The sequence below is a fragment of the Photorhabdus kayaii genome, assembly GCF_025384895.1.
GTDB classification, from domain to species: Bacteria; Pseudomonadota; Gammaproteobacteria; order Enterobacterales; family Enterobacteriaceae; genus Photorhabdus; species Photorhabdus kayaii.
Genome location: NZ_JAJAFZ010000017.1, coordinates 1 through 57,671, shown reverse-complemented (window position 1 = coordinate 57,671; position 57,671 = coordinate 1). Strand labels below are relative to the sequence as shown.

Below are 57,671 nucleotides of genomic sequence, written 5' to 3'. Positions count from 1 at the left end.
ACTCTGATCGATAGCAAAACCACGCGGCTGAGTTTCAGTTTTATAGTGCCCAGCCAGCGTCAAATTAGAACCATCTTGTGAAATAACAAAATGGCTGATCAAACTTGAAGTCCGTTCACTGGTATAAAGGTGACGACCATCCGGTGTAATATGAATATCCGCAGACCAACGAACACCCGCTAAATCCGCCGGCAATGAATCAATCCTCTGAATAAGCCGGTATTTTTCCCACTTGCGATAAACATCCACCGTAGAATCCAGTTCATTAATACAGTAAATCACCTGCTGATTTGGATGAAATTCCATATGACGAGGACCGGCACCTATTGCCGTAGTGATTTTCTCAGCGCGTTTTTCTGTTAGATAGCCCTCTTCCGCCATCTCAAAAATACGGATGCGATCTTCTTTCAGACAAGGAACCAATAGTTGTTTATTATCCCAGTCAATATTAGCCGAATGCGGTGCTTGCAAGCCTGCAATAACCTGAACAGGTTCACCCACAATACCTTGATCATCAATTAGGCTGACACTCAAATTGTTATAACTATAGGAGGCAGAGAATAGAAAACGGCCCTGTTTATCAGTAGAGATATGAGTCGGGCTACCCGGTATTGATGAAATCCCCTGTTGTACCAGTTCTCCTCTAGAGCCAATCTGGTAAGTGACAATACTGAATTGTGGTCGGATGCCAACATAAAGATGTTTACGATCCGGGCTAACCACCATGGGTTGTACTTCCCCCGGTACATCAACTGTCTGAATGAGTGATAACTCACCTTCATTATTCAGGCTCCAAACATGAATCTGACAACTGTTTGGACTCGCCGTATAAACCACTTGTTTCATCTTCACTCCTTAATTATCCATTACCATTTTATTGTGCTGTAACGACTCGATTGGTTTTATCGGTTAAACTCACCGCACAATTGGTGTAGCTTTATTCAGTTCTAATGTAATATCCTTACATTATATATAGTTATGAGGCTAATTTATGTCATATCGCATCATTGCACTGGATCTGGATGGTACACTACTCGATCCTCAAAAAAATATCCTGCCAGAATCACTCATTGTACTAAATGAAGCACGTAAAGCTGGTATTAAGGTGCTAATTGCCACTGGCCGTCATCATGTTGCTATCCACCCTTTTTATCAGGCTTTGCAACTCAACACGCCTGCCATCTGCTGTAATGGTACTTATCTGTTTGATTATCATGAAAAGAAAGTCTTAGCCTCAGACCCACTGTCAACTCAGGAAGCTATAAAAGTTCTCACCCACTTAAAAAATACAGATATTCACCGTCTGATGTATGTAGATGATGCCATGTTATATGAAGAACCGTATGACACAGTTGTCCGTACCATAAAATGGTCTGAAACCCTACCTGAATCTCAACGCCCAACTATGCGACATGTTAATAGCTTTCAACATGCTATTGACGAAGTACAGTCTATCTGGAAATTTGCAACCTGTTCTCCTGATTTGGCAAAACTGCGGGAAGTGACTGCACAAATCGCAAATGACACAGGTCTTTCGTGTGAATGGTCATGGTTCGATCAAGTGGATATTACCAAGAAAGGTAACAGTAAAGGTATGCGCTTGAAACAGTGGGTTGAATCACAGGGAATGAAGATGAAAGATGTCATTGCTTTTGGTGATAATTTTAATGATCTGAGCATGCTGAAAGCCGCCGGACTCGGTGTCGCTATGGGTAACAGTGTGGATGCGATTAAAGAACAAGCCGATCTGGTAACACTGGATAATACTCAGCCAGGTATTGCCGAAGTTATTCGCAAGTATGCCCTTTAATTGCTTGTCTGACAAAATGACTGTCCGGGGAACCTCCGATAAGCTCCCCGTTGTTATTTATAACAGAGACTACAGTTGCCGATTAAGAGAAACACTTTTTATCTGAGCATAAAGCCACTGCCCAGAGCGCAAATTAAGTTCATCCCTTGCCCATGGAGTGACCCTTGCCCATAAATAGTGACCACTCAACACCAATTTGACATCAACGTGTCCATCATCATCAAAGAACTCAACCACTTTCACCGCTAAAATATTACGGATACTACTGCCGCGAGGAGGTTCCAGTACTAATGAAACATCTGAAGCATCTATTCTGATACGCAAATCGGTTCCCGGTTGAACATCAATTTTCGGCAACCATAAAGCCTGGTCAGCTAGTGCCACCGCTGTCATTTCATAACGATTATGGTGTTCAACCATTGAAACATTCAGAATACTGCTAAGCGTCTCTTTTTGTAACCAAAGACGTAATGCACTACTGGACCAAACCTCTTCCAATTTTCCCGTTGCCCTGACTTTTCCGTTATCCATGACGAGTACATTTTCTGCCAGACGAAGAATCTCATCCAGATTATGGCTGACATATAAAATCGGGATGTTGACCTCTTCAGAAAGCTTTTCAAGATAAGGCAGTAGTTCTCTTTTACGGGGGAGATCCAGCGATGCCAACGGTTCATCCATTAACAACAGATCCGGTGCCGTCAATAAAGCACGACCGATAGCAACCCGCTGCTTTTCACCGCCGGACAAGGTAAGAGGAAAACGTGATAGTAAGTGCTCAATTCCTAGCAAACTAACAATGCTATCAAATTCTGGCTTCATCTCCGGAGACATCCCGTATTGAAGATTACCTTTTACTCGATAGTGAGGAAAAAGCCGTGCATCCTGAAAAACATAGCCTATACGACGCTGCTCTGATGGCAAGCAGATACCTTTTCCAATATCTACCAACACATAATCATTAAGGGCAATCCGTCCTTTCTGTGGGCGTATCAAGCCGGCAATAACATTTATCAGTGAAGTTTTCCCAGCGCCTGAAAGACCAAAAACAGCCGTGATCCCCTCAGTAGCTAACTGTGTATTGACCTGTAAATGAAGATCACCAAGTTGTTGCTCAAAATCTAGCTCTAACATGTTGCTCCCAAACGTCTCCTTCCCCAACGGGTTAGCCATTCAGAAACCATCAGTGACATCAACGCTAGAATAATGGCAATGATGCACAAACGAGCCGCAGCCATTTCTGCTCCAGGTGTTTCAATCAAGGTATACATTGCCAGAGGGATCGTCCGCGTTTCGCCTGGAATATTGGATACAAAAGTGATAGTTGCGCCAAATTCACCCAATGAACGGGCAAATGCCAACACAGTACCCACAATAATCCCAGGCAAAGAGAGCGGCAATGTGATAGTAAAAAATACTTTCAACGGATTCGCGCCCAAAGTACGAGCAGCCTGTTCCAGCCGCCGATCAACACCTTCCAGCGCCAGACGTACCGCCCTGACCATCAACGGAAAAGCAACAATAGCAGAAGCTAGCGCCGCACCACGCCAACTGAATGCAAAACTGATGCCAAACCAGTCATATAACCATTCACCAATAAATCCACGACGTCCCATACTGATCAGCAGCAAATAACCCACGACTACGGGTGGTAACACCAGCGGCAGATGGATAATGCTGTCAAGTAATGATTTACCGGGAAACTGGAAACGAGCAAGAATCCATGCCATCAAGATCCCAAATGGCAGACTAAATAACACTGCCATACCGGACACTTTCAGACTGAGAATGATGGCTTGCCATTCGTATTCACTCAACATCGCCAAAAAATTTATTCCTAAAGTGGGTGAAAACCATAACGTTTAAAAATTTCAACGGCTTTAGGGGTTTTCAAATATTCATAAAAATCGAGAACGGTGGGATTACTATGATCTTTGATAATCGCCATTGGGTATTCAATCGGTTTGTGGCTCTCTGCCGGGAAAATCCCCACCACTTTGACTTTATTACTGGCAACGGCATCCGAACCATAAACAATGCCCAATGGAACCTCAGCACGCTCCACCAGCGCCAACCCACTGCGCACATTACTGGTACGCGCCAGCAGAGGATTAACCCTCTCCCATGCTGCTAAATATTGCAGAGACTCTTTAGCGTAAATACCCACTGGAACATGATCTGGATCACCAACAGCAAGACGACCGTCCTCTAATAAGGATTTCCATTTGGTTTCTTTATTAATATCAACTTTATTGAGTTTACTCGCTTTCGGTGCAATCAGAACGAGTTGATTGCCCAACATAGTCAACCGAGTTTCATCAATAATCAGTTTCTTCCCGGCAACATAATCCATCCACTGTTGATCAGCGGAAATAAAAATATCTGCCGGCGCACCTTGCTCAATCTGGCGAGCCAAAATGGAAGAGGCAGCATAAGAAGCCACCACTTCACCTTTTTTCTCTCGCTTATACAACGCCGCAATATCATCAAGTGCATTAGTCAACGAGGCGGCAGCGAATAATGTGACTTTTTCCGTAGCCCACACTTGCCACGTCAAAGCAAAAGAAACGACAACGCCGACTAGCAGTTTGCCAAAACTCTTTTTCATTTGTTTTCCACCTGCTTCTTACCTATTAGTTCATCGTGTATAACAAGATATAACGTCAATTGGAAGAGTGTTCCAATATTAATCGGCAAATTGTGAGCAACTTTTACTATCTAATTTAATTCGAAGTAAAATACTGTAATAGGAAAACCAAATGAATAAAATGGAATTGATTATGATTAATTAAGACAAATTACCCGGTTAATCACCGGGTAATCAGAATAGCATCTGGTGTAAAAGAAATATTAGTTTTACTTTTCAGAACGACCAATACGGGAAACGATATTAAACAGTTCCCCAAGACCATAAATTAAACCTAAAATTCCGGCCGTCACTACCGGTACCATGACCAGGGCGAAAGCCATACTTTTAATCAACTCAAACATGGTAGCCTCACACAATGGCTCATTAAATGAGCCAGCAACATAACACATTTTTAACCATAGCAGGTAATACCGCTATAATTAGTACCATTCTAGACAAAGACAGACAACAGTAACCGGCTAAACGTGCGTTTTTCGGGTTAGCCTATCAAAATTTACGATTATATTTACTAAAAAAAACTATTATGCAAGCCGAAATTCTACTGACACTGAAATTACAACAACGGTTATTCGCAGATCCACGGCGAATATTATTACTAAAACAGATTAAAGCAACGGGTTCTATCAGTCAGGGAGCAAAACAGGCCGGTATCAGTTATAAAAGCGCCTGGGACGCAATTAATGAAATGAATCAGCTGGCAGACGAAATACTGGTAGACCGTGCTACAGGTGGTAAAGGAGGCGGCGGGACAAATCTTACCCATTATGGCGAACGTCTATTGCAACTTTACGATCTACTGACACAAATTCAGCAAAAAGCCTTTGATGTGCTAAAAGATAACCAACTTCCCCTCGACAGTCTGTTAGCGGCCATTTCCCGTTTTTCTCTGCAAACCAGCGCCCGTAACCAATTCTTTGGCACAATTACTGACCGTGACCATAATCAGGTGCAGCAACATATCCGCATCTTGCTGACAGATGGTCAAACATCACTGAATGCGGCATTAACAGAACAAAGCGCTAACCGTCTTGGCTTGGCAAAAGGTAAAGAGGTATTGGCGCTCATTAAAGCACCTTGGGTGAAACTCACTAAAGAGCCGTTCTCTATCGGTCATTTCGACAATGCCCTGACAGGGCTGATCAGTAAAATTGAAACCAGCGAAGAGAACACAGAAATTATTATTGTTCTTGATGGCGGTGAAATCCTCTGTTCTACTCTGCCCAATCAAGAAGCAAATAACCTGAAACTACATTCTGGAGATAAAATCACTGCACTTTTTAATGCTGACCAAGTAATTATTGCAACTCTGTGTTAAGAATTGATTCCATTATCACTGAACAATTCATAATATCCAGTAATATCATTGTGTTACGTGCCTTACGCATCACCTAGTGTCCGATATTAAATGTTAATTAAAAGTTAATATTGACATTCCGTGGCATTCCGCTTATTTGTGGAAAGATATTTGCATTGCTTAAAAAGGAATAAAAGATGTCTGAATTGCAAATAACGCAAGGCTGTTTCCGTTTAAGTGATACTCGTACCTTGCAGTTATCATCACTAAAAATAGCCTCTGGCGAAAATTGGGCTTTTATTGGCGCTAATGGTAGCGGAAAATCATCATTGGCCCGTGCGCTTTCAAATGAATTAGTCCTACTTTCCGGCGAACGAAATTGCTCATTTCGCAGGTGCGCCCGCGTCTCTCTAGAACAATTACAAAAACTGACGGAAGAAGAATGGCAACGCAATAATACTGATATGCTCAGTGATGATGAAGATGATACCGGCCGCACTGCGGCAGAAATTATCCAGCTTTATCATAAAGATAACGAACTTTGCCTGGAACTGGCAAAACAGTTCGGTATTATGGATTTACTTTCCCGTCGTTTTAAATATCTTTCTACTGGTGAAACCCACAAGACATTACTTTGCCAGGCACTGATGGCTTCACCTGATTTGCTGATTCTGGATGAACCTTTTAATGGTCTTGATCTATTTTCCCGTGGTCAACTCGCTGAATTACTGGAAAAATTGTCATCAAAAGGAATCGTTTTGGTACTTATCCTTAACCGGTTCAGTGAAATCCCAGATTTTGTTGATCAGATTGGCGTACTAGCGGATTGCCAGCTAACCTCTGTTGGCATCAAAGAAAAAGTGATGGCAGATTCCTTGGTAGCTCAACTGGCACACAGTGAAAAACTGAACGGTATTCATTTACCTGAAACAGATGAATTTCCTGTCGATAATCAGCTACCGCCCGATCAACCGCTGATTATCCTACGTAATGGTATCGTTCAGTATAATGATCAGCCAATTTTGCATGGGCTAGATTGGCAAGTGAATTCAGGTGAACATTGGCAAATTATTGGCCCAAATGGTGCCGGAAAATCAACGCTTCTGAGTCTGATTACCGGAGATCATCCTCAAGGCTACAGTAATGAGCTGATCCTGTTTGGCCGTCAACGCGGTAGCGGCGAAACCATTTGGGATATCAAACGCCATATTGGCTATATTAGCAACAGCATTCATCTGGAATATCGTGTCAGTATCAGCGTTCGTAATGTGATTCTGTCCGGTTTCTTCGATTCAATTGGTCTTTATCAGACAGTATCAGATCGCCAGCAGCAACTTGCTGATGAATGGCTGGCTTTATTAGGATTATCTGTTCAGATTGCCAACGGCCCGTTTCACAGCCTTTCATGGGGACAACAACGACTTGTTCTGATAGCTCGCGCACTGGTTAAACATCCGGCTTTATTAATCCTTGATGAACCTCTCCAAGGGCTTGATCCACTCAACCGCCAGTTGGTATTACGTTTTATTGATGTCATGATTGCTGATGGCGATACTCAACTACTGTTTGTTTCTCATCATCAGGAAGATGCGCCGCAATGCATTACTCACCGACTGATATTTATTCCTGATGGTGATCTATACCGCTACAAAACGGAGAAAGTTTCTGATTGATTTCTGATAGTTCCCCGTTATGAGGGGATCTTACTTATGAGTCTAGCCAATTTTCATCACAGCCATTTCTATTAGTATCTTAATAAGGTGATTGATTATTGACCAAACAATCTGAATTAAGGAACGATTATTACCAGCATGAGAACTTCTCCGACCAGTGAAAAAAACATCGCAATTTAGTTATCATGCATTATTATTTTTGCTCACTAAATAACATCCATAATCAATTTTTGGTCTGCTTTTCAGATCCTTTTTTAATTTGTTAAAAATAAAGGGAAATATATGATTTGGGGTTTACTTGCTACATCACTGGCATTATTAGCTATACACCGCACTACTGCACTGATTGTTCTACTGGCCGCAGTTATTACCGGATTTGTCACTCAAACTATGATTTATCCGGCAGTCGCCACTATTGCGATTATTTTTTTGTTAGGTGCGCTACGTATCTATTTTCAACAAAATAACATCATTAAAATCACAACTGAGCTACTATTACTCGCCTTTGCAGTGGCATTATTCCTACATCTGCTCCCAGGTTTTAATAATCTGAAATATCTCGATAAAGTTCAGGTAGGCCCTCATAGTGCCCCATTCTCAATGTATTTCAACTTTGACAAAGCACTCATTCCTTTCCTGCTGTTATGTTGCATGCCTAGCCTATTTACAACAAAGCCACTGACCAAAATTTGGCCTTATGCATGGATAATCTTAGCTATTGCTATTCCTGTATTGTTAAGCATAGCAACGGCTCTCGGAGGACTCGCAGTTGAACTGCACATGCCACAATGGTTACCGATGTTTATATTGGCCAATATTTTCTTCGTTTCGCTGGCAGAAGAAGCGCTATTCCGTGGCTATATCCAACAGAGGTTAAGTCAGTGGATTAACCCCTATTTTGCCCTGATCATCACCGCTTTGATTTTTGGCGGCGCACACTTCGTCGGCGGCCCATTACTGATGATGTTTGCTACACTTGCCGGATTAATATATGGGCTAGCATGGATGTGGAGTGGCCGTCTGTGGGTCGCTGTTGGATTCCATTTCGCACTCAACTTAGTCCATTTGCTGTTCTTTACTTACCCAATCAAGTTGGTGACCGCACTATAAACGTGTCAAACTTGCCCGGTATCTATTCAGCAATCTGCAAGAAATTCAGCTTTTCAAGCAAATAAAGTTTGAAACAAGACTATTGATTGCTGTTCTAGTGCATAGGGCAATATAATGCGCTCAGTTATCATTAAGTTTGACTTTTAAGGAGTTTAAGCTATGGCTGTCACTAAACTGGTTCTGGTAAGACATGGCGAAAGCGAGTGGAACAGAGAGAACCGTTTCACTGGCTGGACTGACGTCGCGTTATCTGAAAAAGGTCGCGCCGAAGCTCAACAAGCAGGGCAACTGTTGAAAAAAGAAGGGTTTGTTTTTGATTTTGCCTACACCTCCGTGCTAAAACGCGCTATCCATACGCTGTGGAACATTCTGGATCAGGTTGATCAACAGTGGTTACCTGTTGAAAAAAGCTGGAAACTAAATGAACGTCATTATGGTGCTCTGCAAGGTTTGGACAAATCAGAAACCGCAGCTAAATACGGCGATGATCAGGTTAAACTATGGCGTCGTGGTTTTGCTATCACCCCACCAGATTTAACTAAAGATGATGAACGTTTCCCAGGCCATGATCCACGTTATGCGAATTTGAAGCCAGAAGAGTTACCCGTGACCGAAAGCCTGGCAACGACTATTGAACGCGTGATCCCTTACTGGGAAGAAGTTATCAAACCGCGTGTTGCTCAAGGTGAAAAAGTGATTATCGCAGCGCACGGTAATTCTTTGCGTGCTTTGGTTAAATATCTGGATAATATGAGCGAAGAAACTATTCTTGAGCTAAACATCCCAACAGCAGTACCTCTGGTTTATGAATTCGACGAAAACATGAAACCAATCAAACATTACTATCTGGGTAACGCTGATGAAATCGCAGCAAAAGCCGCGGCTGTAGCAAACCAAGGTAAAGCGAAATAATTCATTGCCGATAAAAAATTGCTGACACCCTATTTTCCAGCAAACATAAAAAACCGGAGTTGTCGATTCCGGTTTTTTTACATTGGAAAAATGTTATCAGCCACGACGCGCTTTTATTGCCGACGACAATTGACGTAACAAAATTTCAGTATCAGCCCAACCAATGCAAGCATCAGTAATACTTTTACCATATACCAATGGCAGACCGCTATCCGGATTCTGATTTCCTTCTTCCAAATGACTTTCTACCATGACACCAATAATCGCTTTCTCCCCAGCGATAAGCTGCCGACTCACATCTGAACACACATCCATCTGCTTTTTAAATTGCTTAGAACTATTAGCATGACTGAAATCAATCATAATTCTTGCCGACAAACCGGCTTTTTCCAAGTCTTGCTTCACGGCAGCGACATGTTCGGAACTGTAATTCGGTTCTTTACCACCACGCAAGATAATATGACAATCATTGTTTCCGCTGGTATTTACAATCGCGGAATGTCCCCACTTAGTGACAGAAAGGAAACTATGAGGGGAACCCGCTGCATTAATCGCATCAATGGCAACTTTTATCGCACCATCAGTACCATTTTTAAAACCAACCGGACAGGAAAGGCCAGAAGCCAACTCACGATGGACCTGAGATTCCGTTGTACGAGCGCCAATTGCTCCCCAACTCATCAAATCGGCTAAATACTGTGGAGAAATCATATCCAGATATTCCCCCGCAGCCGGTAGCCCCATGTCATTAATATCCCGTAACAACTGACGCGCTAAACGCAAACCATCATTAATATCAAAACTGTGATTCATATGAGGGTCATTAATTAACCCTTTCCAGCCAATAGTTGTACGCGGTTTTTCAAAATAAACTCGCATGACAACTTCCAGATCCTCTTTCAGCTCCTCACGCAATTCATTCAACCGCTCGGCATATTCCATTGCTGCTTTAGGATCATGAATAGAACATGGCCCAATCACAACCAACAGACGATCATCTTCACCCGTCAGAATTTGATGAATCGTTTTACGCGCCTTACGTACTGTCAATGCAGCCTTTTCAGTTGCTGGAAATTTTTCAAGTAGTGCCACAGGAGGTAATAATTCTTTTATCTCTTTAATTCTTATATCATCATTCTGATAATTCATAACCCTCTCTCATCTAACATCTTTGTATATCCGTCATCTTTCAAGTTGCCTCTTTGTTGGCTGCACTCTCTCACCCCAGTCACATAGTTACCTATGCTCCCGGGGATTCGCTCCCTTGCCGTCGCGATGCATCTTGAAATCTATTGGGTATATATTTAATTAAAGCAATCTTGTGATTTTAATCTAACTGTTAGAAGCCAAACTGTAAATATTCTTTGTAGAGAATAAATAAATCAATGCGTAACGCAAAACATAGCAAGATATTGTCAATGTGTGGTTAGCTCTATTCTTATGGTTGAAATATCTTTAGAAATGAGAATTATCAAAGTAAATACCTAAAAATATGCCAGAAATCAACAAAACAATTCTCTGGCATAGTTAGCAAACTATTTCACATGAGATAATGGCAAAGAATGGTTTTCCTTAGCTGCCTGAACCCACAAATGGAAGCCATTAAATGCAATGCCCAAGAGAATCACATACTGCAACGACATTGCCAGCACGCCTTGATGGAAATAGATAACAACGCTTATCACATTGATAACCATCCATATCAGCCAGTTTTCAACATATTTACGAGTCATCAGAATCATTGCCACAATAGATAACACCGTCATTGTCGAATCCCAGAATGGGAATGCATCGGGCTCCAATATCGGCATCTGAACATTAAAGCCAAATTTTTGCATAATCGTAACGGCAATCTGAGTCAGATAGCCAAAGACTCGATCAATATTAAAAGTCATAATGGCAATCAATAGCACAGAAATTAGACTAATTATTACCGCCTTATTCAAACTTAACCAACGTATTTTAAGTTCAATCTGCTGCTGATCATTAACCTTGCTCCAAGCATACCAACCATAAATATTTGCCGCAAAGAAGAATAATTGCAGCAATAAACTGGCATAAAGTTGAATTTGGAAGAAAATCACCGCAAATAATGTGACATTAATTAGTCCAAACAAATAGTTAATTATCTTCTCCTGACTAGCAAACCAAATACATAACAAGCCAGCGATCGTACCTACCGCTTCAATCCACGATAAATCATACCCTCCTTTTCCCAGAGGTATATTTACTAATATGTTGTTAATACTGAAAAAATCCATCTGTTATATCCTATTATTATCTACAATAAAATATTACTCTCATTATTCAATTTTCTATTTTAACTGAGTTGCAAAATCAAGCATCCTATTTAACGGAATAAGTGCCTTTTCCCGTAATTCTTTTTCAACCAATATCTCATGCTGAACCCCTCCCTGTTCCAACCCCTGAACGATGGCTTGTAAACCATTCATTGCCATCCACGGACAATGAGCACAACTGCGGCAACTCGCGCCTTCTCCAGCCGTAGGTGCTTCAAATAACTGCTTCTCAGGACACGCTTGCTGCATTTTATAAAAAATGCCTTTATCTGTTGCCACAATCAGTTTCTGATGCGACAAAGATTGCGCTGCTTTGATTAATTGGCTGGTCGAACCAACAGCATCAGCCAGATCAATAACAGCGTGCGGTGATTCAGGATGAACCAATACCGCAGCATCGGGATGCAGACCTTTCATCCTTAGCAAAGCCTGAGTTTTAAATTCATCATGAACAATACAAGCCCCTTGCCAACACAGAATATCGGCCCCTGTTTGTTTACGAACATAATTCCCCAAGTGGCGATCGGGTGCCCAAATTATCTTCTTTCCCTGGCTATCCAGATAATCGATCAATTCAACAGCAATACTTGAAGTCACAACCCAATCCGCTCGTGCTTTAACGGCTGCTGATGTATTTGCATAAACCACTACGGTACGATCAGGATTGTCATCACAAAACTGGGTGAACTCTTTTTCAGGGCAACCAAGATCTAGCGAACACTCAGCTTCCAGCGTTGGCATTAAAACACGCTTTTCAGGGTTGAGAATTTTGGCGGTTTCTCCCATAAATCGCACACCGGCAACTAATAAAGTAGAGGCCGGATGATTATTGCCAAAACGTGCCATTTCCAATGAATCTGCAACACACCCTCCTGTCTCTTCAGCTAAAGCTTGGATCTCAGGATCGGTATAATAATGTGCGACTATAACGGCATCCTGCTGTTTTAAAAGGTATTTAATTTTTTCACGGTAATGTTTTTTTTCATCCTTACTGAGAAAAGCAGGTTTGGGAGGAAATGGATAAATGGTTGAATTAAAATCAATATACTGGTTCATTACTTTGACTCTCTGTTTAGTATATGGTTTTAAAAAGCAATAATTTTGGTTTTCAGTCCGAAAACTTGCCCGATTTTGTTTAATATACTAAACAAAATAACCAATTTATAGCAATTTATCGTGAAATATTTTGTCTATGATGGCTAAACAGAAAACATTATTATATTTATAATATGCTGTTTTATTAAAGCCATTTATTAAATTATTTTTTAATTAAAAAGTAAGAAAATTCTTGGCATGAAAATTGTTTTACCGGTTTATCATCTTTTTAACAGAGAATTCAAATTAATAATAAATGCGCTTTCTAGAAAGATAGTTAATTAAATTCAGTCGAAGCCCATTAACCATTAACAGTGAGTTAAAAAAATTAGAACACAAAAACATTATCCGAATAGACTGGTATTTAAGTGTTTTCTCTCCGTTATTTAATGAAGTAAACCATAAAAGATAGCAAAATAAAAAAGCGGTGAAAACGGTTAATACGGCAAGATTTAAGTCCTGAAAAAAGCTTGATTATCCGAAAAAACATAAAGGGTAGCGACTGATGAAAACGACTTAGGATTGCCAGTAAAACAGCGTCAGTAAAGATAAAAAGCAGGTATGATTAATGTTTTTAAACATAAAACACGATATACCATAATGATTAAAAGTAATAAAAAGCAAACTTAAAAAGTGGTAAAAAAACTGTTAAAAATTTATACCAATTAAATCCAGGAGTTAAAACTATGACTTTTAACAATCGTTTAAAACCCATCCATCATAAAACCATCAGTGAAAAATGAGAAATAGAAATTGATTTTGTTAATACTTATATCTCCCAAAAAAAGATAGATAAATCATGAATAGTTAATCAGATAATCCATTTTACAAAAAGAACCCGCTTTAATAACGTTTTCAACCAAGGAATAAATTTTTTATATACTCAAGATACTTCAAAGTGCATGTTTGAAAAACAATTATGTTGTTGAATTTAAATGTTTTTATATCTGACAGCTCAAGCATCTTGAAGTTCATTCGGTATATACCCTATGGATTTCAAGATGCATCGCGACGGCAAGGGAGTGAATCCCCGGGAGCATAGATAACTATGTGACCGGGGTGAGCGAGTGCAGCCAACAAAGAGGCAACTTGAAAGATGACGGGTATAAACCAATCAAGTCATCAATCACAAAAACATGAATAATAAAATCCTAAAATAAAGCCGGACTAATCGGCTTTATTCTTACTGCAAACTGCTCCAGCCACTAGAATTATGCCGCCTTTACGATGTAGTTAAATGCCACGTTACGGGGTCTATTTTCGTTAGCGGTGGGGACTTGTCTTGATGCATCAATGTCAAAATATGTAAGATCAGTACTACTGCCGCCATTTGCTGAACGTGTATCTGCCGTACCATATCGCAACGATGCCATGACACCATTCACAATAGGCGTCTGGGGAGCACCGCCCATCTGAGCATGTATAGCTTGAGTTGACCCTGTAATATTTCTGATTGCATCTCCCTGCCAAGACAAAAGCCCACGACCACTATCAACACCACGATTATCATCCCATCCGCGGATAAATTCTCCTCTTAAATCAGGTAATCTACCGCTAGGATAAGCCTCCGCCAACTTCGGATACTGTGATTTATTAAAAGGTGAGCCATTACAAATAAAATAACCGAAAGGTGGATAGAGTAACGGCCAGGGAATAGGAGAACCAACAGGAATTTCACTGACTGTTTTAATCCGGTTATCTATCTCTTCGCGGGTATAAGTATGCTCACGTAATGAGTTTATTTCTTGCTGAACAAGCTTTTGCGTCACTGCCAATGTATCACTATTGCCAATCACATTTGTAAGCTGAACAACACCTTTTTGTGTTAATGAAGCATTGGGCATATCTGTTGTAATTTTTTGTGCTATCGCTTTATTTAATTGAGCGGTAAGTTTAGCTACATTTCCATCATCCAGAATATCATTGCCAGATTGTGTCGCGATAAAATCAGCGACGACAGATGATATAGTTGATGACTGACGTAATACCTTATTTAACAAATGAGTGGGAACATTATCCGGAGAAAATCCCACCTGCAAACCCAAGTTTTGTTCATATTTTTCTTGACTAATGACATTTGCATTACTACTAATAGAAAAAGCCTTAAAATCATTCTTGTGACTCATATATTTTCCTTAAATTAAATAATGTTATTTAATAATCAACATCTTGAATTATTGTAAAAATAATCCCCTGTAATTCAGGCTAATCAAAGTCTAGTTCAAGAAAAAAAATAACACTGTGTTCTTATTACTTATAAGCTTAACCGTTTTTGTATCATTGGCAGCAATAAGTAGTTCAATATTTTGGAGTCGCTTTCGGCTTTGCAAGAAATGGGAATTAAGAAAATATCTCGATGGTGTGTAGATATGTACATTTGTTGCGAGTACATATTGAAACCCCATCGATGCTATTATGAAATTTTACCGCAAAAATATGGCACATTACCCTTTTTCTGTTTTCAGAATAAAAAAATAAAGCCGGTTACCCGGCTTTATTTCCTTATCTATTCCGTTGCTTGATAGAATAGGTTTATGGAATGACTATAACACTAGGATCTGTTAACGAACATTCGATGTTTGATACTAGGGTGACAGCAATAATATTTACTGTCGAGTTTCTTGATTTATCAAACAAAGAAACCTTTATCACCTCAGTAGAGAGTTTTTCCCCTTCCACTCCATCATTTAACGTAATTATCCTACCATTGTGTTTCAGAGGAAATTCATTTAACAGAATGCTAGCACTCTTTGAAATATCAACATTATCAGACTTAATAATACCTTTTTGTTCAGCTTTCTGTATTACTTGCTGAACATTCCAACCGTTAATATCTGCACAATCATCAGATCTTGTTCCCGCCACAGCGTTAGCAGTAAAAAGCATCGCAGTTAATATCAATATTAGTCTTTTCATTCGACAACCAAATCCATATCGTGCGAGAGCAATATCTCACGTCGTATATCTCTATTAAGAATTATACAACCTTCTGATGAATGTTCAGGATCTTTTCTGCTAGCACCGTGAATTCTAAAAGCACTACGGCCATGCATATCATTATAACTACATGGGTCAAGGATAATAGTCATGGGGCCTTTTGAGCTATTTTCACCGGTTATTTTATAATAACCTCTGGGTATAGGACCTAAGTTTTTTATACCTTCTGATGCAGGATTATTCTTATGTATACCCTGACCACTCCAACCGTGGCCAATTAGCTTCGTATCGTGATAAATTTCACCACTGTATTGTTGATAAATCCACGTCATAGTGCATGCCTCTACTTGAATTATTAATACTAAGTTTCATTTCTACAAATTAAATAAAACCCATATAGCTCATCAATTAGACAATAACATATCTGAATAGTTCTCATACATTACTAAAATAACTGGATTTATTCTCCATATTTTCCTGTAACTTTTTTTGCTTCCAGTTCCAAACTGAATCTTCTGACATATGGACACGAATATCTGGTATTAAAGATTTTCACTTCCGTGTTCTACGGCATATGTAGGCACGCTGGTTGATATAATCCAAAATCGCTTTCGGCATTAGGCATTAGGCATTAGGCATTAGGCATTAGGCATTAGGCATTACACAAGAATACGGCGCATTACCCTTTTTCTGTTTTCAGAATAAAAAAATAAAGCCGGGCTAACCGGCTTTATTCTTACTTCAATCTGCTCCGGCCACTAGAATTATGCTGCCCTTACAACGTAGTTAAATGCAATGTTACGAGGGCGAGTTTCATTTGCAGTACGTGCGACACGTGATGAATCGAAACTAACTGCGTACGATGTTCCATTTTGTGTCACATGAGATATTGTTCTCAAGTCACCCTCTAGAAAAACTCCGGATGTGGAATCATGTGGACGCGTCATCAAACCAATGCCGTTACCAGCTTCTAAAAAACCTGTCATTCGCTGCATCGCATCCCCCTGCCACGACAGCATTGTGCGTCCCATGTCCACACCGCGTCCATCATCCCAACCACGAATAAATTCGCCTCTTAAATCAGGTAGCCTACCGTCAGGATAAGCTTCTGCTAACTTTGGGTACTGTAATTTATTAAAAGCAGAACCGTTACAATTGAGATAGCCGACAGGTGGATAAGGCAACGGCCACGGAATAGGGGAACCAACAGGAACTTCACCGACTGTTTTAATCCGGTTATCTATCTCTTCACGGGTATACTCACGTAATGAGTTTATTACTTCCTGAACAAGCTTTTGTGTAACCGCTAACGTGTCGCTATTGCCAATCACATTTGTAAGCTGAACCACACCTTTTTGTGTTAATGAGGCACTGGGAATATCTGTCGTAATTTTTTGTTCTATCGCTTTATTTAATTGATCGGTGAGTTTGGCTACATTTCCATCATCCAGAACATCATTGCCAGATTGTGTTGCGATAAAATCAGCGACGACAGATGATATGGTTGATGACTGACGTAATACCTTATTTAACAAGTGAGTGGTAACATTACCCGATGGAAATCCAGTCTGCAAACTTTGGTTTTCTTCATATTTTTCTTGACTAACCACATTTGCATTATCACTAATAGAAAAAGCTTTAAAATCATTCTTATGACTCATGTACTTTCTCCTTAAATTAAATAATATTATTTTATAATCAACATATTAAATTATTGTAAAAATAGTCTCCCTTGCAATTCACACTAATAAAAGTCTAGTCCAGAAAAAGAATTTGGTTCAACATTTTGGCACAAAAATATACTACAAAAATTTATATTTAACATCGGGAAATTATTTTTCTATTACTCCTGTCGTCTGATAGAAAATTTCGCAAGCAATTAAAAGAATAAGCGCGTAAAAAACTACGAGAACGGGGTAATTAAACCGAAAGGTTGAACTTTTTAAAATGACAACAGGCATCTAATTCTGAGTGCCTCTTTTATGAATTACTCTAATGACTTTATATGTGGGTCTTAACCTATCGTAATCCTAACTGGTACACCTCAAAATCTAAGGAGATAAAGACGGACTAACCAACGTTACTTACTAGCCACATCTTTCCTCCTTTTATATATTTCTGATAACCAATTATCAATGCAATAAATATTACCATTGATAGTGCCGCTGATGTATCTATATAAAAAATAAAACTTTCTTCATTAGTTCACTTCATTTAGATATTGACTGAATGATATTTGAAGCTTCAATTAGTGTAAGTAGATGCCCGCTATCACCTTTTCGGCCTCTAATTGTTACAGTTAGCATGTTTCACACCGATAAAAAGTAGGCATAACACCTACAAATATATTGATAACGGAATTAATGTATAGGTATTATACTCATACATTAACCAAACGGAGGATTTATGGGTAGTGCAGAACTAATAAAACTCCTAATAGCTGACGGATGGGTTAAGGCCAGACAAGACGGTAGTCACATCACTCTAACTAAACCCGGTGTTGCAAAAATAATCACAATACCGCACCCAAGAAAAGACTCATCAAAAGGTGTTATCCGGCAGGCACAAAATATTTCAGGGCTGAAATTACTATGATAACGGGCACAATTATACCGCCCTTTCTCTGCAAAGCTCATGATCAAATTAAGAGGTAATACTATGATTTATCCACTCTTTATATTTAAAACAGAAGATGGGTTTGACGGTTACTTCCCCGATGTTGAAAGCTGTTTCTTTGCTGGCAATACCTTAGAAGATGCTATTCGGGATGCTAAAAAAGCATTCGCGCAGCACATGGAAGTTTTAACCGAACACGGCGGCTATGTCCCTACCCCTAAAGACTCATCTGATTACATCGGTGATCCTCGCTTGTCTGAAGATGGAGGGGTTATTGCCCTCATCGAGTTAGATCCAGCGAAATATGAGTCAAAGGCCATAAAGTTCAATTTAACTATGCCTGGTAATCTATTAACTGCTATAGATCGCTACATTGAGAAAAACGGACACTATAAAAACCGCTCTGCTTTTCTAGCTGAGTTAGCCAGAAAAGAAATAGCTCCCCACTAACAGATTTAGGGTAGGAAACTACCCTAAGCAAAATTCACCCGGATCGGACTTGCGATTCATCGATTAAAATTCAACCTCCCAATATATTGCCATTTGATTTAAAAGAAAAAAATATCACTCACAAAGCTGACAAATGGCATAATTATGACGCATTCACGGCACACAATGATGGCACAAATAGGATACATTACCTTTTTTCATTTTTAGTTTTCAGGATAAAAATAAAGCCGGGCTAACCGGCTTTGTTACTACCTCAGTTTATCCAGCCATTCAATACCGGAAGCTTGTAAAATATCTTACTCTGCTCAGTAATACCCGATATTTTTTCCATTCAAATAAAGTGGCTTCTTATATTGCTGGTTTTCAAAGAGTATTTCCGTTCAGCTATTATGCTGCTCTCACTATGTAATTAAATGCAACATTGCGGGGACGGGTTTCATAACCGCCGGTATTGTTAGCAATTGATGTAACAGTTGCGTCGCCTGTAACATCCCTACCGAGCGGATATTGGTATCTATCTACAGGTCCTTGATAATTAGAAAGGTATTTTCTTCTCTCGTTCCCTTGAGAAAGTTGTATTCTTTTTGTGTTGTCAGTTTGTGCGCTTAAAATAATACGATCACTATCAACACCTCGACTATCATCCCAACCACGAATAAATTCTCCACGCAGGTCAGGTAATTTTCCGGTTGGATACACTGCCGCTAATTGTGGGTAAGTTGTTTTATCGAACTCTGCTCCGTTACATTGCAGCCACCCGGCTGGTGGTATAACTGTAGGCCAGGGAATAGGAACACCCACAGGAATATTATTAACTGCATTGATTAAATTATTAACTTCTGCCTTGGTATATGCACCTATATCCCCAGCCTCTAGACTAATGTCAGTAGACAATGTTTTCCCATTCACCTTTCGGCTATTAGGCACTCTGTCATTAATATTTTCACGCAATGAATCTATTATTTCCTGGGCTAGCTTTTGAGTGACAACCAATGTATCACTATTGCCCACTACATCTGTAAGCTGAACAACACCTTTCTGTGTTAATGAGGCATTTGGCACTTCTGCTGTGATTTTTTGCTCTAACGCTCTGTTTAATTGGGCTGTGATTTTAATTATATCACCATCATCTAGAATATTATCGCTAGATTGTGTAGCGATAAAATCAGCTACCACAGATGATATAATTGATGACTGGCGAAGAACTTTATTTAATAAATCGATAGAAATAGTATTTGGTGGAAACCCTGTCAGTAAATCCTTACTTTCTTCATATATTTCTTGACTAATTATATTCGCATTATTACTAATAGAAAAAGCCTTAAAATCATTCTTGTGACTCATGTACTTTCTCCTTAAATTAAACAATGTTATTTTATAATCAACATATTAAATTATTGTAAAAATAGTCTCCCTTGCAATTCACACTAATCAAAGTCTAGTTCAGAAAAAGAATGTAGTTCAACATTTTTGAATCAAAAATATACCTTCCAAATTTATATTTAACATCTGGAAATTATTTTTATTTCATCCTGTAACTTTTCTATTTTAAATTACAAACTGAATATTCTGGCATTTGGACAAGAATATCTAAGCGGTAATGTTCAGAAATATCATAGGATTCCCTATCTTTGTAGAAAACACGCGCATTGTTATTATCGATACCCTTAAGTTGCCAGTTCTGAAAACGTGTCGGTAAATGCAAGTGCTGAGATACCATCATACACACCTCATCCCATACCTACTCTATAGCTTGTGATATTACAGTTATATATTTCACCCATAAAACAACTGCAGTTAAGCGATATAATACTTGCCACAGTCCCATGACGGGATTAAGGTGACTGTGATGAAAATAATATCCATTGCATCATCGAAAACGTTCTGAGAAAAACACCCAGATGCAAAACAACCACTAAAGGCTTAGTTTGACGAGGCAAAAAATGCCTCATGGAACCGACTACTTATCAAAAAATCCACACAATTTTGTTTTATATACTAAACAAAGTAACCAATTTATAACAATTTGTCGCGGAGTATTTTACCTGTTATAAGTTATTACATTACCTGCTAATTTATGAGATTAGGCTCACTCATCAATCATTACTAAAGTTAAATAGGAACTTCATATAATGGAAGACCCAGTAATCCTTCTGGAAAAAATCCTGACTTTTGCCCATAACGATCCCCGTATTGATACAGTTATCCAAACAGGTTCCCGTGCCAGAAATGCACGTGTAGATAAATTCTCAGATCTAGATATAGAACTGATTGGTTCAGGAACAGATGAATTAATAGGCAATGATTTATGGTTTAAGCAGTTGGGTGACGTTATGGTTGCATTGCATCTGGCTAATGAAAAAGAGGATGAACCAGATTGGCCAACTTGTCTGGTCGTTTTTAACGGCGGTCGTAAGGTGGATTTCACACTGGCAAGTGTTAAGCGCCTGAAAGATATGAAACAAAGAGGCTTGGATGAACTTTATCAACGCGGCTATAAGGTCCTCCTTGATAAGACGGGCCTTACAAACGGACTTCCTGAAATTACTCACCAATTGACTAAATCGTATATTCCATCATCAACAGAGTTTAATGAAAACCTGCGCGAGTTCTGGTTCGAGGCAACACAAGTACCTGTTTATATCACTCGTGGTGATTTATGGCCTGCAAGAATGAGGGATAATGAGATGAAAGACTTATTGCTAGCAATGATGGAGTGGTACGTCTCGATAAAAAGTGATGGAAAGACGGATGTCTGGTACAACGGCCATCATTTGCATGAATGGCTGCCTGAGAAGTTCAGCAAACATATTCAAGGGATTTTTAGCAGTTATGGCAAAGAAGAAGCGATACGAGCATTGCTGGAAACCACAGAGCTTTATACGGAGATTTCTGCTGAAGTGGCAGAAATGAAGGGGTTTGAGTTCGATAGTGAGTTACCCAGTAAAGTCAGGAAACATATTATGCAAGTTTGTTATGGTTAAATAATCTCGAACACCACAAAAAAACCTGTGAGTGTAATCAAAAGTCAAACGAAACAGTTCAATGAGGAAACTAGAAAAAAATGAAAATGCAAAAGGACTCTTCTCATACAGTTACGATCAAGGAAGTAATTATTCAGCAGAACGGTAAAGAGAATACGGAACACAGCGACCCGGTACCACTCGTCGAAATGTCAGTCAGTCTCGCTTCGCTCGGCTCGAACCTGCGACCCGTTGATTAAAAGTCAACGGCTCTACCAACTGAGCTAACGACTTACTCTAGGGGAATTGGTTTTGAATGAAGCTTTAAGATGGTGGGTCGTGCAGGATGACTCGGCCTGCGGCCTCGCCCTTCGGGCCAGCGCTCACGCGCTGTTGTCTCGCTTCGCTCGGCTCGAACCTGCGACCCATTGATTAAAAGTCAACTGCTCTACCGACTGAGCTAACGATCCATCTGGGAAATTGGTTTTGAATGAAACTCTAAGATGGTGGGTCGTGCAGGATTCGAACCTGCGACCAATTGATTAAAAGTCAACTGCTCTACCGACTGAGCTAACGACCCATCTGGGAAATTGGTTTTGAATGAAGCTTTAAGATGGTGGGTCGTGCAGGATTCGAACCTGCGACCAATTGATTAAAAGTCAACTGCTCTACCGACTGAGCTAACGACCCATCTTGTGACTTCTCTCGGCAACGGCGGCATATATTACTGATTTCTCCGCACTACGCAATGATTATTTTTTCAAATTACGTTTAAATGACTACTAAGCACTCAATTAACCCCGAAAATGTATCACTACACCCTTCCGGGGCCAATAATTACAGCGTAGAAAGCTTTTTCTCTGCCAGTTTAGCTGCATTCGAACCAGGATATTGTTTCATGACCTGTTGATAAACCGATCTCGCTTTATCCTTTTGCCCCTTGTCCTGCATGATTAAACCAACCTTATAAAGCGATTCACCACTCTTCTGCGACTTTGGATACTCTTTTACTACCGTAGCAAAGTAATAAGCGGCTTCGTCTTTCTTACCCTTGTTATAATGAAGTTGCCCTAACCAGTAATTAGCATTAGGCATATAACTCGATTTTGGGTAACTCTTCACGAAACTCTGAAAGGCTACAATCGCTTTATCGTACTCTTTGGTATTCACCGCCAAATGAACAGCAGCATCATAATCACCCTTCTCACTGCCCGTGCCAACAGATGATGATGCCTGATTGCCTCTATTATTTGCCGTTGAAGAAGCTGTATTTGCAGTAGGTTTACTCCCCTCAGAACTGGTAGCTCCTTCCAGTTGCTGATAAATATCCTTCTGCCGCTCTATAATCTGATTGAGCTGATACTGATTCTCCTGAATCTGCCCCCGAAGCATGTCAATATCACGTTGAGAATCAGCAAGTTGCTGCTGGAGCTGAGTTAACAGCTGACTGTGAGCATTGGAAATACGCTCTAGTTGGGTAAGGCGCTCATCGGTAGAACCCGAGCCGACATTACTGATTGGCGCTTGGGCAATAGCGGCCCAAGGAACCGCTACGCCAACCAATAACGACAGACCCAAAAAATGATGTCTGAAGTTACTGTTCATGAACTACTCTTAATATGCCAGTACTGCGCGACGGTTTTTAGCGTAAGCTGCTTCGTCGTGGCCCAGCACAGCAGGTTTTTCTTTACCGTAAGAGACGATAGAGATTTGCTCACCGGAAACACCTTTGCCTTGCAGGTACATTTTCACTGCATTAGCACGGCGTTCACCTAATGCGATGTTGTACTCAGGAGTACCACGTTCGTCAGCATGACCTTCTACAACAACTTTGTAAGATGGGTTGTTGCGCAGGAATGCCGCGTGAGCGTCTAGCAGCTGAGTAAAATCTGAGTTGATGTCGTATTTGTCAAAACCGAAATATACGATGTTGTTGTTTTGTAGCTCTTGCATTTGCTGACGAGCTAATTCCTCTGCTGACAGACCCGCATTAGTTTCGTTAACAGTGCCTACACCAGTCTGATCGTTATCAGCATTCTTGTTAGAACTACACGCTGCTACGGCCATAACTGGTAAAGCTAACATCAGCCCTTTTAGCACTTTGTTCAGTTGCATCTCTTTGATCCTTTTAAAATTTGCCATACATATTATTATGCATCACAGATACGGCGACCAGGCAGGAAATTTTACCTGTCCATCGGTTGCCGGAAGACGCGCTTTGAAACGCCCGTCAGTCGAAACTAGCTGCAATACAGTCCCCAACCCTTGGCTGGAGCTATAAATCACCATAGTGCCGTTAGGTGCGATACTCGGCGTTTCATCCAGGAACGTATCCGTCAAAATTTGAACGGCTCCCGTTGCCAGATCTTGTTTAGCTATGTGCTGCTTACCACTCTCTGAGCTGACCATCACCACAAAATTGCCATCTGCGCTTACATCAGCATCCTGGTTTTGTGTGCCTTCCCAAGTGAGGCGTTGCGGAGCACCGCCATTAATATCGGTTTTATATAACTGTGGACGACCACCCTGATCAGAGGTATAAACCAAAGTCTGGTTATCCGGCATCCAACTTGGCTCAGTATTGTTACTGCGCCCATCTGTAACCTGACGAATCTGAGCTGAACTCAAATCCATCACATAAAGATTCAAACTACCCGATTTAGACAGAGCAAACGCCAATTTACTGCCATCAGGGGAAAATGCAGGTGCACCGTTATGACGCGGGAAAGAGGCAACCTGACGTACCTCACCACTCGCCAAGGTCTGGATAACCAAGGCAGAACGGCCACTTTCAAATGTCACATAAGCCAGTTTGGCGCCATCAGGAGACCATGCCGGCGACATCAACGGTTCTGGCGAACGGTGAACAGTGAACTGGTTGTAACCATCGTAATCAGATACACGCAGTTCATACGGATATTTACCGCCATTAGTCTTTACAATGTAAGCCAGACGAGTACGGAATGCGCCTTTGATGCCCGTCAGTTTTTCAAATACTTGATCACTGGCTGTATGCGCAGCATAACGCAACCATTGTTTGGTCACTTTAAACTGATCCTGAGCAAGTACTGTGCCCGGAGCACTCGAAGTATCAACCAACTGATAAGAGATCAAAAAACCACCATCTGCGCTTGGTTGAATCTGCCCAACAACAACAGCGTCAATCCCCAACGCAGACCACGCAGCAGGTGTTACCTCAGATGCCGTCGTTGGTTGCTGTGGCATACGGCTGATATCAATAGGGTTAAATTTACCGCTGTTGCGAAGATCAGCGCCAACAATCGCCCCAATCTCTTCCGGTGCATTACCCGCTCCAGTCCATTTAAAGGGTACAACGCCAATAGGACGTGCAGAATCGACACCTTGGGTGATCTCGATACGAACTTCTGCGTAAGCAACCGTGGCCCACAACATTAAAATGCCTAGTACTACTTTAAAAGCCTGCCTCATTAATCTCTCCCTTATCACGATGGAATAGTCGCAATAATTCGCAGAATATTAACAAACGTCAACAAACAAAACCAGATATACCCGTTATCTTTCAAGTTGCCTCTTTGTTGGCTGCACTCGCTCACCCCGGTCACATCGTTACCTATGCTCCCGGGGATTCGCACCCTTGCCGTCTCGATGCATCTTGAAATCCATAAGGTATAGCTTAATAACATTGAATGGTTTTGTTTGTTATTAATATTAATAACTTCTAAATAACAACTTTATTGAGGTTTGAAATCAAGCGGCGCGTTTTTAAACGCTTCATAAACCTCCTTGCTTGGCGGTTTCGGAATTTTCGCTTGTTTAGCCGCCGCTACCGCCGCTTGGCACAACGCCTGGTCTCCCCCCTCTGACTTTACATCAATTAACAAGCCATCAGGAGCAAGTTTAATCCGTAATGCACAGGTACGCCCACGATACATGCTTGGATCGTAAAACTTATTCTGTATCGCTATCTGGATCTGCCCCAGATAGTTATTAATGTCAGCATTTGAAGCGCCACTTTTCTTACCGCCACCTTTACCGGCGGCAGAAGCCCCTCCTTGCTGTTTCGGTGCATTGGAAGTTAAACCACCCAGTAAGTCATCAACTTCACTTGCCTGTTTAGTGGCTTGCTCAGCGGCTTTTTTCTTGGCGTCAGCTTCGGCCTTGGCTTTAGCCTTTGCATCTGCCTCAGCTTTGGCTTTAGCATCCGCTTCAGCCTTGGCTTCTGCTTTAGCTTTAGCCTCAGCTTCTGCTTTGGCTTTCGCTTCTTCCACAGCTTTTTGTTTAGCAGCAGCGGCTTCAGCTTCTTTTTTAGCTTCAGCTTCGGCTTTCTTCTGTGCCTCAGCCTGCTCTTTAATCAGTTTTTCTTTTTCAGCCTTAGCCTTTGCCGCAGCTTCTTCTGCCTGTTTTTGCTCTTCACGGGCTTTGTTTGCGGCTTCTACAGCTTGCTTTTTCTGTTCTTCCGCTGCCTGTTGCGCCTTAATTCGCTCTTCTTCTACCGCTTTTAAACGCTCCTGCTCTTCAGCCTGTTTTTCCCTTAATTCGGCTGCTTGCTGCTCCGCTTTCTTCTTTCGTAACTGCTCTACACGCTTAGCATCAGCCTGTTGTTGTTGCTGTTGATTGTACTGTTGTACTACCGCATTCGGATCGACCATAACAGCATCAATAACAGAACCATCCTGACCACCGCCACCCATTTCAGTTTTTCGTGTCAGGGAACCCCAAATAAGTAACCCAATCAAAATAATATGCAACACAACCGAAACGATAACAGCGCGATTTAATTTATTGTTTTGCCCGTTTGTCTTTCCCACGCTCGATATCCAAGATCTTCAAATAACAGCAACTGCCAGCCAAACTCAGATAGCCTGAGTCATTAAGCCAACGGATTTCACACCTGCCTGATGCAGCATGTTGAGTGCCTTAATAATCTCATCGTAAGGCACTTCTTTCGAACCACCGATCAAGAAAACGGTTTTTGGATTCTCTTTTATTCGTGCCTGCGCTTCCGCAATAATCTGCGGCTCAGGCAATAATTCCAATCGTTCATGGTTAACTATCATGGTGTACTGACCAACACCAGAAACCTCCACGATTACCGGTGGATTATCAGAGTTAGAAACCGTTTTAGAATCTACCGCATCCGGCAGATCAACTTCTACGCTTTGAGTGATAATCGGCGCTGTTGCCATAAAGATAAGCAACAGAACCAGCAATACGTCCAGTAAGGGAACGATATTGATTTCGGATTTCAGCTCACGCTTGCGACTACGAGTGCGTGCCATAGCCTCCCCCTTACTATTTGTTCTCTGCTTGATTTTCAGCAGCGAAAGCCTGACGATGCAAAATAGCCAGGAACTCTTCCATAAAGTTATCGTAATTTTGCTCCAGCTTATTAACACGTTGATTCAAGCGGTTGTATGCCATAACTGCCGGAATCGCCGCAAACAGACCAATCGCCGTTGCAATCAACGCTTCTGCAATACCCGGCGCCACCATCTGGAGAGTGGCCTGTTTTACCGCACCTAACGCGATAAATGCATGCATGATGCCCCAAACTGTACCAAATAGACCAATGTATGGACTAATTGAGCCAACTGTCCCCAAGAACGGAATATGGCTTTCCAGCGATTCCAATTCACGATTCATTGAGATACGCATTGCACGCGAAGCCCCTGTTACTACCGCTTCTGGAGCATGATTATTTGCATGGTGCAGACGGGCAAATTCTTTGAACCCAGAATAAAAAATTTGTTCTGTTCCACCTAAAGAATCTCGACGCGACTGACTTTCCTTATATAAGCGTGATAATTCAATACCCGACCAGAATTTGTCTTCAAACGCTTCCGCTTCACGAGTTGCTGCATTGAGAATTTTGGTCCTTTGAATAATGATCGCCCATGAAGCAACGGAAAAGCAGATCAAAATAAGCATGATCAGCTGCACCAAAAGGCCCGCTTTCAAGAATAAATCTAGAATGTTCATGTCAGTCACTGCTTAAACTCCGCGACAATAGACTTTGGAAGCGCAATCGGCTTCATTTGAGATGTATTCACGCAGGCGATTAAAACCTCTGCGCTGTTAAGAATTGTTCCATTACCATCAACAATGTGTTGAATAAATGTCAAAGACGCTCTACGAATATCCGTAATTTCGCTCTGCACCTCCAACATATCATCAAGCCGGGCCGGGGCTCGGTAATCAACCACCATACGCCGAACAACAAATGCAATTTGTTCATCAAGTAGACGCTGTTGATGAACTCCATGCTGACGTAACATCTCAGTACGGGCTCTTTCATAAAAGACGACATAACGGCCATTATAAACTATCCCACTCACATCTGTATCTTCGTAATAAATACGAATGGGCCACCGGAACAACGTATTACTCACTTTCAATCCTACATAAGGCGAATTAACGCTGCCACTATACTCAAGACAATACGGCTTTGGAATAATGTGCAAATAAAAAATTTATGGGTTATTAGAAGCCGCATAACATACAGAATTAACTCATAAAGAAATGACACAAACCCCAAATCAAAATCAAGAATGCTGGCAAAGGAGAAAAAAAGATACGCCAGACGATATTTCTTGGCTGAAAACCTACCCCGAAAGTCACACCTGTACATACAGACCATATTAGCAAAATACCTTGCCATATCTGTAATGAACTGGTGTTAGCCGCAAAACGAGCTGGGTCCCAAAATATACAAGCAGCAAACGTTAATGCCACAATAAGGATAAGGCCCCGAACAGGGGCTTTATCCATTAGCCAATAGTATTTATCTATCAACACGACTTCTCGCCATCTTTAGCGGCTTTTTCTTCTTCATTATGCTCAAGAGCTAAGGCAGCGATTATAGCGAAACTACAAGCCAAGAGCGTTCCGAGAATCCAAGCAAAATACCACATGCTTTATGTTCCTTAATACAGTGAATGTTTGTTATCTTCAATAAAACTTTTATCCAAACGCCCGAACATTTTGTAGTAACACCAAATGGTATATCCAAGAACGATTGGGACAAAAATCAATGCAACTACAAACATGACACGCAGTGTCATCAAGCTTGAAGTAGCATCCCACATCGTCAGGCTGACATTAGGATCAGTGATTGAAGGCATCACAAATGGGAACATCGTTACACCGCAGGCCAGAATGATGCCAGCAATTGTCAGTGAAGAGAACAGGAATGCCCATCCAGCTTTATTCATACGCGTCATCAGCATCGTCAGCAAAGGCGAAGCCACACCCAATGCCGGTAGTACCCACAACCACGGATAGTTGTTAAAGTTGGTCAACCAAGCACCCGCCTGATGAGCGACTTCTTTATGTAATGGATTAGACTGAGCCACCGTATCCAAGCCGCCAGTCACAATATAACCATCAATACCATAAATCAGCCATACACCTGCCAACAGGAAAGCCACCATTGTCACCAGCGCACAGAGATAAGTTGCCGCACGAGAACGCAGGCGCAGCTCACCCGTAGTACGCATTTGCAGATAAGTTGCCCCCTGAGTCACAATCATCATCAAGCTGATAATTCCCGCCAATAAGCCGTACGGGTTGAGCAATCCAAAGAAGGAGCCGGTATAGAACAGACGGAGTTGGGAATCGACGTTAAACGGCACCCCCTGTAATAGATTACCGAATGCCACACCGATAACTAATGGTGGAACAAAGCTACCGACAAATATTCCCCAATCCCACATGTTACGCCACTTGCGGTTTTCCAATTTGGAGCGGTAATCAAAACCAACCGGACGGAAGAACAACGCAGATAACACCAGGATCATAGCAACATAGAAGCCAGAGAACGCCGCAGCATAGACCATCGGCCATGCGGCGAACAGCGCTCCACCGGCGGTAATCAGCCAAACCTGATTACCATCCCAATGCGGTGCCACTGAGTTAATCATGATGCGACGCTCAATATCGTTTTTGCCGATGATACGTAACAGGATACCGACTCCCATATCAAAACCATCAGTTACCGCGAAACCGATTAGCAATACACCAATCAGTAGCCACCATATAAATCGTAGTACTTCATAATCAAACATAAGTGGACTCCTGTTTACTGAGCTTCAGGTGCTGAAGTTGTTTTCTGTTCAAAATGGTAACGCCCCGTTTTTAGGCTACTTGGGCCAAGGCGAGCAAATTTGAACATCAGAAACATTTCCGCAATCAGGAATAAGGTATAAAGGCCACAAATCAGCGCCATAGAGAACAAGATATCGCCGGCTGCTAAATTGGAACTCGCCACCGCAGTTGGCAGAACTTCACCAATTGCCCACGGTTGACGACCATATTCCGCCACAAACCAGCCTGATTCGATGGCAATCCACGGCAATGGAATACTGTACAGTGCTGCGCGTAGCAACCACTTTTGTTTACCAATGCGGCCACGGATAACGCTCCAAAACGCCAGACCGATCAACAGTAACATCAGGAAACCTGCTGCAACCATGATACGGAATGCAAAATAGAGCGGTGCAACCCGAGGAATAGAATCTTTTGCGGCTGCTTTGATCTGTTCTTCACTGGCATCAGTCACTTTGCTGGTATAACGTTTCAGCAACATGCCATAACCCAGATCTTGTTTATTTTCATTGAATGCTGTACGAACAGTTGGGTCTGTGTTACCTGCACGTAATTCTTCCAACAGATGATAAGCCTTTATACCATTACGAATACGCTGCTCATGCTGGTCCATCAGATCGCGCAGACCAATGACCGGAGTATCAACAGAACGGGTAGCAATTAGCCCCATAAGATAAGGGATCTGAATGGCATATTTGTTTTCCATTTTATCCTGATCCGGGATACCTATCAGTGTAAAAGCAGCCGGCGGTGGCTGGGTTTCCCATTCAGCTTCAATGGCGGCCAGCTTAGTTTTTTGTACGTCGCCCATTTCGTAACCAGATTCATCACCCAGTACAATAACGGATAGCACAGCGGCGATACCAAAACTTGAAGCAATCGCAAATGAACGCTTAGCAAATGGAATATCACGGCCTTTAAGCAGATAGTAAGAGCTGATACCGAGAACGAAGATCGCCCCTGTCACATAACCTGCGGCAACGGTATGCACAAATTTCACTTGAGCAACCGGGTTCAGTACCAGTTCAGCAAAACTTACCATCTCCATGCGCATGGTTTCAAAGTTGAAATCAGAAGCAATTGGGTTTTGCATCCAACCGTTAGCAACCAGAATCCAAAGTGCAGAGAAGTTAGATCCTAATGCGACCAACCAAGTTACCGCCAGATGTTGTGTCTTGCTGAGACGATCCCAACCGAAGAAGAACAGACCTACGAATGTAGACTCCAGGAAGAACGCCATCAAGCCTTCAATCGCTAGAGGCGCACCGAAAATGTCACCAACGTAGTGAGAAAAGTATGACCAGTTAGTCCCAAACTGGAACTCCATAGTCAACCCTGTTGCAACCCCCAGAGCAAAGTTAATACCAAATAACTTGCCCCAGAATTTTGTCATATCTTTATAAATTTGTTTACCGGAAAGCACATATACCGTTTCCATGATCGCCAGCAAAAACGCCATACCGAGCGTTAGTGGAACGAATAGAAAGTGATACATTGCAGTTAAGGCAAACTGTAATCGTGACAGTTCGACAATATCAAACATCTTGACTCCTTGCTCCTAGCAGGAAGACACCGACTTGCGGCAACCTGACTTCATATAAGCACTTTTCTCAAAGTACTCATGTGGAAGCCTCGTAACTACCAGCAATAAATGCCTTTAAAATATACCGTTATCTTTCAAGTTGCCTCTTTGTTGGCTGCACTCACTCACCCCGGTCACATAGTTCTCTATGCTCCCGGGGATTCGCTCCCTTGCCGTCGCGATGCATCTTGAAATCTATTGGGTATAACAACTCAGTACTCAGTACTCAGTACTCAGTACTCAGTACTCAGTACTCAGTACTCAGTACTCAGTACTCAGTACTCAGTACTCAGTAAATTAAAAACTAATTAGACTATAGGTCAAGAATTGCAACCTCTGTTTAATAGGAACTAATTTGATTAGAGTCAATTTAAGCAAATTAAAGCAATAATGCTATAGTAATAAATTGATTTTAGTCATCTTTTTCTGGTTAGTGTTAATTACCTTGTCTATTATTTCATTTTGGTTGATATATTGTTAATTATTTGTTCATTTAGATAAATATTGATTTCTATATTGCTGTGAAATGGCTTTTAAAATTAACTTCTTATTTTGATTCTTAAGAAAATATTATTATTAACTTCGTTTTTATTAAATTTAATTTTGATAAAGAGCATTAATGAAATTCAGTTTAATTTAATTGGAGAATAACAAAGTGCGAGCCGCACTAAAGCGCGTTCAAAACACTGCCCAGGTTCGCTCTTTTGGTAAAGGAGGGCAAATAAAATAGCCCTATTGGAATGGCAGTTAATGAATTTAATCGCGGTGAATACTGCCTATACAAATAAAAAGGCCACTTCACAGTGGCCTCATAGATAAGCATCTCTTATCAACGCTTACTTGCCAGCGAGTAAATCCTTCACTGCATCACCGATGTCTGCCAGACTGCGGACCGTCTTCACGCCAGCCGCTTCCAGAGCAGCAAATTTTTCGTCCGCCGTTCCTTTACCACCTGCAATAATGGCACCGGCATGCCCCATTCGCTTACCTTTCGGCGCAGTCACACCGGCAATATAGGCAACAACCGGCTTAGTGACATGCTCTTTAATATAAGCCGCCGCTTCTTCTTCCGCTGTTCCACCAATTTCACCAATCATTACTATGGCTTCTGTTTGCGGATCTTCCTGGAACAATTTCAGAATATCGATGAAGTTAGAACCTGGAATTGGGTCACCACCGATACCAACACAAGTAGATTGTCCTAAACCGGCATCCGTCGTCTGTTTTACCGCTTCATAAGTCAATGTTCCTGAGCGGGAAACAATGCCAACTTTACCTGCTCGATGAATGTGTCCCGGCATAATACCGATCTTACATTCATCTGGCGTAATGACTCCCGGACAGTTAGGGCCGATCATACGCACACCTGCTTCATCCAATTTCACTTTAACCGCCAGCATATCCAGCGTTGGGATACCTTCAGTAATCGTGATGATCAGTTTAATACCAGCGTCGATCGCTTCCAGAATAGAATCTTTACAGAATGGCGCAGGAACATAGATAACAGAAGCCGTTGCCCCTGTTGCGTCTACCGCTTCACGAACGGTATTGAAAACAGGTAACCCTAGATGTTCAGTACCACCTTTACCCGGCGTTACTCCACCAACCATTTGGGTACCATAAGCAATCGCTTGTTCTGAATGGAAAGTACCTTGGCTGCCAGTGAAACCCTGACAGATAACTTTGGTGTTTTTATCAATTAAAATAGACATTATTTATTTTGCCCCCACTGCTGCTACTGCTTGCTTAGCTGCATCTGTCAAGCTGGTTGCGGCAATGATATTTAAACCACTGTCAGCCAGTTTTTTCGCGCCCAGATCAGCATTGTTCCCTTCCAAACGAACAACAACCGGTACGTGAACCCCGACTTCTTCCACCGCACCAATAATACCGTCAGCAATCAGGTCACAACGAACAATACCACCAAAGATATTAACCAATACCGCTTTCACATTTTCATCTGACAGGATGATTTTAAACGCTTCTGTAACACGCTCTTTGGTTGCACCACCACCGACATCAAGGAAGTTCGCTGGCGCACCACCATGCAATTTCACGATATCCATCGTCCCCATTGCCAAGCCTGCTCCGTTTACCATGCAACCAATATTGCCATCCAGCGCAACATAGTTCAGCTCCCACTGTGCCGCCTGAGCTTCACGAGGATCTTCCTGAGATGGATCATGCATTTCACGCAACTCAGCCTGACGGAACAGTGCGTTACCATCAGCGCCCAATTTACCATCCAGACAAATCAGATCACCCTGAGTCGTGATAACCAGCGGATTAATTTCAACCAGAGCCAGATCGCGCTCCAGGAACAGATTTGCCAATCCTAAGAAAATTTTAGTGAACTGGCTGACTTGCTTACCGGTTAAACCCAATTTAAATGCCAGTTCACGCCCCTGATAAGACATAGGGCCAATTAACGGGTCGATAATCGCTTTATGAATCAGTTCCGGGGTCTCTTCCGCAACTTTTTCAATTTCAACACCACCTTCAGTAGAAGCCATGAACACTACACGACGTGTACCACGATCAACCACAGCACCAAGATACAGCTCCTTCGCAATATCGGTTGCCGCTTCCACTAAAATCTGACGAACAGGCTGCCCTTGCGCATCTGTTTGGTAAGTGACCAAACGTTTTCCTAGCCACTGCTCTGCGAAAGCGCGAATTTCTTCTTTACTGTTAACCACTTTCACGCCGCCCGCTTTACCGCGACCGCCAGCATGAACCTGGCACTTCACCACCCAAGGGCCAGAACCGATTTTAGATGCAGCTTCTTCTGCTTCACGCGGTGTCGTGCAGGCATAACCAGCCGGAGCGGGTAAACCATACCGTGCAAAAAGCTGTTTTGCCTGATACTCGTGTAAATTCATGATGTTCTATCCATAATTAAGTCTAAGAAAAGCAAAAAATTGGTAAGTTGCTCTCTGATTTTTTGTTGCTCTGGATATAGCCAGTCCAAAGACTGGCTGTACATAATACCCGTTATCTTTCAAGTTGACTCTTTGTTGGCCTCACTCGCTCACCCCGGTCACATAGTTCGCTATGCTCCCGGGGATTCGCTCCCTTGCCATCGCAATCCATCTTGAAATCCATAGGGTATATACATTTGTTTACTTCAGACTGGGCAAATATTAGCGCGTATCTGCCCTGATTATGTTGCTATACGTCCAGCAGCAAACGTGCAGGATCTTCCAGCATTTCTTTGATGGTCACCAGGAAGCCTACAGACTCACGTCCATCAATCAGACGGTGGTCATAAGACAGTGCCAGGTACATCATTGGAAGGATCTCCACCTGACCATTCACCGCCATCGGACGATCTTTAATGGCATGCATACCAAGAATCGCGCTCTGTGGCGGGTTAATGATCGGCGTGGACATTAAAGAGCCAAATACACCACCATTGGTAATCGTGAAATTACCGCCGGTCAGCTCTTCAACGGTCAATTTGCCGTCGCGGCCTTTGATAGCCAGCTCTTTAATACGTTTTTCGAGTTCAGCCATGCTCAATGCATCCGCATCACGCAGTACCGGCGTTACCAGACCACGCGGTGTCGATACCGCAATACTGATATCGAAATAGTTGTGGTAAACCACATCAGTACCATCAATAGAAGCATTCACTTCTGGATAGCGTTTCAGTGCTTCAACCACGGCTTTCACATAGAAAGACATAAAGCCCAGACGCACACCGTGGCGTTTTTCAAACGCTTCGCCGTACTGCTTACGCATTTCCTGAATTGGCTTCATGTTAACTTCGTTAAATGTTGTCAACATCGCCGTGTTGTTTTTCGCTTCCAGCAGACGTTCAGCCACACGTTTACGCAGGCGAGTCATTGGAACACGTTTTTCGCTGCGGTGCGGCAACAAAGAATCCTGGGCAGAAGCAGAGATTTCTGCTGATTTATTACCCGCTTTTTCGTTATCAGCCATATGTTTTTCCACGTCTTCACGGACGATACGTCCACCAACACCACTGCCTTTAATCGCTTTAGCATCAAGATCATGCTCTGCAATCAAACGGCGGACCGCCGGGCTGAGCGCATCATTGCTCTCTTCTTCTAAACCGGCAGTCTGGCGTTTCGCCAAAGTTGCTTCTGTTTTTTCTTTTATTTCTGTCGGCTTACCAGTGCTATCGCCCAGACGGATACGACCAAGAAGCTGACGGGATAGAACAGTGGCATCTTTCACTTCCAAAATAGCTTCTAAAACACCCGCTTCACTGGCAGGCACTTCCAGCACAACTTTATCTGTTTCGATTTCAACCAGCACTTCATCACGTTCAACACGGTCACCCTCTTTTTTGTGCCAGACCGCCACAGTGGCATCAGCAACAGACTCAGGCAGATCCGGAACCAGAATATCTACGCTACTCATTTTATATCCTTTATTTATTCAACGTTCAGTGCGTCATTAACCAGCTCTTGTTGTTGTTGCTGGTGAACTGACATATATCCAACTGCCGGGGAAGCAGACGCAGGACGACCTGCATAACGTAAAGAAGCCCCGAACGGGATCACTTCACGGAAGTTGTGCTGACTACAATACCAGGCCCCCTGATTTAATGGCTCTTCCTGGCACCAGACAAAATCATGTACATGTGCATACTGTTCCAGTGTTGACTGAACATCCTGATGAGGGAACGGATATAGTTGCTCAATACGCACAATAGCGACATCAGTTTGTTCATTTTTACGGCGTTGCTCTAACAGGTCGTAGTAGACTTTACCTGAGCAGAGTACAACCCGTTTAACACCTTTCGGATCAAACTCATCAATTTCACCAATAACCGTCTGGAATTTACCATTAGCCAGTTCATCCAGGCTGGAAACGGCTAATGGATGACGCAACAGCGATTTTGGCGACATAACGATCAACGGACGACGCATACCGCGCAAAGCCTGACGGCGAAGCATGTGGTAGACCTGAGCTGGCGTTGATGGCACACAAACCTGCATGTTCTGTTCTGCGCATAGTTGAAGATAACGCTCCAAACGTGCTGATGAGTGTTCAGGCCCCTGCCCTTCATAACCATGCGGCAACAACATCACCAGACCGCACATACGGCCCCATTTCTGCTCACCGGAGCTGATGAATTGGTCAATAACAACCTGTGCACCGTTGGCAAAATCACCAAATTGAGCTTCCCAGATTGTCAGAGCACGAGGTTCTGTTGTTGCATAACCATACTCAAACGCCAACACCGCCTCTTCAGACAGAACAGAATCCCAAACATTGAATGCTCCCTGACCGTTATGAACGTTCGCCAGAGGAACATAAACAGAACCGTTAGCCTGATTATGGATAACTGCATGACGATGGAAGAAAGTACCACGGCCGGCATCTTCACCAGACAAACGTACCGGAACCCCTTCATCCACCAAAGTGGCATAGGCCAATGTTTCTGCGGCGCCCCAATCGAACAATTTATCGCCGTTCGCCATCTCTGCACGGTCGTTATAAATTTTCGCTACACGGGAGTGCATTGTCACTTCTTCCGGGACAGAACTGATGCGTCTGCCCAGATCTTGCAAACGCTTAACATCAACTTTATGCAGGTACTCTTCATCCCATTCGTGATTAAGATAAGGTTCCCAAGTAAATGAGTGCAGCCCCATTGAGCGCCATTCATCAACGACACAATCACCACGGTCGAGCGCATCACGATACAGGTTAACCATCTCAGTCACATCATCGACTGATATCAGCTTTTCCGCCACCAGCTTGTCACCATAGATTTTACGTGGCGTTGGGTGCTTCTTAATTTTCTGATACATCATTGGCTGAGTGGCACTTGGCTCATCAGCTTCGTTATGACCATGACGGCGATAGCAGACCAGATCGATCATCACATCGCATTTGAAGGTATTACGGAAATCCAGCGCCAAACGGGTAACAAACGCCACCGCTTCTGGATCATCTGCATTAACGTGGAAAATCGGCGCCTGTACCATTTTGATAATATCAGTACAGTATTGTGTTGAACGGGCATCTTTCGGGTTAGACGTTGTGAAACCGATCTGGTTATTGATGATGATACGAATTGTACCACCCACTTCATAACCACGAGCTTGAGACATGTTCAGGGTTTCCTGCACCACTCCCTGGCCGGTAACAGCAGCATCACCGTGGATAGTGATTGGCAATACCATATTACTGCGGCCTTCATCCAGACGGTCACGGCGGGCGCGTACTGAACCAATAACCACAGGGCTGACAATCTCAAGGTGAGATGGGTTAAATGCTAATGCCAAATGAACCTTAGCTCCCTCGGTTGCAAAATCAGACGAGAAACCCTGATGATACTTCACGTCACCAGTACCAAGGTGCTCTTTATGCTTACCCGCAAACTCATCAAACAAATCAGCCGGTTTTTTACCTAAGATATTAACCAAGACGTTGAGGCGACCACGGTGAGCCATTCCTAGTACGACTTCTCGTGTGTCATGTTTACCCGCATGACGGATAAGATCCTTCAACATCGGGATAAGCGCATCACCACCTTCAAGAGAGAAACGTTTCGCTCCCGGAAACTTAGCTCCCAGATAACGCTCCAAACCTTCGGCTGCCGTCAGTTCCGCCAGAAAACGCAGCTTTTCCTCTACGCTAAACTGAGAATTAACAGTAACAGATTCCAGACGCTGCTGAATCCAACGTTTTTCTTCCGTATTGGTGATGTGCATGTATTCAGCACCAATAGAACCGCAATAAGTGCGTTTCAGTGCTTCATACAAATCAGCCAATTTCATCGTCTCTTTGCCGATAGCAAAAGAACCTACGTTAAATGTCTCTGCAAAATCAGCTTCCGTCAGATTATGGAAAGCAGGATCTAAATCAGGAACACTATCCTGTTTCCATAATCCCAACGGGTCAAGGCTCGCATTTTGATGACCGCGGAAGCGGAATGCATTGATGAGCTGCAAAACTTTAACTTGTTTTGCATCCATTGCTGGATCGCTGACAGAGGAATGATAACGCGTAGTATCTTTCGCAAGACGACGAAAGTAATCACGCGTCTGCGAGTGGAGTTGTTCACCGCTGAGTCCCGCATTCGGCAATTGTTGGAAAATCTCTCTCCAACTTGCATCAACGGAGTTTGGATCGGTTATATAGTCTTCATAGATCTGCTCTACGTAAGACTGGTTTGAACCAGCCAGGAAGCTTGAATCCAGCCAGTCCTTCATTGCGCCGTTCTGCATTGTGATCCCTTAAGCTTTAAAAGCTTTAGTTTTCGCCGTGGTTAACTATTACCGTTTAAATACGGTATCGATAAAAGGTTCATTTGGACGTGCTTTATGCATGTTCTCTTTTGGGTTTCAGAACCCTTCAAGGAACCTTTAAAAACGGTTAGGCTGTTTTTAAAGGTTCCTCACTTCAAGCTTTTGTCATCATTAGCAGTTGGCAACTCATTGCTCTTCAATTCTTTGTGCCCTCCACAGAAAAAATCTCGCGGAGGGCAGACCTATTATGCACTATGTTTCAGCAACATAGACTTAATATGGCCAATAGCTTTTGTTGGATTCAACCCCTTGGGGCACACACTGACACAATTCATGATGCTATGGCAACGGAAAACACTGAAAGCATCATTCAGCTTGTCTAATCGTGAAGCCGTTTCAGTATCACGGCTGTCAATCAGGAAGCGATATGCTGCCAGTAAGCCCGCCGGCCCGATAAATTTATCAGGGTTCCACCAGAATGACGGGCAGGAAGTTGAACAACATGCACACAGAATACATTCGTACAGACCATCGAGCTTTTCCCTTTGTGCAGGCGATTGTAAATGTTCACGTGCCGGCGGGTTTTTGCCGTCATTTAGCAAATATGGGCGAATCTTCTCATATTGCGCATAGAATTGCCCCATATCTACAACCAGGTCACGAATAACCGGCAAGCCTGGCAACGGACGGATAACAATTTTCTTGCTACCACGCCGTAAAGCCGAAACAGGCGTAATACAGGCCAGGCCATTTTTACCGTTCATGTTAAGGCCGTCAGAACCACAAACACCTTCACGGCAAGAACGACGGAAAGAGAGTGTTGGGTCCTGCTGCTCTTTAAGCTGGATCAACGCATCCAGCAACATCATGTCACGCCCTTCTTCTGCTTCCAACGTGTAATCCTGCATACGAGGAGCGCTGTCAACATCCGGGTTGTAACGATAAATCGAAAATTCAAGTTTCATAATCTATTCCTCCGCAACTGGATTATCAGCAACTCATTAGTAAGTACGCGCTTTCGGCGGAAATGCTTCACGCAGTTTTGGCTGCATGTTGACATCACGACGAGTCATGGTCTCAGTTTGCGGCAGATAAAGAGTATGGCATAACCAGTTCGCATCATCACGATCCGGATAGTCGAAACGGCTGTGAGCACCGCGGCTCTCAGTGCGGAAATTAGCAGCAACAGCCGTGGAAAGTGCTGTTTCCATCAGGTTATCAAGCTCCAGACACTCAATTTTCTGAGTATTGAACTCTGAGGAAGTATCGTCCAAACGCGCACTCTTCAGGCGTTCACGGATAACTTTAAGTTCTTCCAGCCCTTTAGCCATTGCATCACCTTCACGGAATACCGAGAAGTTGTTCTGCATACACGCTTGCAAATCTTTACGAATTTTAACCGGATCTTCACCCGTACGGGTACTATTCCAACGGTTCAGACGTTGCAAAGATATTTCAATATCCGATTCGCTGGCTTCGCGGCTAGTCCCTTGTTCCATCAACGATTCTTTCAGGTGCAAACCGGCGGAACGGCCAAACACCACTAAGTCCAACAGCGAGTTCCCCCCCAAACGGTTTGCGCCATGAACCGATACACAGGCAATTTCACCGACAGCAAACAGACCCGGAATAACCACATCTTCACCGTTTTCGTTAACCATCAGAGCCTGACCGGTCACTTTAGTTGGGATTCCTCCCATCATATAGTGGCAAGTTGGAATAACCGGGATAGGTTCTTTTACTGGGTCAACGTGGGCGAAAGTACGGGATAACTCAAGAATGCCCGGCAGACGAGATTCCAGCACCTCTTTGCCCAAATGATCCAATTTCAGCTTGGCATGAGGACCCCAAGGACCTTCACAACCACGGCCTTCGCGGATTTCGATCATAATGGAACGTGCCACGACATCACGACCAGCCAGATCTTTAGCATTTGGCGCGTAACGCTCCATAAAGCGCTCGCCATCTTTATTCAGCAAATAACCACCTTCACCACGGCAGCCTTCTGTTACCAGAACACCTGCTCCGGCAATACCGGTTGGGTGGAATTGCCACATTTCCATATCCTGTACAGGTACACCCGCACGCAGCGCCATACCTACACCATCACCGGTGTTAATGTGGGCGTTAGTGGTTGATTGATAAATACGACCGGCACCACCCGTTGCCAGAATCGTTGCCTTCGCTTTGAAATAAACCACTTCACCGGTTTCAATAGAGATCGCAGTACAACCAACAATAGTGCCATCCTGATTTTTAACCAGATCCAACGAATACCATTCAGAAAAAATAGTGGTGTGATTTTTTAAGTTCTGCTGATACAGCGTATGCAACAGGGCATGACCGGTACGGTCTGCCGCCGCAGCGGTACGTGCAGCCTGTTCACCACCAAAGTTTTTTGACTGGCCACCGAATGGACGTTGATAAATACGACCGTCATCCAAACGCGAAAATGGCAACCCCATGTGTTCCAGTTCCAGAATGGCCTCGGGCCCGGTCTTACACATGTACTCAATCGCATCCTGATCACCGATATAGTCGGAGCCTTTCACCGTGTCATACATGTGCCATTCCCAGTTATCGTCATGGGAGTTACCCAACGCAACGGTGATCCCCCCCTGCGCAGATACAGTATGAGAACGGGTTGGGAATACTTTGGAAATCAAAGCACAGGATAATCCCATTTGTGAAATTTGTAGCGCAGCGCGCATGCCAGCGCCACCTGCACCAATAACGACTGCATCAAACTCTCTTACTGGCAGTTTCATCTATACCCCCCACACCACAATTGTTCCGTAAATCAAGTAAGCCATCAGTGCAACGATAATCGCTAATTGCAGCATTAAACGCAGTGCCAGCGGCTTTACATAGTCAGTGAGTACTTGCCACATACCAATCCAAGCGTGAGCCAGAATGGAAAACAGTGCCAGCACAGTGAAAACTTTAGTGATGGATGAGGCGAAGAAACCCCGCCAGACTTCATAAGTGATATCCGGCGTTGTAACGACAAAGCCCAGCATATAAAGAACATATAAAACAATAATCATTGCGGACGCGCGCAATAATAGCCAATCATGGATACCCGTGCGACCCAATGCAGATGCGTTACTTACCATACCAGTACTCCAGCCAGAATCGACAGAATAACAGCAATCCCGATTGCCACTTTGGCAGAGAGACTACCGACCGCTAAGTTTTCTTCCAAGTAGCCGAAATCCATCAGCATATGACGGACACCACCACAGATATGGTAAGCCAGTGCGGTCAGAATGCCCCACACAATAAACTTAGCGAAAAATCCCGTCATAATATCGGCGGCTTGCTGAAACCCTTCTTGCGAGGAGAGAGACATTCCTAACAACCAGAGGAGAATTCCTACTGCTACGAAAGTAATGACGCCGGAGACACGGTGCAAGATCGAGGTTATTGCAGAGACTGGAAAGTGTATCGTCTGCAAATCAAGGTTGACAGGTCTTTGTTTTTTCACAATTTTGCCCACACAGCTCTTTTATTATTTTCCTTCCTCCGGACCTGGGCGGAAATCAGACAGCGATAAGAGGATACAAAGACACAACATTTGATCAAACGATAGATCCTTCATGTTAAAAAATGTTGTGATTTAGTTACGCTGGGTGCTCCTACAGCAGGGTAATCCGGAGACCTGGCGGCAGTATATGTGCTTCACATTATTATTACAATTACAACACAATATGATTAGCTACATTTCCACTGAACAGTGATTAAGATCACGATTCAAACATATTGCACAAAATTAATTATCTTGTTTGACAAACTTTAAACATTTATCTTACATATATGGTTGAAAACACTTTTGAGATTGATTTTTGATAAGAGGAAAGACCTCAAGAAAAGCTAAAGTTATGTAACTGTGTAGTCCACACGAATCATAATCATTTTTGTAGTCAATGCATAAAACATAACTCTCAAAAATTCGCTAACAACCTAAAAACCATTGTCGTCCAGGGTGAGATTTCAGCCTTAAATGTGATATTGGCCTGATTTCAGCTTTTCCCCGGTAGTACAGTGTCAGGGGACACAGTATAAGAACCTATTCCACCAGGCATCATAGGTATAGACCATTCTTGTCAATAAATTGGGAACACAGATTGCACAGCAACCGGAGTATGCGCACAATCTGTAAGAGGCGATTCACCCACAAATCGCTCACCGGCGCTGGCCACACCAAAGTGCATTCAAAAGTGACCGCTTTTGTCAGAGCACTGTCCAAGCCCGTTCTTGATGACAAAGAATAGTCGATAAAATAGCCTGACAAGATAGACTCTATACGGTGTCTTTCTGCCGTGGTTGTTAAGAGTTATAAAAATGAAAGCGCTAAGGAGACTGTAATGGCAGATAACAAAGCAACTCTAGCCCCAGACGGTTCAGTTGCTATTGAATTGGACGTGCTCACACCGACCCTTGGGTCCAAAGTCATCGACGTTCGTACTCTCGGCTCCCAAGGTTTCTATACCTACGATCCTGGTTTTACTTCCACAGCATCTTGCGAATCCAAGATCACTTACATTGATGGTAACGAAGGTGTATTGCTGCACCGTGGTTTCCCTATCGACCAGCTAGCGACAAAATCCACTTATCTGGAAGTCTGCTATATCCTGCTGTATGGTGAAACACCAACACAAGAACAGTTTGATAAATTCAAAAAAACCATTACCCGCCACACCATGATTCACGAACAGATCCATCGCCTGTTCAACGGTTTCCGCCGTGATTCGCATCCTATGGCCGTACTGTGTGGTGTTACTGGCGCTCTGGCTGCTTTCTATCATGATGCTCTGGACGTGAACAATCCACGTCACCGTGACATTACCGCCTACCGCCTGCTGTCAAAAATGCCGACAGTGGCCGCCATGTGCTACAAATACTCTATCGGTCAACCATTCGTTTATCCACGCAATGATCTCTCCTATGCAGGCAACTTCCTAAACATGATGTTCGCTACGCCGTGTGAAGAGTATAAAGTGAACCCAGTACTGGAACGCGCTATGGATCGCATCTTTATCCTACATGCGGACCATGAACAAAATGCATCTACCTCAACAGTACGTACCGCAGGTTCTTCTGGCGCTAACCCATTTGCCTGTATTGCCGCAGGTATCGCTTCTCTTTGGGGCCCCGCTCATGGCGGCGCAAACGAAGCTTGTCTGCGTATGTTGGAAGAAATTCAGTCAGTTGAACATATTCCGGAATTCATTAAACGCGCCAAAGATAAAAATGATGCTTTCCGTCTGATGGGATTTGGTCATCGCGTTTACAAAAACTATGATCCTCGTGCAACCGTCATGCGTGAAACCTGCCATGAAGTGCTAGATGAACTCGGCCTGAATGACAGCCTGCTGGAAGTTGCTATGGAACTTGAACGTATCGCTCTGCACGATCCTTATTTTATTGAGAAAAAACTGTATCCGAACGTGGATTTCTACTCCGGCATTATCCTGAAAGCAATGGGTATTCCATCCACTATGTTCACTGTTATTTTCGCCATTGCCCGTACTATCGGCTGGATCGCTCACTGGAATGAAATGCATGATGGTGGCGTGAAAATCGCTCGCCCACGTCAACTCTATACCGGCTACACAAAACGTGATTTCGATAGCCAGCTTGAAAAATAATAATAAAATCCCATTACGATAGAAGGCAGAGCTCTAACTTAATCGTTAGGGCTTTATTTAATTGGAAAGATTATTCGGTGAGTACGGCTTAAAGCACCGTCAAAATTGATCTCATCACCTTCCTTATGTATGCTCGTTATCCAAGAGTAGGTACAAGCGACTTACTCTCTAAATTATCAAACGTAGCCTCTATTTGCGTGTGTAGCGAGATCACCAAGATCAAAATTCACAGCTCTATGAATCGGATAGAATAACGTTATTGACAAAAAAACGTTAGTTATGAAAAGCCTGTCAAAAGCTTTGAAGCCCGCCGTTGGTGGGCTTCGTTTATTTCCGTCTTAGGAAAACGTGATTAAACCGGGTTTGGAATATCGATAAAAGTGACATCCAGACCATAATGACCAGCCAACCACTCCCCCAACGCCTTAATACCATAACGTTCGGTGGCATGATGACCCGCCGCATAAAAATGCAGCCCCATTTCGCGGGCGATATGAACCGTCTGCTCTGACACTTCACCGGTAATAAAAGCATCAACACCAAATTCCGCCGCCTGTTGAATAAAACTCTGACCACCGCCGGTACACCAAGCAAGCGTGCGAATCTCTGCGGGTGCATTGTCACCGACATACAACGCTTTGCGACCCAGCGCCTGTTCGATACGTGCAGCTAACTCCACCGGTGTTATTGGCTGTTCAAATTCCCCATGCGGCACGAATGGCTCAACCAACCCGACCACTTTCGCATTAATCAGACGGGCCAATTGCACGTTATTTCCCAATGATGGATGGGCATCAAGGGGCAGATGATAACCATATAAATTGATATCATTACAGAGCAGAGTTTTCAGGCGATTACGTTTCATACCACGGATCACTGCTGACTCATTTTTCCAGAAATAGCCATGATGGACGATAACAGCATCAGCCTGAAGGCGAACCGCTTCATCCAATAAAGCCTGACAAGCGGTCACACCAGTAACAATTCGCTGAATATGAGCACGCCCCTCAACTTGTAAACCATTGGGGGCATAATCCTGAAAATCACCAACATTCAGCTCTTGGTTAATGACATTTTCCAGCTCAATATTACGCATCATATTTGTCCTGTGTATTGATTGTATGACAATAATATACCGTTACCTGCCGCCAATTGTCAGTTGTCAGCTACTTTTGATTGCCAAAACCTGCTCTGACTGTTTTAACCATACGGGCTTATCGCTGGTTTTTACCCATACACGATACAAATAACTGTAAAAACGGGCGCGATCACGACGAAACAACATAACCGGAAACGCCAGGATACCGAAAGTGACAGCGCCAATACGGCGTAAAAGAACTTGATACCAAGGATACTCACGATATGAAGACATATTAGTCCTCCTTAAAATGATCCCACTTTTCCGCAGGATCTTAAAAATAATCAATCTGTAAATTGTTTAAAATTTTATCGCAAAAAATGAAAATTTACCACTTATCAGACCACTTTTAAGCCGTTATTGTCGCTATATTTTCTATTTTATGTAATTTTATTACATAAAATATGATAAAAATGTAATATTACAAACATTTTATTAACAGTTGGTAAAAATGGGATCAACGATAATCAGAGTCAATTTTTTCATGATCCTATTCCTATAATCATAAATTTCACTTTGCTTAGGAAAAGAACTAGTACTACAGCCGTAGATATCAGAAAGTTGCATTTTCCTTGATGCTCACAACTCTGAGAAACCGCATGAATTAAGATTTTCTATGGGTGTCTTTTCTGTTGAAAAAAGTAAGTACGGCTGTAGTACTAGATTCAATAGATAATTCTTATTGAAAAAAATAAAGAAATTAACGACACAGGCGGGTGAAAATATCCTTTTGATTCTGGCAATAGAATCAAGGATTGCCAATACGATAATTTTCATTGATAATTATTATATGAGCACGGAAAAATGATGTAAGCTTTTACACCATACTGTTTTTCCAGAATGCGAGTAAATTAACTATAACAGATGATAGGAGGAAAGATGAAGGTATTAACTGTTATATTATTGATATTAATAACAAATGTTTCAGGTTGCGTCTCCAAAAAACATTCTTTTTCTATTGACTATAAAGCAAATGGCGAAACTTTTCATTTAACTCCATTATGTATAGAGGAAATTACCCCGAAAAAAGGGGATAATTACTATTCCATTTTCATTAAAGTAAAAAACAACTCTCATTGCAGTAAACCATTTAATCTCTTTATAAAGCAAAACGTAGGAAAAAAACTATCTGTTTTCTTTAATAATAAACCAATATTGAAAAACACCAATATAGTTACACCAATGCATGTCGAAAATGGCTTCTATCAGGCAATAAACTCAAATACAACATTTGAAGAAATAGTCAACTCTTTAAATTGATGAAAATCTATGGCTTTTTTCCCCGAAAAAAGCCATAGATTAATTAAATATTTTTTGTTAAATCATATTAATACTCAACAGTGATTATTTGCCCTTGTGAATGACTTTTAAAACGAATACGATCGACTCCCGCTCCATCATTACCTTGAATAGTATATGAACCAGGTCCCATCGTTCGCACGTTTTTTATGCCTGAGTTTGCTGCATATGCAATTTCAACATCAAAAGATGAAGGAGCTTGAGAAATCGTGTCGAAACTGACTGTATATGGATGAGGCCCTCCCGCATGTTCTAACAAATCAGCCCATGGTCCCCATGTTAGAGGCGGTGCCCAAGCTTGTCTTCTTGCCATGAAAATATCCTCTTACTTTAATCATAAAGTGGATTTGTATTTAAATGTCAATTTAATAACATATTCATCAAGTTAAATGAACACATGTTTCCAAGTTCATACCTGCTTGATTTATCAAGCGCGAAATTTGGATACCTTAATTTAATACATGATGTGCCCATGGCATAAAGATACCACGAAACAAAATAAAAAGAACTAAAATTTATTTATCTTATACAAAGCGGTGAGGAAATAAAATCGCAATTAATTTAAGTTCGATTTTTTCCAATACGCCCCGTTATAATTAGTAAAACATGAATATTATACACCAAGTTTTAATATCCCAATCACTTTAGCAAAATCATCAATAATACATGAATAATCATAACGGTCATATGCAAGATTATTAATTAATTTAAAATCACCTAATATCCTTAACCATTCACTTTCCCATAAGTGTATCTTCTGCTGAAAAAGGGAATTATTGAAATAGTTCTCAGCAAGATAGGTTTCTATTTAAGTCTTCTTTTATTAGTCATTTTTATACTTTTTTTACACATCCATTCACTCTTTTATCAGAATCTTTGCATCTCCTTCCCTAATCTTTATTCATCCAAGTTTTCAGGAGATAAGCAGTGAACATATTTTTCATTTCCGGCGCGTTATTAGTAGCCCTATTACTGGTTTATCTGATTTATGCGTTACTCCATGCGGAGGATTTTTAAATGGCCGCATCCGCTTTTTTATTGATCACCAGTTTTTTACTGATTCTATTGATGCTGGCAAAACCACTCGGAAACGTTATCGCCAACATGATCGACGGTAATATTCCTCGCGGGCTGACTAAAGCAGAATCTGGCCTTTGGCGTTGCTGTGGCTTACAAAAACCTGGCGGCACAGTCAAAGAAATGAACTGGTGGCAATATGCATTAGCTATCACTATTTTTAATCTAACCGGACTATTACTGCTATTCACGCTTTTAGTCACACAACACGCCCTCCCCCTTAATCCTGAACATTTCCCCGGGCTCAAATGGGACTTAGCGCTGAATACAGCCGTCAGCTTTATCACCAATACTGATTGGCAGGCATACAGTGGAGAAAACACACTAAGTTACTTTAGCCAAATGACAGGTCTAACCGTGCAGAACTTTCTTTCTGCCGCGACCGGTATTGCGGTGGCATTTGCGTTGATACGCGCATTTTCCCGTCATGGTGTCAACACCGTAGGAAATGCCTGGGTTGATATCACACGTATCACACTCTATCTGCTATTACCGCTGTCTATGATTATCACGCTCGTTTTTGTCAGTCAGGGTGTGATTCAGAATTTCGAACCGTATCAATTAGCCCATACCATTGAAGGCCAATCGCAATTGCTCCCGATGGGGCCGGTCGCCTCACAGGAAGCCATCAAGTTATTGGGAACCAATGGTGGTGGATTCTTTGGTGCCAGCTCATCACACCCCTTTGAAAATCCAACTGCTATCAGCAATTTCGTTCAGATACTGTCTATCTTCTTGATCCCTTGCGCCCTCTGTTTTGCTTTTGGGCAAGTGGTTAGCGATAACCGTCAAGGGCACGCTCTATTGTGGGCAATGAGCATCATCTTTGTCATTGCCACCGTAGGAGTCATGTATGCCGAACTGAAAGGGAATCCCCATTTCAGTTTGTTAGGAGTCAACAGTAATATCAATATGGAAGGTAAAGAGAATCGTTTTGGCATCCTCGCAACCTCAATTTATGCTGTAGTAACCACCGCAGCTTCCTGTGGGGTAGTCAATGCTATGCATGATTCTTTCACTGCACTTGGCGGCATGATCCCAATGTGGTTAATACAAATTGGCGAAGTCGTGTTTGGCGGAGTGGGTTCTGGTTTATATGGTATGTTACTGTTCGTTCTGCTGACCGTTTTTATCGCCGGTTTAATGATAGGTCGTGCGCCTGAATATCTCGGTAAAAAAATCGAAGTATTCGAGATAAAAATGGTAGCACTGGCGATTCTGGTTACCCCTACACTAGCTCTTTTAGGAACAGCACTTGCCATATCCACCGCCAGTGGACGCGCCGGTATTCTGAACCCCGGCGCTCACGGTTTCAGTGAAGTACTCTATGCCCTCTCCTCCGCTGCCAACAATAATGGCAGTGCTTTCGCGGGCCTCAATGCCAACAGTATGTTCTACAACCTGTTGCTAACCATCATCCTGTTTTTAGGTCGCTTTGGCATGATCCTACCAATACTTGCTATTGCCGGTTCTTTGGTCGTAAAAAAACGCCAGCCTGCCAGCAACGGTACACTGCCTACTTACAGCCCACTGTTTATCAGTCTATTGATTTTGACCATCATGTTAATCGGCGCGTTGACTTTTATTCCGGCTCTAATCCTTGGCCCGGTCATTGAACATTTACAAATCTGGCTAATGGCCCGGTAAGCGCCAAAGAGAGGAATACCATGACCAACAAGCAACAAACATTATTCGAACCCGTTTTGATTCGTAATGCCCTGATTGATTCAGTCAAAAAATGTCATCCGGCTGCACAATGGCGTAACCCAGTGATGTTTGTCGTCTATCTAGGCAGTGGGTTAACCACCATTTTATGGATTGCCATGTTAGCGGATCAATTCAAGGGAAATACGCTGTTCACCGGCAACATCGCCTTATGGCTATGGTTTACTGTTCTATTCGCTAATTTTGCCGAAGCACTGGCAGAAGGCAGAAGCAAAGCTCAGGCGGCTAGCCTTAAAGGGGTAAGAAAAACCAGTTGGGCAACTAAACTAAACTCAGCCAATCGTAGTGCAGCCAGAGAGAAAGTTCCTTCTGACAGCCTACGCAAAGGGGATATCGTCATTATTGAAGCGGGTGAAACCATCCCTTGCGATGGTGAAGTTATCGAAGGTGGCGCTTCCGTTGACGAAAGTGCAATCACCGGAGAATCTGCCCCCGTTATCCGCGAATCTGGCGGTGATTTTTCCTCTGTGACTGGCGGCACCCATGTACTATCTGACTGGCTGGTGGTCGAATGTTCAGTTAATCCCGGTGAAACTTTTCTTGACCGCATGATTTCAATGGTGGAAGGGGCTAAACGTCGTAAAACCCCAAACGAGATCGCACTGACTATCCTGTTGACGGCTCTGACAATTATCTTTCTATTGGTGTGTGTCACTCTGCTGCCATTTTCAATATTCAGCGTGGAGATTAACCATTCTGGCCAACCTATCACTGTCACGGTATTGATAGCATTATTAGTCTGCCTTATTCCTACCACGATTGGTGGTTTACTTTCCGCGATTGGTGTCGCAGGCATGAGCCGCATGCTAAGTGCCAATGTTATCGCCACCAGCGGACGAGCCGTTGAAGCAGCGGGTGATGTGGATGTGCTGCTACTGGATAAAACCGGCACTATCACCTTGGGAAATCGCCAAGCCTCTCAGTTTCTGCCCGTACCCGGCATAACGGAACAGCAGTTGGCGGATGCCGCCCAACTCTCTTCTTTGGCCGATGAAACACCGGAAGGCCGCAGCATTGTTATTCTGGCAAAACAGCGATTCAATCTGCGTGAACGTGATCTGCACTCACTGAATGCAACTTTTGTACCTTTCTCTGCCATGACTCGAATGAGTGGTGTTAATGTGGAAAACCGCATGATCCGCAAAGGCGCTGTCGATGCAATCCGCCGCCATATTGAAGCCAATCACGGAAAATTCCCTGAAGCCGTGGAAATTTTGGTACAGACCGTGGCGCGGAAAGGCGGTACTCCGCTGGTTGTCGCAGAAAATCAACAGGTACTGGGCGTTGTCGCGCTAAAAGATATCGTCAAAGGCGGCATTAAAGAGCGATTCAGTGAAATGCGCCGTATGGGAATCAAAACCGTTATGATTACCGGCGATAATCGTCTGACCGCGGCTGCGATTGCCGCAGAAGCTGGAGTTGATGACTTTCTGGCGGAAGCTACCCCCGAAGCCAAACTAGCCCTGATCCGCCAATATCAATCCGAAGGCCGTCTGGTTGCCATGACAGGTGATGGCACTAATGATGCCCCTGCTCTTGCTCAAGCCGATGTTGCCGTTGCTATGAATTCAGGCACTCAAGCAGCCAAAGAAGCCGGCAATATGGTGGATCTGGATTCCAACCCAACCAAACTGATTGAAGTTGTCCATATTGGTAAACAGATGTTGATGACACGCGGCTCTCTGACCACATTCAGTATCGCCAATGATATCGCAAAATATTTTGCCATTATCCCCGCGGCATTTGCCGTCACTTACCCACAATTAAATATCTTGAATATCATGCACCTGCACTCGCCTACTTCGGCGGTTTTATCGACCGTTATCTTTAATGCGCTCATTATTGTTTTCTTGATCCCACTAGCGCTAAAAGGCGTGAGCTACCGCCCAATGAATGCATCAGCGCTTTTACGCCGCAACCTGTGGATTTATGGTCTGGGTGGTCTGATAGCGCCTTTCATCGGCATCAAACTGATAGATCTGTTGCTGACTTTGCTGATACTTAAATAAAGGTGATGAAAATGATTTGGTTACGTTCTTCTGTTGTGTTGTTGATATTTCTGACACTGATTACCGGCGTAGCTTATCCATTGCTGGCAACAGGTCTGTCAGAACTGATGTTTCCTTATCAAGCCCAAGGTTCTATGGTTAAACAAGATGGTCAAACCGTTGGCTCTGAGCTGATTGGTCAACCCTTTACTAAAGCGATCTATTTTCAGGGTCGCCCTTCTGCTACCGTAGATTATCCCTATAACACCCTGTCCTCTGGCGGCAGTAATTTAGCGACTACCAACCCGATATTGGATGATGAAATCAAACGCAGAGTTGAACAACTGCGTCAATTTAATCGTCAACCTGATATACCTGTGCTGGTTGATCTGGTCACCGCATCCGCAAGCGGTCTTGATCCTCACATTTCACCCGCCGCCGCTGACTTTCAAGCACAGAGAGTCGCTGATGCACGCCATTTACCGATTAAAGTGATAAAACAATTAATCAGGGATAATATTGAGCCCCCCCCATCGGAATTCCTCGGTGAGCCCGTAATTAATGTGTTAAAACTTAATCTTGCCCTTGATAATTTACCAGAGAAAAAACAGTAAGGCTGAATATGGATCAACACGAACCACAGCGCCCTGACCCTGATGAATTACTGACACTGGTTAATGAGAAACAGCGCGGTAAATTAAAGATATTTTTCGGTGCCTGCGCTGGCGTCGGAAAAACCTATGCCATGTTGCAGGAAGCGCAAAGATTGCGTGCTCAAGGACTGGATGTGGTTATCGGCGTGGTAGAAACCCATGAGCGGCAAGGAACTGCCGCTTTACTTGATGGTCTGCCACAACTGCCACTGAAGCAGATCTACTACCGACGGCGCAAAATCAGCGTCTTTGATCTTGATGCTGCCATTGCCCGCCATCCGGCCATCATTTTAGTGGATGAGTTGGCATTCAGTAATCCTCACACCAACCGTCATCCCAAACGCTGGCAGGACGTTGAAGAGTTGCTTGAGGCTGGCATAGATGTACTGACTACCATCAATGTTCAGCATCTGGAAAGCCTCAATGATGTTGTGGGTGATATTACTGGTATCCAGGTCAGGGAAACCGTCCCTGATCATATCTTTGATCAGGCGAATGAAATTGTCTTAGTTGATTTGCCCCCAGATGATCTGCGCCAGCGGCTCCATGAAGGTAAGGTCTATATCCCTAGCCAGGCAGAACGCGCCATTGAACATTTTTTCCGCAAAGGTAATTTAATTGCATTACGAGAGCTCGCTTTGCGCCGGACGGCTGATCGCGTGGATGATCAAATGCGTGCTTTCCGCGACACACAAGGGCATGAACCGGTCTGGCATACCCGTGATAATCTTCTGCTGTGCATTGGTAATAGCTCAGGTAATGAAAAGCTCATCCGCACTGCCGCTCGCCTCGCAGCCCGATTAGGCTGTATCTGGCATGCCATCTATGTTGAAACCCCAAAACTGTACCAACTACCCGAAGGTAAACGGCGCACTATTTTAAAAGCACTCAGATTAGCGCATGAATTGGGGGCTGAAACCGCGACGCTGTCTGAGCCAAACAAAGAAAAAGCAGTATTACGTTATGCCAGAGAACATAACCTCGGCAAAATTCTGATAGGGCGTCGCTGTACCTCCAAACAGAAGCTGTTTGGCTGGCAATTGCGCCCAGGTTTTGCTGATCGATTAGGGAAACTAGGACCAGATTTGGATCTGGTGATTGTCGCATTAGAAGAGCGCAGCCGATGGGATAAAGAGCAGGACAACCGCACTGTCAGTGAAAAATGGCGAATACAGATTCAGGGCTGCCTGATCGCTATTGCGCTCTGTACACTTATTACCCTGTTCTCCCGAACATTCTTGCTGACCCTTGATAAAGCCAATCTTGTCACGCTTTATCTGCTTGGCGTCGTCATCATTGCGCTATTTTACGGACGCCAACCATCAATCTTTGCCGCTTTCATTAACGTCATCAGTTTCGATATCTTCTTTGTACAGCCTCATTGGTCTCTTGCTGTTACCGATATGCAGTACCTGCTGACCTTTACTGTCATGCTAATAGTCGGTGTCGTTGTCGGAAACCTCACCGCGGGAATGAGATATCAGGCGCGAATTGCCCGTTACCGCGAACAACGAACCCGCAATCTCTATGAAATGACCCGTGAACTGAGCCGGGCGCTGAATGAAGAAGATATTGCCCGCACCAGCTACCATTTTCTTACTAATGGTTTTCAGGCTAAAACCGGCCTCTTTTTACCCAACGAGGATGGCAACTTATATCAACTGACGACCAATAATGGCGGCCATATGCTGATTAATGATGCCATTGCAAAATGGAGTTTTGATAAAAATCTACCGGCTGGGGCGGGAACAGATACCTTACCTAGCGTACCTTACCAACTACAGCCTATCGCTACACCTTCTCAGACACTGGCTGTATTGGCGATTGAGCCATCCTATTTGCGCCAATTACTGATCCCTGAACAACAGCGATTGCTGCAAACATTTACCGGCCTGATCGCCAATGCACTGGAAAGATTGCAACTCTCACGCCGGGCAGAATCCGCTAAATTGGATACAGAGCGGGAACAGTTACGTAACTCGCTTCTGGCGGCCCTGTCTCACGATTTACGCACACCGCTGACAGTCCTATTTGGACAAGCGGAAATCCTGATGTTGGATTTATCTGCCGAAGGCTCTCCACATACCAAGCAGGTGAACCAGATTCGTCAACAAATTCTCAGCACTTCCCGTCTGGTTAATAACTTACTGGACATGGCGCGTATCCAATCGGGAGGCATTCAGCTCAATCTGGAATGGCAATCGCTAGAAGAGATCGTCGGCAGTACCTTACGTTCACTGGAATATGCACTCAACCGTCATCCCGTCGCGGTTTCCCTGCCATCCGATTTACTATTGCATTGTGATGCCAGTTTACTGGAGCGGGTATTTATCAACTTGTTGGAAAACGCAATCAAATATACCGATGAGCAAATACCACTAGGTATTAAAGCAACAACAGAAAAAAATCAAATTCATATTGAAGTTTGGGATGCAGGTAAAGGCATTCCGCCGGAACAAGAACAATTAATTTTCGATAAATTCTCCCGCGCTCGCAAAGAATCTGCTATTCCAGGAGTGGGCCTTGGATTAGCAATTTGCCGAGCAATTATTGAAATCCACCAAGGAAAGATTTGGGCAACCAATAACGAAAAAGGTGGAGCAAGTTTTCACTTTGTTCTACCGTTAGAGAAGCCCCCTGAAATTATTACTGAGGAGATGTGATTATTACCAACAATAACACCATTTTGATTATTGAAGATGAAAAAGAGATCCGACGCTTTGTTCGACTAGCTTTGGAAGGTGAAGGCTATCGCGTATTTGACAGTGATACGTTGAAATGGGGCCTAATTGAAGCGGGAACCCGCAAGCCTGACTTAATTATTCTTGATTTGGGCTTGCCGGATGGTGACGGTATTAACTTGATTCGTGATCTGCGCCAATGGAGCGCAATTCCCGTTATTGTTCTCTCTGCCCGCGATAAAGAAGCGGATAAAGTTGCGGCATTGGATGTCGGCGCAGATGATTATCTGAGTAAACCCTTTGGCATCAGTGAACTATTGGCAAGAGTCCGGGTTGCCTTACGCCGTTTTGCCAGAACCAATAAAGAAGAATCGATCGTTCATTTTTCTGATGTGGTTGTCGATCTGGTTAACCGCCGAATCACCAAAAACGATGAAGAACTGCATCTCACCCCGATTGAATTCCGGTTACTCGGTGAATTATTGGCGAATAGCGGCAAAGTACTCACCCAACGCCAATTACTCAACCAAGTTTGGGGCCCTAATTATGTTGAACACAACCATTATTTACGGATTTATATGGGGCATTTACGACAAAAATTAGAAACCGACCCAACCAGACCCAAACATTTATTGACTGAAACCGGCATTGGCTATCGGTTTATGCCTTAACTTGCTCCCGCCGCTAAGTCACAAGATTCTAGTTGCAGCAACTTGAGTTTGAAATATCGCAAACCTGCATTTATGTATTGCGTTTTTCGGTGCATATTAGCTGCTATTTACTGGTGCTCAAACTCACAATAACGACAACATTTGAACAAATATATAGATCGCGAGGTGGGAATATTTTAAATTAATAAAGGGGAAATAAATTCCCCCAAAGATAACGCTGTTTTCAGCGATTTCCAAATGGCTAAAACTCACCTATTCATATTTTTCATTTCCACCCAGCGCTATAGATAAGATAATGAACATTATCATCCTCAGTAGCGTTAGCTCTCTCACCTCTTTCATCTAAGACATCGTTATATCCATAAGGAAGTATCATGCTGGAACCACAACTGCTGCATAACAATTGAATGTCCTTTATCGCCTTCTCGGCGGAATATTTCGCTGGTAAGTAACACAAATATAAATATTGATTGGGTGAGATATAAATATCTTGAGGGATTTTAACCCAATCTCCCTCCGGACTTTTATCTCTTACAGTGATGAACTTTAATTCAGTGATACAATCCTTATTATCGATATTGGGATCATATTTTGCTTTATGCATAAAAAGACAAATATTACCCTTACTATTCAGATTTTCGTCTTTAGTGGATTTTAATCCAATATACCCTTCAGGAGGGGTGTTAGTATTATTGATTCCAATAATAATCTCATCAATATAATCCGCATGCACACGTCGTTTAGCAGACTCCGCCGGAGCCCAGACAGTTTCAAAATGCTTTTTAAGCTTGGCCTTTTGTGTTCTGTCTGAACACAGTTCCCAAATCCCCGTCAAGGGGTTGGAATCTGCAAAGTTAACTAATTCAGGGGCATTGGGCACACTGGCTTTCCAGTCTTCAAAGGCTTTTTTCGCTGCTGCTATTTCTTCTGCGGAAGGTTGATCTGCGCTTGTAGCGCCACCAAAAGGATCAAATCGAGATAAGTCACCGCCAATGGCGTGGGTTTTTATATTGGATGCTGAACGAAATTTCTTTATATCCTCCATAAATGAATTTCCTGTACGAGCAGAGAGACCGATAAATCCCGCAAATGAGGCTGCGGCAACCACATCAAAAGAGTTTGTTAGATTCGACGTATATTTGTTCGTAGATGATGAATATTGCGCACAGCCGCCCATGACCACACCACTCAGAAAGTGAGAACCCCAAGTATTAAATAGGTCATTCATATCCTCCTCAGTATCCGCCTTATCAAGGGCTGTTTTAACACTCTCTTTAAGAAACTCTTTTAGTGCTTCTGCTGAACTTTTAAGTATATAGAGATCATAAGTATACTGAATGCGGGAAAACGCATTTTCAAAATCCGTCAGACTATCCGTATCAAAATCGACTTTCAGTGAGGCACTAAAGAATAAATAGTTACCTTTAATGCGGCTTTTACTGGAAATATTGCTTTGATATGACTCAATAGATTCGCCTGATGCATTGGTATATTTTAAATCCCCGACACTATAACAATCGACATAATAGGGGACTTTTAGGGTTTTGCCGAGAATAGTGACCTTCTTGAAGTTATCTTCACTGGCATTGATTTTCCGCTCATCGAAAAGCGAATTCATACAACTTCCCACATTGCAATACTTACCAAAAACATCATAACTTGTGCCGATCATTTCAGCACCAGCTATAACAGTATCATCGAATAGGGACAATTTTCGAAAATAATTTCGGTCACGTATTTCGACATCTCTTTCGCTGTTTTCCTGTTCTAGTGATTTTCCTGTTTTATCGTTAGACATAATGGAACCTCATATTGATAGGGAATAAATTGACAATAGCTATCGCCACATTCTTGATGAGGGTTCAGAATTTCATACCTATAAAAAAGAATAGAGTAGAAGTGAGAAATATCAACAAAGTGATCATGAAAATAATGGCATATGTATCCTGAAATAGATGCCATGCAGCTCATCTAAAATATCAATTATTGTCGATGAGTTCATACTTTTCTATTTAAATTCATAGAGTAAAATTAGCATGGCATTTCTTTGTTCACTATTACCCTATTGAATATTCATAA

The 57,671-nt window shown here is 42.8% G+C and carries 54 protein-coding genes and 4 tRNA genes (1 of these 58 running past the window's edge); 16 read left to right on the top strand and 42 right to left on the bottom strand.

The window, feature by feature from the left end:
- A protein-coding gene (pgl, locus tag LGZ98_RS08920) for a 6-phosphogluconolactonase (protein ID WP_113043809.1) crosses the window boundary here: on the bottom strand, nt 1-846 show its 5' portion. The gene continues 141 nt to the left of window position 1, outside the view; only the first 846 of its 987 coding nucleotides appear in the window; it begins with the start codon at nt 844-846; the stop codon falls past the left edge of the window.
- A gap of 145 nt (nt 847-991) precedes the next feature.
- Here pgl and LGZ98_RS08915 point away from each other — a divergent pair, with 145 nt between their 5' ends.
- Entirely contained in the window at nt 992-1,810 is an 819-nt protein-coding gene (locus LGZ98_RS08915) for a pyridoxal phosphatase (RefSeq protein ID WP_113043808.1), read from the top strand.
- A 69-nt stretch (nt 1,811-1,879) separates the two neighbouring features.
- Here the strand turns inward: LGZ98_RS08915 and modC are convergent, their stop codons facing one another.
- From modC to LGZ98_RS08895, 4 genes are all read right to left on the bottom strand, one after another.
- Nucleotides 1,880-2,944 (bottom strand): molybdenum ABC transporter ATP-binding protein ModC, encoded by a 1,065-nt coding sequence (modC, locus tag LGZ98_RS08910; RefSeq protein WP_191214951.1) that lies wholly within the window; start codon nt 2,942-2,944, stop codon nt 1,880-1,882.
- Nucleotides 2,938-3,630, bottom strand: coding sequence for a molybdate ABC transporter permease subunit (gene modB / locus LGZ98_RS08905; RefSeq protein ID WP_113043806.1), 693 nt, complete (start codon nt 3,628-3,630; stop codon nt 2,938-2,940). Before modB ends, modC begins: the two co-directional genes overlap by 7 nt.
- Nucleotides 3,631-3,647: 17 nt before the next feature.
- Nucleotides 3,648-4,418, bottom strand: a complete 771-nt coding sequence (gene modA / locus LGZ98_RS08900) for a molybdate ABC transporter substrate-binding protein (protein ID WP_113043805.1) — start codon at nt 4,416-4,418, stop codon at nt 3,648-3,650.
- A gap of 248 nt (nt 4,419-4,666) precedes the next feature.
- Nucleotides 4,667-4,801 carry an AcrZ family multidrug efflux pump-associated protein gene (locus tag LGZ98_RS08895; RefSeq protein WP_112876254.1) on the bottom strand — a complete coding sequence of 45 codons (135 nt, stop codon included), beginning with the start codon at nt 4,799-4,801 and terminating at the stop codon, nt 4,667-4,669.
- Nucleotides 4,802-4,983: 182 nt separating this feature from the next.
- On the opposite strand from LGZ98_RS08895, the gene modE reads away from it, so the two are divergent.
- From modE to gpmA, 4 genes are all read left to right on the top strand, one after another.
- Nucleotides 4,984-5,775 carry a molybdenum-dependent transcriptional regulator gene (gene modE / locus LGZ98_RS08890; RefSeq protein ID WP_113043804.1) on the top strand — a complete coding sequence of 264 codons (792 nt, stop codon included), beginning with the start codon at nt 4,984-4,986 and terminating at the stop codon, nt 5,773-5,775.
- Between the two features lie 176 nt (nt 5,776-5,951).
- The gene (gene modF / locus LGZ98_RS08885; protein ID WP_113043803.1) at nt 5,952-7,427 is read left to right on the top strand and encodes a molybdate ABC transporter ATP-binding protein ModF; all 1,476 of its coding nucleotides are present in this window, start codon (nt 5,952-5,954) and stop codon (nt 7,425-7,427) included.
- Nucleotides 7,428-7,712: 285 nt separating this feature from the next.
- Nucleotides 7,713-8,537, top strand: coding sequence for a CPBP family intramembrane glutamic endopeptidase (locus LGZ98_RS08880; RefSeq protein WP_191214954.1), 825 nt, complete (start codon nt 7,713-7,715; stop codon nt 8,535-8,537).
- Nucleotides 8,538-8,696: 159 nt separating this feature from the next.
- Nucleotides 8,697-9,449 carry a 2,3-diphosphoglycerate-dependent phosphoglycerate mutase gene (gene gpmA, locus LGZ98_RS08875; protein WP_113043801.1) on the top strand — a complete coding sequence of 251 codons (753 nt, stop codon included), beginning with the start codon at nt 8,697-8,699 and terminating at the stop codon, nt 9,447-9,449.
- Nucleotides 9,450-9,545: 96 nt separating this feature from the next.
- On the opposite strand, the gene aroG is transcribed toward gpmA, so the two are convergent.
- From aroG to LGZ98_RS08840, 7 genes are all read right to left on the bottom strand, one after another.
- The gene (gene aroG, locus LGZ98_RS08870; RefSeq protein ID WP_113043800.1) at nt 9,546-10,598 is read right to left on the bottom strand and encodes a 3-deoxy-7-phosphoheptulonate synthase AroG; all 1,053 of its coding nucleotides are present in this window, start codon (nt 10,596-10,598) and stop codon (nt 9,546-9,548) included.
- 386 nt (nt 10,599-10,984) lie between these two features.
- Nucleotides 10,985-11,710: a nicotinamide riboside transporter PnuC gene (gene pnuC, locus LGZ98_RS08865; RefSeq protein WP_262977986.1), complete on the bottom strand. Its 726-nt coding sequence runs from the start codon at nt 11,708-11,710 to the stop codon at nt 10,985-10,987.
- A gap of 54 nt (nt 11,711-11,764) precedes the next feature.
- Nucleotides 11,765-12,805, bottom strand: a complete 1,041-nt coding sequence (nadA, locus tag LGZ98_RS08860) for a quinolinate synthase NadA (RefSeq protein WP_113043798.1) — start codon at nt 12,803-12,805, stop codon at nt 11,765-11,767.
- 1,250 nt (nt 12,806-14,055) lie between these two features.
- On the bottom strand, nt 14,056-14,970 hold the full coding sequence (locus LGZ98_RS08855) for a tail fiber protein (protein WP_113043797.1): 915 nt from the start codon (nt 14,968-14,970) through the stop codon (nt 14,056-14,058).
- A 406-nt stretch (nt 14,971-15,376) separates the two neighbouring features.
- On the bottom strand, nt 15,377-15,760 hold the full coding sequence (locus tag LGZ98_RS08850) for a hypothetical protein (RefSeq protein ID WP_011145765.1): 384 nt from the start codon (nt 15,758-15,760) through the stop codon (nt 15,377-15,379).
- The gene (locus tag LGZ98_RS08845) at nt 15,757-16,113 is read right to left on the bottom strand and encodes a tlde1 domain-containing protein (RefSeq protein WP_011145764.1); all 357 of its coding nucleotides are present in this window, start codon (nt 16,111-16,113) and stop codon (nt 15,757-15,759) included. Before LGZ98_RS08845 ends, LGZ98_RS08850 begins: the two co-directional genes overlap by 4 nt.
- Nucleotides 16,114-16,545: 432 nt before the next feature.
- Nucleotides 16,546-17,442, bottom strand: a complete 897-nt coding sequence (locus LGZ98_RS08840; RefSeq protein ID WP_113043796.1) for a tail fiber protein — start codon at nt 17,440-17,442, stop codon at nt 16,546-16,548.
- Between the two features lie 745 nt (nt 17,443-18,187).
- On the opposite strand from LGZ98_RS08840, the gene LGZ98_RS08835 reads away from it, so the two are divergent.
- Complete coding sequence (locus LGZ98_RS08835; protein WP_046397782.1) at nt 18,188-18,376, top strand: type II toxin-antitoxin system HicA family toxin; 189 nt, start codon at nt 18,188-18,190, stop codon at nt 18,374-18,376.
- Nucleotides 18,377-18,439: 63 nt separating this feature from the next.
- Entirely contained in the window at nt 18,440-18,847 is a 408-nt protein-coding gene (locus LGZ98_RS08830) for a type II toxin-antitoxin system HicB family antitoxin (protein ID WP_113043795.1), read from the top strand.
- Between the two features lie 387 nt (nt 18,848-19,234).
- Here the strand turns inward: LGZ98_RS08830 and LGZ98_RS08825 are convergent, their stop codons facing one another.
- Together LGZ98_RS08825 and LGZ98_RS08820 are read right to left on the bottom strand one after the other, a co-directional pair.
- Nucleotides 19,235-20,191, bottom strand: coding sequence for a phage tail protein (locus tag LGZ98_RS08825; RefSeq protein WP_113043794.1), 957 nt, complete (start codon nt 20,189-20,191; stop codon nt 19,235-19,237).
- A gap of 199 nt (nt 20,192-20,390) precedes the next feature.
- Nucleotides 20,391-20,567 carry a hypothetical protein gene (locus LGZ98_RS08820; RefSeq protein WP_158536606.1) on the bottom strand — a complete coding sequence of 59 codons (177 nt, stop codon included), beginning with the start codon at nt 20,565-20,567 and terminating at the stop codon, nt 20,391-20,393.
- Between the two features lie 412 nt (nt 20,568-20,979).
- Here LGZ98_RS08820 and LGZ98_RS08815 point away from each other — a divergent pair, with 412 nt between their 5' ends.
- Complete coding sequence (locus LGZ98_RS08815; protein WP_262977985.1) at nt 20,980-21,831, top strand: aminoglycoside 6-adenylyltransferase; 852 nt, start codon at nt 20,980-20,982, stop codon at nt 21,829-21,831.
- A gap of 200 nt (nt 21,832-22,031) precedes the next feature.
- Here the strand turns inward: LGZ98_RS08815 and LGZ98_RS08810 are convergent.
- From LGZ98_RS08810 to sdhC, 24 genes are all read right to left on the bottom strand, one after another.
- Nucleotides 22,032-22,101 (bottom strand) — tRNA-Lys (locus LGZ98_RS08810).
- Between the two features lie 39 nt (nt 22,102-22,140).
- Nucleotides 22,141-22,280 (bottom strand) — tRNA-Lys (locus tag LGZ98_RS08805).
- A 34-nt stretch (nt 22,281-22,314) separates the two neighbouring features.
- A tRNA-Lys gene (locus tag LGZ98_RS08800) sits at nt 22,315-22,390 on the bottom strand.
- Nucleotides 22,391-22,424: 34 nt separating this feature from the next.
- A tRNA-Lys gene (locus tag LGZ98_RS08795) sits at nt 22,425-22,500 on the bottom strand.
- Nucleotides 22,501-22,647: 147 nt separating this feature from the next.
- The gene (cpoB, locus tag LGZ98_RS08790) at nt 22,648-23,415 is read right to left on the bottom strand and encodes a cell division protein CpoB (RefSeq protein WP_113043792.1); all 768 of its coding nucleotides are present in this window, start codon (nt 23,413-23,415) and stop codon (nt 22,648-22,650) included.
- Between the two features lie 9 nt (nt 23,416-23,424).
- A complete protein-coding gene (gene pal / locus LGZ98_RS08785; RefSeq protein WP_112876179.1) occupies nt 23,425-23,925 on the bottom strand; it encodes a peptidoglycan-associated lipoprotein Pal in 501 nt (166 codons plus the stop codon).
- A gap of 42 nt (nt 23,926-23,967) precedes the next feature.
- Nucleotides 23,968-25,260: a Tol-Pal system beta propeller repeat protein TolB gene (tolB, locus tag LGZ98_RS08780; RefSeq protein ID WP_228902778.1), complete on the bottom strand. Its 1,293-nt coding sequence runs from the start codon at nt 25,258-25,260 to the stop codon at nt 23,968-23,970.
- 14 nt (nt 25,261-25,274) lie between these two features.
- Nucleotides 25,275-25,475, bottom strand: a complete 201-nt coding sequence (locus LGZ98_RS08775) for a hypothetical protein (RefSeq protein ID WP_262977984.1) — start codon at nt 25,473-25,475, stop codon at nt 25,275-25,277.
- A gap of 48 nt (nt 25,476-25,523) precedes the next feature.
- Nucleotides 25,524-26,600, bottom strand: a complete 1,077-nt coding sequence (gene tolA / locus LGZ98_RS08770; protein WP_228902776.1) for a cell envelope integrity protein TolA — start codon at nt 26,598-26,600, stop codon at nt 25,524-25,526.
- Nucleotides 26,601-26,645: 45 nt separating this feature from the next.
- Nucleotides 26,646-27,071 (bottom strand): colicin uptake protein TolR, encoded by a 426-nt coding sequence (tolR, locus tag LGZ98_RS08765; protein ID WP_228902775.1) that lies wholly within the window; start codon nt 27,069-27,071, stop codon nt 26,646-26,648.
- Between the two features lie 13 nt (nt 27,072-27,084).
- Complete coding sequence (tolQ, locus tag LGZ98_RS08760; protein ID WP_262977983.1) at nt 27,085-27,780, bottom strand: Tol-Pal system protein TolQ; 696 nt, start codon at nt 27,778-27,780, stop codon at nt 27,085-27,087.
- The gene (ybgC, locus tag LGZ98_RS08755; RefSeq protein ID WP_228902773.1) at nt 27,777-28,181 is read right to left on the bottom strand and encodes a tol-pal system-associated acyl-CoA thioesterase; all 405 of its coding nucleotides are present in this window, start codon (nt 28,179-28,181) and stop codon (nt 27,777-27,779) included. The genes tolQ and ybgC overlap by 4 nt, the downstream gene beginning before the upstream one ends.
- 115 nt (nt 28,182-28,296) lie before the next feature.
- Entirely contained in the window at nt 28,297-28,587 is a 291-nt protein-coding gene (ybgE, locus tag LGZ98_RS08750; protein ID WP_262977982.1) for a cyd operon protein YbgE, read from the bottom strand.
- Nucleotides 28,581-28,703, bottom strand: coding sequence for a cytochrome bd-I oxidase subunit CydX (gene cydX, locus LGZ98_RS08745; RefSeq protein WP_228902772.1), 123 nt, complete (start codon nt 28,701-28,703; stop codon nt 28,581-28,583). Before cydX ends, ybgE begins: the two co-directional genes overlap by 7 nt.
- A 12-nt stretch (nt 28,704-28,715) precedes the next feature.
- A complete protein-coding gene (gene cydB / locus LGZ98_RS08740) occupies nt 28,716-29,855 on the bottom strand; it encodes a cytochrome d ubiquinol oxidase subunit II (RefSeq protein WP_262977981.1) in 1,140 nt (379 codons plus the stop codon).
- Nucleotides 29,856-29,869: 14 nt separating this feature from the next.
- Nucleotides 29,870-31,438 (bottom strand): cytochrome ubiquinol oxidase subunit I, encoded by a 1,569-nt coding sequence (gene cydA / locus LGZ98_RS08735; RefSeq protein WP_113043787.1) that lies wholly within the window; start codon nt 31,436-31,438, stop codon nt 29,870-29,872.
- An 875-nt stretch (nt 31,439-32,313) separates the two neighbouring features.
- Entirely contained in the window at nt 32,314-33,189 is an 876-nt protein-coding gene (gene sucD, locus LGZ98_RS08730; protein WP_113043786.1) for a succinate--CoA ligase subunit alpha, read from the bottom strand.
- A 3-nt stretch (nt 33,190-33,192) separates the two neighbouring features.
- Nucleotides 33,193-34,359: an ADP-forming succinate--CoA ligase subunit beta gene (sucC, locus tag LGZ98_RS08725; RefSeq protein ID WP_113043785.1), complete on the bottom strand. Its 1,167-nt coding sequence runs from the start codon at nt 34,357-34,359 to the stop codon at nt 33,193-33,195.
- Between the two features lie 289 nt (nt 34,360-34,648).
- Nucleotides 34,649-35,866 carry a 2-oxoglutarate dehydrogenase complex dihydrolipoyllysine-residue succinyltransferase gene (gene odhB, locus LGZ98_RS08720; RefSeq protein ID WP_113043784.1) on the bottom strand — a complete coding sequence of 406 codons (1,218 nt, stop codon included), beginning with the start codon at nt 35,864-35,866 and terminating at the stop codon, nt 34,649-34,651.
- 14 nt (nt 35,867-35,880) lie between these two features.
- Nucleotides 35,881-38,688, bottom strand: coding sequence for a 2-oxoglutarate dehydrogenase E1 component (gene sucA, locus LGZ98_RS08715; protein WP_228902538.1), 2,808 nt, complete (start codon nt 38,686-38,688; stop codon nt 35,881-35,883).
- 266 nt (nt 38,689-38,954) lie between these two features.
- Nucleotides 38,955-39,674: a succinate dehydrogenase iron-sulfur subunit gene (locus tag LGZ98_RS08710; RefSeq protein ID WP_113043782.1), complete on the bottom strand. Its 720-nt coding sequence runs from the start codon at nt 39,672-39,674 to the stop codon at nt 38,955-38,957.
- A gap of 36 nt (nt 39,675-39,710) precedes the next feature.
- Nucleotides 39,711-41,477, bottom strand: coding sequence for a succinate dehydrogenase flavoprotein subunit (gene sdhA / locus LGZ98_RS08705; protein WP_262977980.1), 1,767 nt, complete (start codon nt 41,475-41,477; stop codon nt 39,711-39,713).
- Nucleotides 41,478-41,825: a succinate dehydrogenase membrane anchor subunit gene (gene sdhD, locus LGZ98_RS08700; protein WP_112876196.1), complete on the bottom strand. Its 348-nt coding sequence runs from the start codon at nt 41,823-41,825 to the stop codon at nt 41,478-41,480.
- Entirely contained in the window at nt 41,819-42,208 is a 390-nt protein-coding gene (gene sdhC, locus LGZ98_RS08695) for a succinate dehydrogenase cytochrome b556 subunit (RefSeq protein ID WP_112876197.1), read from the bottom strand. The genes sdhD and sdhC overlap by 7 nt, the downstream gene beginning before the upstream one ends.
- A gap of 868 nt (nt 42,209-43,076) precedes the next feature.
- Between sdhC and LGZ98_RS08690 the strand changes: the two genes are divergently transcribed.
- Entirely contained in the window at nt 43,077-44,360 is a 1,284-nt protein-coding gene (locus LGZ98_RS08690; protein ID WP_011145730.1) for a citrate synthase, read from the top strand.
- A 352-nt stretch (nt 44,361-44,712) separates the two neighbouring features.
- On the opposite strand, the gene LGZ98_RS08685 is transcribed toward LGZ98_RS08690, so the two are convergent.
- Nucleotides 44,713-45,456 carry a type 2 GTP cyclohydrolase I gene (locus LGZ98_RS08685; protein ID WP_262977979.1) on the bottom strand — a complete coding sequence of 248 codons (744 nt, stop codon included), beginning with the start codon at nt 45,454-45,456 and terminating at the stop codon, nt 44,713-44,715.
- 66 nt (nt 45,457-45,522) lie between these two features.
- Nucleotides 45,523-45,732, bottom strand: a complete 210-nt coding sequence (locus LGZ98_RS08680; RefSeq protein WP_011145728.1) for a YbfA family protein — start codon at nt 45,730-45,732, stop codon at nt 45,523-45,525.
- 645 nt (nt 45,733-46,377) lie between these two features.
- On the opposite strand from LGZ98_RS08680, the gene LGZ98_RS08675 reads away from it, so the two are divergent.
- The gene (locus tag LGZ98_RS08675) at nt 46,378-46,758 is read left to right on the top strand and encodes a hypothetical protein (RefSeq protein ID WP_113043621.1); all 381 of its coding nucleotides are present in this window, start codon (nt 46,378-46,380) and stop codon (nt 46,756-46,758) included.
- A 67-nt stretch (nt 46,759-46,825) separates the two neighbouring features.
- Here the strand turns inward: LGZ98_RS08675 and LGZ98_RS08670 are convergent, their stop codons facing one another.
- Entirely contained in the window at nt 46,826-47,110 is a 285-nt protein-coding gene (locus LGZ98_RS08670; RefSeq protein WP_113043622.1) for a colicin Z C-terminal domain-related protein, read from the bottom strand.
- Nucleotides 47,111-47,724: 614 nt separating this feature from the next.
- Here LGZ98_RS08670 and kdpF point away from each other — a divergent pair.
- The 6 genes from kdpF to kdpE are packed head-to-tail and all read left to right on the top strand — an operon-like array spanning nt 47,725 to nt 55,592.
- Nucleotides 47,725-47,814: a K(+)-transporting ATPase subunit F gene (gene kdpF / locus LGZ98_RS08665; RefSeq protein WP_113043623.1), complete on the top strand. Its 90-nt coding sequence runs from the start codon at nt 47,725-47,727 to the stop codon at nt 47,812-47,814.
- Nucleotides 47,815-49,521: a potassium-transporting ATPase subunit KdpA gene (kdpA, locus tag LGZ98_RS08660; protein WP_262977978.1), complete on the top strand. Its 1,707-nt coding sequence runs from the start codon at nt 47,815-47,817 to the stop codon at nt 49,519-49,521.
- A gap of 20 nt (nt 49,522-49,541) precedes the next feature.
- On the top strand, nt 49,542-51,608 hold the full coding sequence (kdpB, locus tag LGZ98_RS08655; protein WP_113043625.1) for a potassium-transporting ATPase subunit KdpB: 2,067 nt from the start codon (nt 49,542-49,544) through the stop codon (nt 51,606-51,608).
- 11 nt (nt 51,609-51,619) lie between these two features.
- A complete protein-coding gene (kdpC, locus tag LGZ98_RS08650) occupies nt 51,620-52,201 on the top strand; it encodes a potassium-transporting ATPase subunit KdpC (RefSeq protein ID WP_113043626.1) in 582 nt (193 codons plus the stop codon).
- 8 nt (nt 52,202-52,209) lie between these two features.
- Nucleotides 52,210-54,903 carry a two-component system sensor histidine kinase KdpD gene (kdpD, locus tag LGZ98_RS08645; RefSeq protein ID WP_113043627.1) on the top strand — a complete coding sequence of 898 codons (2,694 nt, stop codon included), beginning with the start codon at nt 52,210-52,212 and terminating at the stop codon, nt 54,901-54,903.
- On the top strand, nt 54,900-55,592 hold the full coding sequence (gene kdpE / locus LGZ98_RS08640; protein WP_191214880.1) for a two-component system response regulator KdpE: 693 nt from the start codon (nt 54,900-54,902) through the stop codon (nt 55,590-55,592). Before kdpD ends, kdpE begins: the two co-directional genes overlap by 4 nt.
- A gap of 265 nt (nt 55,593-55,857) precedes the next feature.
- Here the strand turns inward: kdpE and LGZ98_RS08635 are convergent, their stop codons facing one another.
- Entirely contained in the window at nt 55,858-57,390 is a 1,533-nt protein-coding gene (locus LGZ98_RS08635) for a multivesicular body subunit 12 (protein WP_113043628.1), read from the bottom strand.
- Nucleotides 57,391-57,671: the final 281 nt, after the last annotated feature.

Bases quoted from the DNA above. Each gene is read 5' to 3' on its own strand.
- LGZ98_RS08915 (WP_113043808.1), top strand. From the start codon at position 992: ATGTCATATCGCATCATTGCACTGGATCTGGATGGTACACTACTCGAT.
- modC (WP_191214951.1), bottom strand. From the start codon at position 2,944: ATGTTAGAGCTAGATTTTGAGCAACAACTTGGTGATCTTCATTTACAG.
- modB (WP_113043806.1), bottom strand. From the start codon at position 3,630: ATGTTGAGTGAATACGAATGGCAAGCCATCATTCTCAGTCTGAAAGTG.
- modA (WP_113043805.1), bottom strand. From the start codon at position 4,418: ATGAAAAAGAGTTTTGGCAAACTGCTAGTCGGCGTTGTCGTTTCTTTT.
- LGZ98_RS08895 (WP_112876254.1), bottom strand. From the start codon at position 4,801: ATGTTTGAGTTGATTAAAAGTATGGCTTTCGCCCTGGTCATGGTACCG.
- modE (WP_113043804.1), top strand. From the start codon at position 4,984: ATGCAAGCCGAAATTCTACTGACACTGAAATTACAACAACGGTTATTC.
- modF (WP_113043803.1), top strand. From the start codon at position 5,952: ATGTCTGAATTGCAAATAACGCAAGGCTGTTTCCGTTTAAGTGATACT.
- gpmA (WP_113043801.1), top strand. From the start codon at position 8,697: ATGGCTGTCACTAAACTGGTTCTGGTAAGACATGGCGAAAGCGAGTGG.
- aroG (WP_113043800.1), bottom strand. From the start codon at position 10,598: ATGAATTATCAGAATGATGATATAAGAATTAAAGAGATAAAAGAATTA.
- pnuC (WP_262977986.1), bottom strand. From the start codon at position 11,710: ATGGATTTTTTCAGTATTAACAACATATTAGTAAATATACCTCTGGGA.
- nadA (WP_113043798.1), bottom strand. From the start codon at position 12,805: ATGAACCAGTATATTGATTTTAATTCAACCATTTATCCATTTCCTCCC.
- LGZ98_RS08855 (WP_113043797.1), bottom strand. From the start codon at position 14,970: ATGAGTCACAAGAATGATTTTAAGGCTTTTTCTATTAGTAGTAATGCA.
- LGZ98_RS08850 (WP_011145765.1), bottom strand. From the start codon at position 15,760: ATGAAAAGACTAATATTGATATTAACTGCGATGCTTTTTACTGCTAAC.
- LGZ98_RS08845 (WP_011145764.1), bottom strand. From the start codon at position 16,113: ATGACGTGGATTTATCAACAATACAGTGGTGAAATTTATCACGATACG.
- LGZ98_RS08840 (WP_113043796.1), bottom strand. From the start codon at position 17,442: ATGAGTCATAAGAATGATTTTAAAGCTTTTTCTATTAGTGATAATGCA.
- LGZ98_RS08835 (WP_046397782.1), top strand. From the start codon at position 18,188: ATGGGTAGTGCAGAACTAATAAAACTCCTAATAGCTGACGGATGGGTT.
- LGZ98_RS08830 (WP_113043795.1), top strand. From the start codon at position 18,440: ATGATTTATCCACTCTTTATATTTAAAACAGAAGATGGGTTTGACGGT.
- LGZ98_RS08825 (WP_113043794.1), bottom strand. From the start codon at position 20,191: ATGAGTCACAAGAATGATTTTAAGGCTTTTTCTATTAGTAATAATGCG.
- LGZ98_RS08820 (WP_158536606.1), bottom strand. From the start codon at position 20,567: ATGGTATCTCAGCACTTGCATTTACCGACACGTTTTCAGAACTGGCAA.
- LGZ98_RS08815 (WP_262977985.1), top strand. From the start codon at position 20,980: ATGGAAGACCCAGTAATCCTTCTGGAAAAAATCCTGACTTTTGCCCAT.
- cpoB (WP_113043792.1), bottom strand. From the start codon at position 23,415: ATGAACAGTAACTTCAGACATCATTTTTTGGGTCTGTCGTTATTGGTT.
- pal (WP_112876179.1), bottom strand. From the start codon at position 23,925: ATGCAACTGAACAAAGTGCTAAAAGGGCTGATGTTAGCTTTACCAGTT.
- tolB (WP_228902778.1), bottom strand. From the start codon at position 25,260: ATGAGGCAGGCTTTTAAAGTAGTACTAGGCATTTTAATGTTGTGGGCC.
- LGZ98_RS08775 (WP_262977984.1), bottom strand. From the start codon at position 25,475: ATGTTATTAAGCTATACCTTATGGATTTCAAGATGCATCGAGACGGCA.
- tolR (WP_228902775.1), bottom strand. From the start codon at position 27,071: ATGGCACGCACTCGTAGTCGCAAGCGTGAGCTGAAATCCGAAATCAAT.
- cydX (WP_228902772.1), bottom strand. From the start codon at position 28,703: ATGTGGTATTTTGCTTGGATTCTCGGAACGCTCTTGGCTTGTAGTTTC.
- cydB (WP_262977981.1), bottom strand. From the start codon at position 29,855: ATGTTTGATTATGAAGTACTACGATTTATATGGTGGCTACTGATTGGT.
- cydA (WP_113043787.1), bottom strand. From the start codon at position 31,438: ATGTTTGATATTGTCGAACTGTCACGATTACAGTTTGCCTTAACTGCA.
- sucD (WP_113043786.1), bottom strand. From the start codon at position 33,189: ATGTCTATTTTAATTGATAAAAACACCAAAGTTATCTGTCAGGGTTTC.
- sucC (WP_113043785.1), bottom strand. From the start codon at position 34,359: ATGAATTTACACGAGTATCAGGCAAAACAGCTTTTTGCACGGTATGGT.
- odhB (WP_113043784.1), bottom strand. From the start codon at position 35,866: ATGAGTAGCGTAGATATTCTGGTTCCGGATCTGCCTGAGTCTGTTGCT.
- sucA (WP_228902538.1), bottom strand. From the start codon at position 38,688: ATGCAGAACGGCGCAATGAAGGACTGGCTGGATTCAAGCTTCCTGGCT.
- LGZ98_RS08710 (WP_113043782.1), bottom strand. From the start codon at position 39,674: ATGAAACTTGAATTTTCGATTTATCGTTACAACCCGGATGTTGACAGC.
- sdhA (WP_262977980.1), bottom strand. From the start codon at position 41,477: ATGAAACTGCCAGTAAGAGAGTTTGATGCAGTCGTTATTGGTGCAGGT.
- sdhD (WP_112876196.1), bottom strand. From the start codon at position 41,825: ATGGTAAGTAACGCATCTGCATTGGGTCGCACGGGTATCCATGATTGG.
- LGZ98_RS08690 (WP_011145730.1), top strand. From the start codon at position 43,077: ATGGCAGATAACAAAGCAACTCTAGCCCCAGACGGTTCAGTTGCTATT.
- LGZ98_RS08685 (WP_262977979.1), bottom strand. From the start codon at position 45,456: ATGCGTAATATTGAGCTGGAAAATGTCATTAACCAAGAGCTGAATGTT.
- LGZ98_RS08680 (WP_011145728.1), bottom strand. From the start codon at position 45,732: ATGTCTTCATATCGTGAGTATCCTTGGTATCAAGTTCTTTTACGCCGT.
- LGZ98_RS08675 (WP_113043621.1), top strand. From the start codon at position 46,378: ATGAAGGTATTAACTGTTATATTATTGATATTAATAACAAATGTTTCA.
- LGZ98_RS08670 (WP_113043622.1), bottom strand. From the start codon at position 47,110: ATGGCAAGAAGACAAGCTTGGGCACCGCCTCTAACATGGGGACCATGG.
- kdpA (WP_262977978.1), top strand. From the start codon at position 47,815: ATGGCCGCATCCGCTTTTTTATTGATCACCAGTTTTTTACTGATTCTA.
- kdpB (WP_113043625.1), top strand. From the start codon at position 49,542: ATGACCAACAAGCAACAAACATTATTCGAACCCGTTTTGATTCGTAAT.
- kdpC (WP_113043626.1), top strand. From the start codon at position 51,620: ATGATTTGGTTACGTTCTTCTGTTGTGTTGTTGATATTTCTGACACTG.
- kdpD (WP_113043627.1), top strand. From the start codon at position 52,210: ATGGATCAACACGAACCACAGCGCCCTGACCCTGATGAATTACTGACA.
- LGZ98_RS08635 (WP_113043628.1), bottom strand. From the start codon at position 57,390: ATGTCTAACGATAAAACAGGAAAATCACTAGAACAGGAAAACAGCGAA.